52 protein-coding genes, 1 rRNA gene and 1 pseudogene (1 of these 54 cut by a window edge) are annotated in these 56524 nt (G+C 71.8%); 34 read left to right on the top strand and 20 right to left on the bottom strand.

What is annotated here, in order from left to right; translation table 11 throughout:
* A protein-coding gene (locus ACZ7CH_RS33380) for a GNAT family N-acetyltransferase (RefSeq protein ID WP_470375766.1) crosses the window boundary here: on the top strand, window positions 1-517 show its 3' portion. It extends 275 nt beyond the left edge of the window; 517 of the gene's 792 nt are visible here — the last part of the coding sequence; its start codon lies beyond the left edge, outside the window; the stop codon is at window positions 515-517.
* Between the two features lie 158 nt (window positions 518-675).
* Here ACZ7CH_RS33380 and ACZ7CH_RS33375 read toward each other — a convergent pair whose 3' ends face one another.
* The 6 genes from ACZ7CH_RS33375 to hrcA form a co-directional block, all read right to left on the bottom strand.
* Window positions 676-993 carry an HIT domain-containing protein gene (locus ACZ7CH_RS33375; RefSeq protein WP_458433869.1) on the bottom strand — a complete coding sequence of 106 codons (318 nt, stop codon included), beginning with the start codon at window positions 991-993 and terminating at the stop codon, window positions 676-678.
* A gap of 21 nt (window positions 994-1014) precedes the next feature.
* On the bottom strand, window positions 1015-1605 hold the full coding sequence (locus ACZ7CH_RS33370; RefSeq protein ID WP_360397161.1) for a TetR/AcrR family transcriptional regulator: 591 nt from the start codon (window positions 1603-1605) through the stop codon (window positions 1015-1017).
* A gap of 9 nt (window positions 1606-1614) precedes the next feature.
* A complete protein-coding gene (locus tag ACZ7CH_RS33365) occupies window positions 1615-2271 on the bottom strand; it encodes an alpha/beta hydrolase family protein (protein ID WP_470375765.1) in 657 nt (218 codons plus the stop codon).
* 509 nt (window positions 2272-2780) lie between these two features.
* Window positions 2781-3515: a 16S rRNA (uracil(1498)-N(3))-methyltransferase gene (locus tag ACZ7CH_RS33360; protein WP_470375764.1), complete on the bottom strand. Its 735-nt coding sequence runs from the start codon at window positions 3513-3515 to the stop codon at window positions 2781-2783.
* Window positions 3512-4663, bottom strand: a complete 1152-nt coding sequence (gene dnaJ / locus ACZ7CH_RS33355; protein ID WP_360397446.1) for a molecular chaperone DnaJ — start codon at window positions 4661-4663, stop codon at window positions 3512-3514. Before dnaJ ends, ACZ7CH_RS33360 begins: the two co-directional genes overlap by 4 nt.
* 41 nt (window positions 4664-4704) lie before the next feature.
* A complete protein-coding gene (gene hrcA / locus ACZ7CH_RS33350) occupies window positions 4705-5727 on the bottom strand; it encodes a heat-inducible transcriptional repressor HrcA (RefSeq protein ID WP_360397158.1) in 1023 nt (340 codons plus the stop codon).
* Between the two features lie 267 nt (window positions 5728-5994).
* Here hrcA and ACZ7CH_RS33345 point away from each other — a divergent pair, with 267 nt between their 5' ends.
* The 10 genes from ACZ7CH_RS33345 to ACZ7CH_RS33300 are packed head-to-tail and all read left to right on the top strand — an operon-like array spanning window position 5995 to window position 20172.
* On the top strand, window positions 5995-6624 hold the full coding sequence (locus tag ACZ7CH_RS33345; protein ID WP_458433873.1) for a transaldolase family protein: 630 nt from the start codon (window positions 5995-5997) through the stop codon (window positions 6622-6624).
* A gap of 3 nt (window positions 6625-6627) precedes the next feature.
* Window positions 6628-8838, top strand: coding sequence for an HAD-IA family hydrolase (locus ACZ7CH_RS33340; RefSeq protein ID WP_470375763.1), 2211 nt, complete (start codon window positions 6628-6630; stop codon window positions 8836-8838).
* Window positions 8838-12263, top strand: coding sequence for a DUF4915 domain-containing protein (locus ACZ7CH_RS33335; protein ID WP_470375762.1), 3426 nt, complete (start codon window positions 8838-8840; stop codon window positions 12261-12263). The genes ACZ7CH_RS33340 and ACZ7CH_RS33335 overlap by 1 nt, the downstream gene beginning before the upstream one ends.
* The gene (locus tag ACZ7CH_RS33330; protein ID WP_360397154.1) at window positions 12256-13665 is read left to right on the top strand and encodes a glycosyltransferase; all 1410 of its coding nucleotides are present in this window, start codon (window positions 12256-12258) and stop codon (window positions 13663-13665) included. Before ACZ7CH_RS33335 ends, ACZ7CH_RS33330 begins: the two co-directional genes overlap by 8 nt.
* Entirely contained in the window at window positions 13665-14639 is a 975-nt protein-coding gene (locus ACZ7CH_RS33325; RefSeq protein ID WP_470371882.1) for an aldo/keto reductase, read from the top strand. Before ACZ7CH_RS33330 ends, ACZ7CH_RS33325 begins: the two co-directional genes overlap by 1 nt.
* Window positions 14636-16204, top strand: coding sequence for an alpha-amylase family glycosyl hydrolase (locus tag ACZ7CH_RS33320; protein WP_470375761.1), 1569 nt, complete (start codon window positions 14636-14638; stop codon window positions 16202-16204). Before ACZ7CH_RS33325 ends, ACZ7CH_RS33320 begins: the two co-directional genes overlap by 4 nt.
* Window positions 16201-17454: an FAD-binding protein gene (locus tag ACZ7CH_RS33315; RefSeq protein ID WP_470371884.1), complete on the top strand. Its 1254-nt coding sequence runs from the start codon at window positions 16201-16203 to the stop codon at window positions 17452-17454. Before ACZ7CH_RS33320 ends, ACZ7CH_RS33315 begins: the two co-directional genes overlap by 4 nt.
* Window positions 17451-18020 carry an adenylyl-sulfate kinase gene (cysC, locus tag ACZ7CH_RS33310; protein WP_360397150.1) on the top strand — a complete coding sequence of 190 codons (570 nt, stop codon included), beginning with the start codon at window positions 17451-17453 and terminating at the stop codon, window positions 18018-18020. Before ACZ7CH_RS33315 ends, cysC begins: the two co-directional genes overlap by 4 nt.
* Window positions 18017-18943, top strand: a complete 927-nt coding sequence (cysD, locus tag ACZ7CH_RS33305) for a sulfate adenylyltransferase subunit CysD (RefSeq protein ID WP_360397149.1) — start codon at window positions 18017-18019, stop codon at window positions 18941-18943. The genes cysC and cysD (ACZ7CH_RS33305) overlap by 4 nt, the downstream gene beginning before the upstream one ends.
* Window positions 18943-20172, top strand: coding sequence for a sulfate adenylyltransferase subunit 1 (locus tag ACZ7CH_RS33300; protein ID WP_470375760.1), 1230 nt, complete (start codon window positions 18943-18945; stop codon window positions 20170-20172). Before cysD (ACZ7CH_RS33305) ends, ACZ7CH_RS33300 begins: the two co-directional genes overlap by 1 nt.
* Window positions 20173-20188: 16 nt before the next feature.
* Here ACZ7CH_RS33300 and ACZ7CH_RS33295 read toward each other — a convergent pair whose 3' ends face one another.
* Window positions 20189-23083: an AfsR/SARP family transcriptional regulator gene (locus ACZ7CH_RS33295; protein WP_470375759.1), complete on the bottom strand. Its 2895-nt coding sequence runs from the start codon at window positions 23081-23083 to the stop codon at window positions 20189-20191.
* Window positions 23084-23284: 201 nt separating this feature from the next.
* Between ACZ7CH_RS33295 and ACZ7CH_RS33290 the strand changes: the two are divergent.
* The 3 genes and pseudogenes from ACZ7CH_RS33290 to ACZ7CH_RS33280 form a co-directional block, all read left to right on the top strand.
* Window positions 23285-23473: pseudogene (locus ACZ7CH_RS33290) on the top strand (helix-turn-helix transcriptional regulator); the annotation flags it as partial.
* 45 nt (window positions 23474-23518) lie between these two features.
* The gene (locus ACZ7CH_RS33285) at window positions 23519-24556 is read left to right on the top strand and encodes a helix-turn-helix domain-containing protein (RefSeq protein ID WP_470375811.1); all 1038 of its coding nucleotides are present in this window, start codon (window positions 23519-23521) and stop codon (window positions 24554-24556) included.
* Window positions 24553-25845, top strand: a complete 1293-nt coding sequence (locus ACZ7CH_RS33280) for an FAD/NAD(P)-binding protein (RefSeq protein ID WP_470375758.1) — start codon at window positions 24553-24555, stop codon at window positions 25843-25845. Before ACZ7CH_RS33285 ends, ACZ7CH_RS33280 begins: the two co-directional genes overlap by 4 nt.
* On the opposite strand, the gene ACZ7CH_RS33275 is transcribed toward ACZ7CH_RS33280, so the two are convergent.
* The gene (locus ACZ7CH_RS33275) at window positions 25842-27020 is read right to left on the bottom strand and encodes an ROK family protein (RefSeq protein WP_470375757.1); all 1179 of its coding nucleotides are present in this window, start codon (window positions 27018-27020) and stop codon (window positions 25842-25844) included. The two genes, ACZ7CH_RS33280 and ACZ7CH_RS33275, sit on opposite strands and share 4 nt — an antisense overlap.
* Before the next feature lie 26 nt (window positions 27021-27046).
* On the opposite strand from ACZ7CH_RS33275, the gene ACZ7CH_RS33270 reads away from it, so the two are divergent.
* Both ACZ7CH_RS33270 and ACZ7CH_RS33265 read left to right on the top strand, forming a co-directional pair.
* Entirely contained in the window at window positions 27047-28216 is a 1170-nt protein-coding gene (locus ACZ7CH_RS33270) for an MFS transporter (RefSeq protein WP_360397143.1), read from the top strand.
* 16 nt (window positions 28217-28232) lie between these two features.
* A complete protein-coding gene (locus ACZ7CH_RS33265) occupies window positions 28233-28973 on the top strand; it encodes a 3'(2'),5'-bisphosphate nucleotidase CysQ (protein ID WP_360397142.1) in 741 nt (246 codons plus the stop codon).
* A gap of 22 nt (window positions 28974-28995) precedes the next feature.
* Here the strand turns inward: ACZ7CH_RS33265 and hemW are convergent, their stop codons facing one another.
* On the bottom strand, window positions 28996-30204 hold the full coding sequence (gene hemW, locus ACZ7CH_RS33260) for a radical SAM family heme chaperone HemW (protein WP_470371890.1): 1209 nt from the start codon (window positions 30202-30204) through the stop codon (window positions 28996-28998).
* 369 nt (window positions 30205-30573) lie between these two features.
* On the opposite strand from hemW, the gene ACZ7CH_RS33255 reads away from it, so the two are divergent.
* From ACZ7CH_RS33255 to ACZ7CH_RS33205, 11 genes are all read left to right on the top strand, one after another.
* Entirely contained in the window at window positions 30574-32253 is a 1680-nt protein-coding gene (locus tag ACZ7CH_RS33255) for a nitrite/sulfite reductase (RefSeq protein WP_360397140.1), read from the top strand.
* On the top strand, window positions 32250-32408 hold the full coding sequence (locus ACZ7CH_RS33250) for an Insertion element protein (RefSeq protein WP_360397139.1): 159 nt from the start codon (window positions 32250-32252) through the stop codon (window positions 32406-32408). Before ACZ7CH_RS33255 ends, ACZ7CH_RS33250 begins: the two co-directional genes overlap by 4 nt.
* On the top strand, window positions 32405-33100 hold the full coding sequence (locus ACZ7CH_RS33245; RefSeq protein ID WP_470375756.1) for a phosphoadenylyl-sulfate reductase: 696 nt from the start codon (window positions 32405-32407) through the stop codon (window positions 33098-33100). The genes ACZ7CH_RS33250 and ACZ7CH_RS33245 overlap by 4 nt, the downstream gene beginning before the upstream one ends.
* The gene (gene cysD / locus ACZ7CH_RS33240; RefSeq protein ID WP_458433886.1) at window positions 33097-33996 is read left to right on the top strand and encodes a sulfate adenylyltransferase subunit CysD; all 900 of its coding nucleotides are present in this window, start codon (window positions 33097-33099) and stop codon (window positions 33994-33996) included. Before ACZ7CH_RS33245 ends, cysD (ACZ7CH_RS33240) begins: the two co-directional genes overlap by 4 nt.
* Window positions 33997-35340, top strand: a complete 1344-nt coding sequence (locus tag ACZ7CH_RS33235; protein WP_458433887.1) for a sulfate adenylyltransferase subunit 1 — start codon at window positions 33997-33999, stop codon at window positions 35338-35340.
* Between the two features lie 53 nt (window positions 35341-35393).
* Window positions 35394-36404, top strand: coding sequence for an ABC transporter substrate-binding protein (locus ACZ7CH_RS33230; RefSeq protein ID WP_360397135.1), 1011 nt, complete (start codon window positions 35394-35396; stop codon window positions 36402-36404).
* 30 nt (window positions 36405-36434) lie between these two features.
* Window positions 36435-37211, top strand: coding sequence for an ABC transporter ATP-binding protein (locus ACZ7CH_RS33225; RefSeq protein WP_360397134.1), 777 nt, complete (start codon window positions 36435-36437; stop codon window positions 37209-37211).
* Entirely contained in the window at window positions 37195-38067 is an 873-nt protein-coding gene (locus ACZ7CH_RS33220; protein WP_360397133.1) for an ABC transporter permease, read from the top strand. The genes ACZ7CH_RS33225 and ACZ7CH_RS33220 overlap by 17 nt, the downstream gene beginning before the upstream one ends.
* Window positions 38064-38768 carry a sirohydrochlorin chelatase gene (locus ACZ7CH_RS33215; protein ID WP_360397132.1) on the top strand — a complete coding sequence of 235 codons (705 nt, stop codon included), beginning with the start codon at window positions 38064-38066 and terminating at the stop codon, window positions 38766-38768. Before ACZ7CH_RS33220 ends, ACZ7CH_RS33215 begins: the two co-directional genes overlap by 4 nt.
* A gap of 207 nt (window positions 38769-38975) precedes the next feature.
* Window positions 38976-39587: a cyclase gene (locus ACZ7CH_RS33210; protein WP_470371891.1), complete on the top strand. Its 612-nt coding sequence runs from the start codon at window positions 38976-38978 to the stop codon at window positions 39585-39587.
* Between the two features lie 182 nt (window positions 39588-39769).
* A complete protein-coding gene (locus ACZ7CH_RS33205) occupies window positions 39770-40546 on the top strand; it encodes an enoyl-CoA hydratase-related protein (protein ID WP_470375755.1) in 777 nt (258 codons plus the stop codon).
* A gap of 81 nt (window positions 40547-40627) precedes the next feature.
* Here ACZ7CH_RS33205 and ACZ7CH_RS33200 read toward each other — a convergent pair whose 3' ends face one another.
* Genes ACZ7CH_RS33200 through ACZ7CH_RS33190 form a run of 3 tightly spaced genes read right to left on the bottom strand, consistent with a single transcriptional unit; the run spans window position 40628 to window position 41570 of the window.
* A complete protein-coding gene (locus ACZ7CH_RS33200; protein WP_360397129.1) occupies window positions 40628-40891 on the bottom strand; it encodes a barstar family protein in 264 nt (87 codons plus the stop codon).
* Window positions 40888-41349: a guanyl-specific ribonuclease gene (locus ACZ7CH_RS33195; protein WP_360397128.1), complete on the bottom strand. Its 462-nt coding sequence runs from the start codon at window positions 41347-41349 to the stop codon at window positions 40888-40890. Before ACZ7CH_RS33195 ends, ACZ7CH_RS33200 begins: the two co-directional genes overlap by 4 nt.
* Window positions 41346-41570 carry a hypothetical protein gene (locus ACZ7CH_RS33190; protein ID WP_360397127.1) on the bottom strand — a complete coding sequence of 75 codons (225 nt, stop codon included), beginning with the start codon at window positions 41568-41570 and terminating at the stop codon, window positions 41346-41348. Before ACZ7CH_RS33190 ends, ACZ7CH_RS33195 begins: the two co-directional genes overlap by 4 nt.
* Before the next feature lie 70 nt (window positions 41571-41640).
* Between ACZ7CH_RS33190 and ACZ7CH_RS33185 the strand changes: the two genes are divergently transcribed.
* Both ACZ7CH_RS33185 and ACZ7CH_RS33180 read left to right on the top strand, forming a co-directional pair.
* Window positions 41641-42609 carry a zinc-binding dehydrogenase gene (locus ACZ7CH_RS33185; RefSeq protein WP_360397126.1) on the top strand — a complete coding sequence of 323 codons (969 nt, stop codon included), beginning with the start codon at window positions 41641-41643 and terminating at the stop codon, window positions 42607-42609.
* 109 nt (window positions 42610-42718) lie between these two features.
* Window positions 42719-44137 (top strand): amino acid permease, encoded by a 1419-nt coding sequence (locus tag ACZ7CH_RS33180; protein ID WP_360397125.1) that lies wholly within the window; start codon window positions 42719-42721, stop codon window positions 44135-44137.
* Here the strand turns inward: ACZ7CH_RS33180 and ACZ7CH_RS33175 are convergent.
* Both ACZ7CH_RS33175 and ACZ7CH_RS33170 read right to left on the bottom strand, forming a co-directional pair.
* Window positions 44112-45647, bottom strand: a complete 1536-nt coding sequence (locus ACZ7CH_RS33175) for a DUF885 domain-containing protein (RefSeq protein ID WP_470375754.1) — start codon at window positions 45645-45647, stop codon at window positions 44112-44114. The two genes, ACZ7CH_RS33180 and ACZ7CH_RS33175, sit on opposite strands and share 26 nt — an antisense overlap.
* A 109-nt stretch (window positions 45648-45756) precedes the next feature.
* The gene (locus ACZ7CH_RS33170) at window positions 45757-46803 is read right to left on the bottom strand and encodes an NAD(P)H-dependent flavin oxidoreductase (protein WP_470375753.1); all 1047 of its coding nucleotides are present in this window, start codon (window positions 46801-46803) and stop codon (window positions 45757-45759) included.
* Between the two features lie 113 nt (window positions 46804-46916).
* Between ACZ7CH_RS33170 and ACZ7CH_RS33165 the strand changes: the two genes are divergently transcribed.
* Window positions 46917-48020, top strand: a complete 1104-nt coding sequence (locus tag ACZ7CH_RS33165; protein ID WP_470375752.1) for an alkaline phosphatase family protein — start codon at window positions 46917-46919, stop codon at window positions 48018-48020.
* Between the two features lie 30 nt (window positions 48021-48050).
* On the opposite strand, the gene ACZ7CH_RS33160 is transcribed toward ACZ7CH_RS33165, so the two are convergent.
* On the bottom strand, window positions 48051-49526 hold the full coding sequence (locus ACZ7CH_RS33160) for a chitinase (protein WP_360397121.1): 1476 nt from the start codon (window positions 49524-49526) through the stop codon (window positions 48051-48053).
* A 98-nt stretch (window positions 49527-49624) separates the two neighbouring features.
* Between ACZ7CH_RS33160 and ACZ7CH_RS33155 the strand changes: the two genes are divergently transcribed.
* Together ACZ7CH_RS33155 and ACZ7CH_RS33150 are read left to right on the top strand one after the other, a co-directional pair.
* Window positions 49625-50056, top strand: a complete 432-nt coding sequence (locus tag ACZ7CH_RS33155; RefSeq protein ID WP_470371895.1) for an HD domain-containing protein — start codon at window positions 49625-49627, stop codon at window positions 50054-50056.
* 74 nt (window positions 50057-50130) lie between these two features.
* Window positions 50131-50355, top strand: coding sequence for a hypothetical protein (locus ACZ7CH_RS33150; protein WP_360397119.1), 225 nt, complete (start codon window positions 50131-50133; stop codon window positions 50353-50355).
* 55 nt (window positions 50356-50410) lie between these two features.
* On the opposite strand, the gene ACZ7CH_RS33145 is transcribed toward ACZ7CH_RS33150, so the two are convergent.
* The 3 genes from ACZ7CH_RS33145 to lepA all read right to left on the bottom strand — a co-directional run bounded on the left by ACZ7CH_RS33145 (window position 50411) and on the right by lepA (window position 53782).
* The gene (locus ACZ7CH_RS33145; protein ID WP_360397118.1) at window positions 50411-51022 is read right to left on the bottom strand and encodes a class I SAM-dependent methyltransferase; all 612 of its coding nucleotides are present in this window, start codon (window positions 51020-51022) and stop codon (window positions 50411-50413) included.
* Between the two features lie 67 nt (window positions 51023-51089).
* Window positions 51090-51914, bottom strand: coding sequence for a DUF72 domain-containing protein (locus tag ACZ7CH_RS33140; RefSeq protein WP_360397444.1), 825 nt, complete (start codon window positions 51912-51914; stop codon window positions 51090-51092).
* A 32-nt stretch (window positions 51915-51946) separates the two neighbouring features.
* Entirely contained in the window at window positions 51947-53782 is a 1836-nt protein-coding gene (gene lepA / locus ACZ7CH_RS33135; RefSeq protein WP_360397117.1) for a translation elongation factor 4, read from the bottom strand.
* An 89-nt stretch (window positions 53783-53871) separates the two neighbouring features.
* Between lepA and ACZ7CH_RS33130 the strand changes: the two genes are divergently transcribed.
* Complete coding sequence (locus ACZ7CH_RS33130) at window positions 53872-54294, top strand: type II toxin-antitoxin system PemK/MazF family toxin (RefSeq protein WP_470375751.1); 423 nt, start codon at window positions 53872-53874, stop codon at window positions 54292-54294.
* 48 nt (window positions 54295-54342) lie between these two features.
* On the opposite strand, the gene ACZ7CH_RS33125 is transcribed toward ACZ7CH_RS33130, so the two are convergent.
* Complete coding sequence (locus tag ACZ7CH_RS33125; RefSeq protein WP_360397115.1) at window positions 54343-55188, bottom strand: helix-turn-helix domain-containing protein; 846 nt, start codon at window positions 55186-55188, stop codon at window positions 54343-54345.
* Window positions 55189-55361: 173 nt separating this feature from the next.
* Here ACZ7CH_RS33125 and ACZ7CH_RS33120 point away from each other — a divergent pair, with 173 nt between their 5' ends.
* The gene (locus ACZ7CH_RS33120) at window positions 55362-56354 is read left to right on the top strand and encodes an ADP-ribosylglycohydrolase family protein (RefSeq protein WP_470375750.1); all 993 of its coding nucleotides are present in this window, start codon (window positions 55362-55364) and stop codon (window positions 56352-56354) included.
* Window positions 56355-56432: 78 nt separating this feature from the next.
* Here ACZ7CH_RS33120 and rrf read toward each other — a convergent pair.
* Window positions 56433-56524 (bottom strand): 5S ribosomal RNA (gene rrf / locus ACZ7CH_RS33115); the annotation flags it as partial.

Below are 56524 nucleotides of genomic sequence, written 5' to 3'. Positions count from 1 at the left end.
GTTGTTCGCGACGGCCATGGGTGAGCCGCTGTACGCGCGGCTCGGCTTTCACCCCGTCGGGGCAACGGTCGAGCTCCAGGGCGAGCTCACCGGTCCCGCGAGCGGGAGGACGCGGTCGGCGACGCCCGCAGACTTGCCCGTGCTCGCCGCGCTGGACGAGGAGGTGAGCGGGTTCACGCGGCCGTTGCTGTGGGAGCGGCTGCTCGACCCGGCGTCGCCGTACCGGGTGCTGATGTCGGCGGAGGGTGTCGTCGCGACGCGGCCGAACCCGGCCGGGGAGACCGTGGGGCCGCTGATCGCGCCGTCGGCTGAGGTCGCGTGCGCGATGCTCGTGGACGTGGCCGCCGGTGCGGGCCGGGTCCGCGTGGACACCGGTGACGCCGAGGTGGCGGCCTTCCTGCGGGGACGGGGGTTCGAGCAGGGTGGCGGCGGGTGCACGTTGATGGTGTGCGGTGCCGACGACGTGCCGGGTGACCGGTCGCGCTACTTCGCCCCCGCCTCGCACGCACTCGGGTGACGCGGGAACTCGACGGGAACCGCAGTACACGGGCGAGCTGACCACGCCGATATCCGATATATCGCGAGCTCGACGACCTCGGCACGAAGGTCGTCGAGCTCGAGCAAGCACACGGTCTGAGGTCGTGGGGCGAGGCCACCCGGGTGGAAGGCCCCTCGTCAGAGGCGTTTGCCGCCGAGCAGGTGCAGGTGGGCGTGGAAGACCTCCTGCCCGCCGTCGGTCCCGGTGTTGAACTGCAGCCGGTAGCCGCTCTCCGCGACGCCCTCGGCCTCGGCGACCTCCTTCGCGGCGGCGAAGAGGTCGCCGAGCTGGTCGCGGTCGAGTGCCACGGCGTGCGGGACGTGCTCGCGCGGGATCAGCAGCACGTGCACGGGTGCCTTGGGGTGGATGTCGCGGAACGCCAGCGTCGTCGCGGTCTCGTGCACGACGGTCGCCGGGATCTCGCCTTGGACGATGCTGCAGAACAAACAGGCCATGCGCTCACACGCTAGCGGGGTTCAGCGGAACAGGGCGGCCAGCTGGTCGTCGACCGCCTCGGTCATCTCCTCGGCGGTGAGCTCGTCGGGCCCGAGCTGGTGGTGGACGTTGAGCCCGTCGACCAGCGCGATGAACCTCCGGGCCGCCTTCAACGGCACCACGCCGGCGCGCAGCTCGCCTGCTTCCGCCGCGGCGGCGAACACGCGCGCGACCTCGTTGTACAGCTCGCGCGTGCCGTAGCGCTCCAGCTCGCGCAGCGACGGTTCCACCAGTGCGCGCGGCAGGAACGACAGCAGCACCGCCGCCTCGACCCGCCGGTCCTCGTCCAGCGCGAGCATCTCGTGGGCGATCGCCGCCACGCGCTCGCGGTTGCCGAGCGCGGGGTCGATCTGCTCGAACCGGGCGAGGAACCGCCGGTAGGCGAGTTCCATCGCGAAGCCCAGCAGCGAGTCCTGCGTCGGGAAGTAGTGGCGCAGCGACCCGCTGGACCACCCGGACTCGGCCGCTACGGCCCGCACGGAGGCGTGGTCGATCCCGTCGCGCCGCACGATGCGCCAGACGGCCTCGGCCAGCTCGCGGCGGCGTTCCTCGTGGTCGACAACCTTCGGCACCGGCCCTTTCTAGCAGCCGCGCGCCAGCCGGACGACCGCCTCCTCGCACCGCTGCCAGGACGTCGTGCCGGGGGTGATCACGTCCATGTGCCCGGCGCCCTCGACGACGACGAGCTCCGCCTGCGGCTCCACGGCGCAGAACCCGGTGCTCTGCTCCACGGGCACGTCCTCGTCGCGGTCGCCGTGCACGCACACCACCGGTTTGCCGATCGGCACCAGCGCGGCCGGTGACGCCTCGGCGAACTGCTCCTCGGTGCACAGCTCCAGCGCCCGTGCGGTGATGTGCCGGGTGAAGTCGAGGACCGCGGCTTGTGCGACCGCGCCGACGACCCGGTCGCTGTGCTTGGCGGCCCACACGGCGAGGTGTCCCCCGGCGCTGTGCCCCAATGTCACGACGGGCCCGATGTCGACGGCATCAATGGCGGCCAGCACGTCCTGTCCGGCTACCGGCCACCCACCGCCACCGCCGACGCGCCGATATTCGACGTTCCACACGGTGAATCCGCGTCGCACGAGCACATCGGCAAGTGGCCGCCCCAACTCGAGCCCGTACCGCTGATGCCAAAAACCACCGTGGATGACGACAACAGCACCCTCCGCAGTCCCTTCGGGAACACAAAGCTCACCGAACTGACTGGGATGGTCACCGTAAGCAATCCGCTGCACACACCCGAACTTACGCCAATCGCCAGGACGGTAAGGCCGCCGCCAGCGAAGAGGGAAACGAGCCGGAAAGGGCAGGTGGGAAGGCCCAAAAAGAGCAGGTGAGGGTGAGGAGGGACGGCAGAGGAGGGGCAGCAGATGAGGGCAGCAGGCACCTGGTCCGGGGGTCCGGGGGCGAAGCCGCCCGGCTGGGGTTTGGGGGCTCGGCCCCCAAAAAACACCCTTCTTTCGCCGAGCGGCGAAGGCGCGCAGCGCCGAGCGCGCGAGGCGGGAGAAATAAGGAGGCGCCCCGCGGTCCGAAGCCTGGGGGTCGCTTCGCCGCGAGGCGCCGACGCCGGACCGAGGGGGGAGGTGTCCGGCGAGTCTTTTGGGCAGAAGGGCCTAATCGTCTACTCCGTTTCCGGATAGACCAATCATCCCCTCTGCAGACAAGGGTAACCCCGAGGGCCTGGGATTCGCTACAACTCTCGTCAAGCCAATCCATCGGGTGTTCCTCTTCGGAGTGATCGGGGTCACCAGCGGGGGGTGAGCACCCCGATGGCACCAAGAGCAACGGCTGCGGCGGTAGATGCACGCAGAACGGTTGGGCCCAATCGGACCACTCGTGCACCCGAAGATCGCAACGCGTCGAGCTCGTCGGGGGTGATCCCGCCTTCGGGACCCACGACGAGCAGGACGTCCCCGGCGGTGGGCAGTGCGACGTCGGCGAGCCGGTCGGTGGCGCTCTCGTGCAACACGAGCGTCAGCGCCGAGGACGACACGCGCTGTGCCAGCTGCGCGGTGCTGACCGGTTCGTCGACGAACGGCACGCGGGCGCGGCGGGCCTGCTTGGCCGCTTCGCGGACCGTGGACCGCCAGCGGCCCAGTGCTTTGGCGCCGCGCGGGCCGTCCTCCCACTTGGCGACGCACCGGGCGGCGCGCCAGGGCAGCACGCCGTCGACGCCGGCCTCGGTGGCCAGTTCGACGGCGAGCTCGCCGCGGTCGCCCTTCACGAGCGCTTGGGCGAGGACGACGCGGGGGGCCGGTTCGGGTTCGGTCCAGCGTTCGACGACGCGCAGCGACAGGGCGTCCTTGTCCAGGACCGCCACGACGACGCAGCGGACCTGGGTGCCGGAGCCGTCGGACAGCACGAGCTCCTCGTCGGCGCGCAGCCGTTTGACCGTCGCCGCGTGCCGGCCCTCGGGGCCGTCCAGCACGAACGACTCACCCGAGGGCAGCGCGGGGACGAGGAAGACCGGCAGGGTCACCGGTTGCCGCGGGAGGAGCGCAGGCGGGAGAACAGACCGCCGCCGCCCTTGCCGTTGTGCGACAGGGACGGTTCGCTCTCGCCGCGCAGCTCGGCCAGTTCGCGCAGCAGCGTGGACTGGGCCGCGTCGAGCTTGGTCGGCACGACCACGTCGAGGTGCACGTGCAGGTCGCCGCGGCCGTCGACGCGGCCGGTGGAGCGCAGCTTCGGCATGCCGCGGCCGGTGAGCACCAGCTGCGTGTTGGGCTGCGTGCCGGGGTCGATCTGCAGCTCCTCCTCGCCGTCGAGCGTCTTCAGCGGCAGCGTGGCGCCGAGCGCGGCGGTCGTCATCGGGATCTGCACGACGCAGTGCAGGTCGGCGCCGTCGCGTTCGAAGATCTCGTGCGGGTGCTCCTCGACCTCGACGTACAGGTCGCCCGCGGGGCCACCGCCGGGGCCGACCTCGCCCTGGCCCGCCAGGCGCACGCGCATACCCTCGGCGACACCCGCGGGGATGTTGACCGAGATGGTGCGGCGCGAGCGGGTGCGGCCGTCGCCGGCGCACTGCTGGCACGGGTCGGGGATGACCTCACCGTAGCCGCGGCAGACCGGGCACGGGCGGGACGTGACGACCTGGCCGAGGAACGAGCGCTGCACGGACTGGACCTCGCCGCGGCCGTTGCAGGTGTCGCAGCGGATCGGCTTGGAGTCGCCGGCGGTGCCGGCGCCGTGGCAGCGGTCGCAGAGGATCGCGGTGTCGACGGTCAGCTCGCGGCTGGCGCCGGAGGCGCACTCCTCCAGCGTCATGTCGAGGCGGATCAGCGCGTCCGAGCCCGGCTGCACGCGGCTGCGCGGACCGCGGCCACCACCACCGCCGCCCGAGGCGCCGAAGAACGCGTCCATGATGTCGCCGAGGCCGAAGCCCGCGAACGGGTCACCGCCGCCGCGTCCGCCACCGGAGTCGAGCGGGTCGCCGCCGAGGTCGACGACGCGGCGCTTCTCGGGGTTCGACAACACCTCGTAGGCGGCCGTCACCTCCTTGAAGCGGGCCTCCTCGTTGGGATTGACGTCCGGGTGCAGCTGCCTTGCGAGCTTGCGGTAGGCGCGCTTGATCTCATCCTGTGTCGCGTTCTGCGCCACACCGAGGATGCCGTAGTAATCCCTGGCCACCTTGTTCGCTTTCGTGTTCATCTTTCAGCACAAGTCCTGGTTCAACGACCGGTCAGGATCTCACCGACGTAGTTGGCGACCGCGCGGACGGCCGCCATGGTTCCCGGGTAGTCCATGCGCGTCGGTCCCACGACGCCCAAGCCGCCCAGCGGGTTGTCGCGGCTGCCGTACCCGATGGACACCACTGAGGTGCTGCGCATCTCGGCGGCCTCGTTCTCCTCCCCGATGTACACCATGACACGGCCGGGGTCGCGCGAGGCGGCCAGGAGCTTCAGCACCACGACCTGCTCCTCCAGCGCCTCCAGCACCTGGCGCAACGAGCCGGGGAAGTCCGCGACGTTGCGGGTGAGGTTCGCGGTGCCGCCGAGCACGAGCCGTTCCTCCGGGTGCTCGACGAGCGTCTCGATCAGCACCGTCGCGAGGCGCAGCATCGGGTCGCGCAGGTCCTGGCGGATCTCGTCGGGCAGCTCGGCGACCTTGGCGCTCGCGTCGGACAGCTTCTTGCCCGCCATCGCCTGGTTCAGCGACGCGCGCAGGTCGGCCACGTCCTGTTCGGAGACGACGTCGCCCAGCTCGACGATCCGCTGGTCGACGCGGCCGGTGTCGGTGATCAGCACCAGCATGAGCCGCGCCGGTGTGATGGGCAGCACCTCCAGGTGCCGCACGGCCGCACGCGACAGGGTCGGCACCTGGATCACCGCGACCTGCCTGGTCAGCTGGGCGAGCAACCGCACGCTGCGGCGCATCACGTCGTCGAGGTCGAGCGCCCCGTCGAGGAAGCTGCGGATGGCCCGCCGCTCGGCCTGCGAGAGCGGCTTGATCTCGCTCAGCCGGTCGACGAAGAGGCGGTAGCCCTTGTCCGTCGGCACGCGGCCCGCGCTGGTGTGCGGCTGGGCGATCAGGCCCTCGTCCTCCAGCGCGGCCATGTCGTTGCGCACGGTCGCGCTCGACACACCCAGGTTGTGCCGCTCGACCAGGGCCTTCGACCCGACGGGCTCCTGGTTGGACACGTAGTCGGCGACGATGGCGCGCAGCACCTCGAACCGACGCTCATCGGAGTTCACCGCTGTTCACCTCCCGTGTCCCACTGCTCCCGAGTTTACCCAGCCGGTTTCCTGCGGGGTGCCACGTCCGTGAAGCTGCTGTGACCGGGCTCAACCAGGCCTCAGGCCGGCTCGGGCGCCGATATCCAATGTATTGGACATCGGGTCGAAGTAGGACGGCAGCGGGAGCGGCAGTTGGGCGGCAGGTCCGCCGTGAACCGCCGGAGAGGGGCCTGCCCGTTCGTAGCTTCGAAGTCACCTGCCGACGACACGGGGGCTTCGATCCACATGACTGTCCTGCTGGACTCCGCTGATCTGAACGACGTGTCCGCCGCGGCAGCGCTCGGCTTCGTCACCGGCGTCACGACGAACCCGACGCTGCTGCGCCAGGTCACCTCCGACCCGCTCACGCACGCGGCCGAGCTGCTGGCCGCGACCGACTTCCCCGAGGTGTACTACCAGCCGACGGGCGCGCACGGCGACCTTCTCGACGAGGCGCTGCAGGCGTGGAAGCTCGCACCGGAGCGCATCGTGCTCAAGGTGCCGGCGACCCCCGGCGGTGCCGTCCTCGCCCAGCGGCTCGTGCGCGAGGGCGTGCCGGTCTCGCTGACCGCGGCCCAGTCGCCCAACGCCATGATCATCGCCGAGGCGATCGGCGCGGCGAGCGTGATCCCCTACGTCGACCGCGCGTGGCGCGACCCGCGCATCGGCAACGACCTCGTCCGCCAGCTCGCCGCCCTGCGGCGCGGGAGCACCCGCATCGTCGCGGCATCGGTGAAGAACGCCGGGCAGTTCACCCAGGCGTTCGCCGACGGCGCGGACGCGGTCACCGCGCCGCTGGGCGTGCTCACCCAGGTCCTCGCCCACCCCGCCGCGCTGGAGGCCGAGCAGGCCTTCGCCGGCGAGTACGGGGGCTGAGCCGTGTTCGAGGCGGTGCTCTTCGACATGGACGGGGTGCTGGTCGACACCGAGGCGTCGGTCGCCGACTTCTGGCAGGACCTGGCGCGCTCGCACGGGTTCTCGATCAGCGCGGCGGACCTGGACCGGCACGTGTACGGGCGCAGCGCGCTGCACACGTTGCGCGAGCTCTTCCCGATGATCCCGGCGGAGCGCCACCCCGAGGTCTACGAGCTGATGCGGGTCAACAACGAGACCCTGCACTACTCCACGATCCCCGGTGTCCTGCCGCTGCTCGGGTCGCTGCGCGCGACCAGGACGCCGGTCGCGCTGGTCACCGGTGCCGAGCCGTACAAGGCGGCGGCGGTGCTGAGGCAGCTCGGGCTGGAGTTCGACGTCACGGTCACCTCCGCCGACGTGGAGCACGGCAAGCCGGACCCGGCCTGCTACGCGCTCGCCGCGCACCGGCTCGGCGTGCCGGTCGAGCGGTGCGTCGTGTTCGAGGACGCCGACAGCGGCATCACCTCGGCGGTCGCCGCGGGCGCCACGTGCGTCGCGCTGGCACCGCCGCACCGCGAGGCCGCCGTGTGCGCGGCCGGTGCCGCCGCGGTGGTGCGCGACTTCCGGGAGGTCTCGTTCGGCGGTGGTGCCCTGCGCACGCCGGAGCGCGAGCTGCCGTTCGTGCCGGCCGACCTGTTCACGGAGCCGCGGGACCGCTGGGACGCCGCCGTCGCGGACGCGCTCGTCGGGCCGGACGAGGTGGTCTACCGCTCGCACCTGGTCGGCGCCGACCCGGCGCTCACCAGGGAGGGCGGCGGCAACTTCTCGGTCAAGGGCGTCACGCCCGACCAGTTCGGCGAGCCCACCGCGGTGCTGTGGATGAGCTCGTGGGGCTGCGACGGCGCGGTGACCACGCACGAGGACTTCCCGGTGCTGCGGCTGGACGACCTGCTGCCGGTGCTCGACGGCGGTCCGATGGACGAGCGCGAGATGGTCGACCACCTGGTCGCGAGCGGGCTGCGGCCCGGCCAGAAGCGGCCCGGCATCGAGACGCTCACGCACGCGTTCATCCCGGCCGAGCACGTCGACCACTGCCACCCGGACGCGGTCATCGCGCTCACGTCGTTCCCGGACGGCCGCAAGTACGCCGAGGAGGAGTTCGGTGAGGAGGCCATCTGGTTCGACTACCGGCAGTTCGACGTGGACGTGGCCCGCGAGCTGGGCCGCAAGATCCGGTCGAGCCCGCGGGCGCGGTTCGTCCTGCTCGCCAACCACGGCATCTTCACCTGGGCCGGCACGAGCGAGCAGTGCTACCGCAACTCGCTGGAGGCCGTCGCCCGGTCCACCGCCGCGCTGCGCCGCGCGATCAGCCGGCCGGCCGACCTCGGCGGCCAGGTCGTGCCGCGCCACGAGCACCCCGAGGACGTGCTCGTCGAGGTGCTTCCCGTGCTGCGCAAGGCGTTGGGCGGCGAGATCCTGCACGTGGACCGCAGCGAGCAGGCGGTCGCGTTCGCCTCGTCGGCCCGCGGGCCCGAGCTGAGCCAGGTGGGTCCCGGCTGCCCCGACCACGTGGTCACCGCCGGCCACCGGCCGCTCGTGCCGGCACCCGGTGAGTCCATCGAGGACGGCATCAAACGCCACCAGGAGTGGTACAACGCGGCCTTCGAGCGGTACATCTCCTTCCCCACCACCAAACGCACCGACGCACCGCACGTCGTCGTGCTGCCCGGCATCGGTGTCGTCTGCTCCGGCCCGGACGCGGCGAAGGCACGGCTGTGCGCCGACCACTTCGGACAGACGATGACCGTCATCCGCGCCGCCGACGCGGCCGGTGGCTACGTCACGCTCACCGAGGAGCAGAGCACCGCCGACGAGTACTGGCCGCTGATCCGGATGAAACCGCAGCTGGTCCCCCGCGACGGGCGGCTGGCCGGTCAGGTCGTGCTCGTCACGGGTCTGCCGGACGACGTCGCGATCGGCGTCGCGGAACGGCTCACCGCCTCCGCCGCGCACGTGGCGGTCGCGGGCCGCGACCACGACCGCATCGCCGCGGCCGTCGAGGAGATCCAGAAGCACCAGGGCGAACGCCGCGCGGTCGCGCTGCCGGGCACCGACCCCGAGCGCGAGGCAGTGCTGGCCTACGGCGGCTTCGACGTCGTCGTCGACACCGGGGACGACCCGGAGGCGATCGCCGACACCGTTCTTTCCACCACGCGAGACAGGCAGGAGTCCTGATGAGTCTCACGACCGACAGGAAGAGCACCGCGGAGCTGATCGGGCTCGACGGGCTGTTGCCCGACGGGCACCGGCTGCTGGCGTCCTGCTTCGACGCGCACCACACGATCGGCGGTGGCCTGTTCGCGATCGGCGAGGCCGTGGAGGAGATCGACCGGATCTCCAGCTCGGGCCTGTGCGCCGGCGAGGGCCTGCTGTACCGCTGCCTGTGGAGCGCCGACGGGAGCCCCGCCGAGCTCGTGGTCTACGACGAGACGGGGGTGCGCCGCTACCACCGGCTCGACAACGTCTCCACGCCGCACGACATCCTCGTCGTCGACGGCAACGTGCTGGTCGCCGCGACCATGCAGAACGAGGTGCAGTGCGTCGGCCCCGACGGTGAGGTGGCGTGGCGCTGGCAGGCCCCCGGCGAGGCGGACAGCTGGCACCTCAACAGCCTCGCCCGCTACGGCGACCGCACCGTCGTGTGCGGGTTCGGCGAGTTCCTGCGCCGCCGCGGCTGGGACGAGAACGGCAAGCCCGCGAGCGGCCGCGTGGTCGACCTGGAGACCGGCGAACCGGTCCTGGAGGGGCTGAAGGCACCGCACAACCCGTACTACGCCGACGGCACGTGGCTGGTCTGCGACTCCGCGACCGGTGACCTGGTCGAGATCGACGACACCGACCGCACCCAGCAGCGCAGGCTCGCCCTGCCCGGCTGGCCGCGCGGCCTGGTCGCCGCGGGCCACCACCTGTTCGTCGGCCTGAGCCCGCACCGGCACGCCGCGACCTCGGTCGAGACGGCGGCGGTCGCGGTGGTCGACCGGGCGAACTGGTCGGTCCTCGGCGTGGTGAACCTGCCCGCCCGCGAGGTCTACGCGCTGGCGCTCGCACCGGCCGCGCTCGTCGAGGGCGCGCGGCAGGGCTTCGGCGCCAACCAGACCCGCGTGCACGAGCAGGGCCAGTGGCAGATGTTCGACCGGCTCGGCGTGCGGCCCCGGCGGCTGTGGGCGGTCGGCGACCCGCTGGCCGAGGACGAGTGCCACGCCTCGATCACGCTGGACGGCCCGGTCGTCGACGACGCGGAGGCGGGTGGCCTGCTGACGCTGGACTGCCTGGTGCGCAACACCGGCGCGGGCGTGCTGACGCCGGCACCGCCGTTCCCGGTGCGCGTGGTGCACCGCTGGACCGCCGCCGACGGCAGCGAGGTGCCCACCCAGCCGATCCGGTCGGCGCTCCCCCAGTCGCTGCCGCCGGAGGCCGTCACCCGCGTGCCCGTCCGCACCCGCGTGCCGGACCTGCCGGGGCTCTACAAACTGCACGTCACGCTCGCCCAGGACAACGGCGTCCCGTTCGACCAGCTCGACCAGGACAGCGCGCTGGTGCTCGACGTCAGCGTCGTCTCCGGTCACCCCGACTACGAGGCGCTGAGCGGGTTCGGCCTGTACCCCAACGAGGTCCGCACCGCCTGCAACTCCGGCGGCACGGTGTCCGACGTCGTGCGGACGCTGCTGAGCCGCCCGACCGGCACGTACAACGGCCTCACCCTCGGCCTGGTCCAGGAGCACGGCACCGACGCGTTCGTCGAGGCCGTCGCCGCCGTGCTGCGCGGGTCCGCGTCCGCCATCGAGCACATGGTGCTGGCGGCGATCCCGGACTACGACGACGTCAAGCTCACCGGCGCCGAGGCCGTCGCGCTCGCGTTGCACCGCTGCGGCACCAGGGTCGCGTTCGCCTACGCCGGCACGTCCGAGCTGGCGCTGTGCGACGCGCTGGCGCGGGTCGGGCTGCTCGTCAACGGCCGCGGCGACCGCGAGTCGCTGTTCCAGGCCGGTGGCGCGAGCCGGCTGCAGGCGGGCACCGGTGCGGCGGTCCTGCACGGCGCGCGTGGCCTCACCAACGCGCTGGGTGCGCTGGCGGACCTGCGCCGCAACGAGATGGGCACGCTGGCCGTGGTCGGCATGCCGTCGACCGGGTCGCAGCCGTTCCTGCCGCCGCACGGCGAACCGGACCTGATCGCGGCCTCCGGGGACTTCGCCAAGTCGTGGTTCGAGCTCGGTGCCGTGCCGAAGGACGACCCGCGCGGCTACGTCGAGGAGTTCGGCACGAAGCTGTTGCAGGCCATCGACGACGTCCGCCAGGCCCCGCACGGGCCGGTGCTGTTCGCGCTGCCGCAGGACGTGGCCGAGGCGGAGTGGCTGCCGCTGACGGCGCTGCCGCTCATCCCGGTCGCCGAGCAGCCCGCGTTCGACGAGGGCGCGCTGAACCGGGCGGCCGAGCTGCTCGCGGTCGCCCGCAGGCCCGCGGTGCTGGTCGACGACTACGCGCTGACCCACCGGGGCGTGCAGGCCGTGCTGGCCGCGTTCTGCGCCCGCACCGGAGCACCGGTGCTGCAGGTGAAGTACCGCCGCGGCCCGATGCTGTTCGAACGGCTGCACACCGCGGACGTGCCGGAGTTCATCGGCTGGTACGACCCGAAGTCGCCGATGCACCGCGCGGTGCTCGACACGACCGACCTGCTGATCACGCTGGAGGACCGCAACATGTACCCGCGGGTGGTCGGCCCGCTGCCGGACTGCCCGAAGATCGCGGTGAACACGAAGCCCGCGGCCGTGGAGAAGAACGGCTACCTCGAAGCCGGTGACGTGCTGGTGGCCGGTGACGTCGTGGCCGCGCTGCGCGAGCTGACCGACGAGGCACCCGACCTCGACGGCAGCTGGTACACCGGGCTCTCCGACGAGCCCGCTCCCGCGGGGGAGACGCCGCCGGCGGAGGCCGCCGTGATCCGCACCGGGGTGGCACGGGCGATCGGCGCTGCCGCTGCGCGGTCGCGGCGCCGGGCCGTGCTGGTCGACGACAGCCAGATGTTCGGCGGCATGCTCGCCGAGGACTACGACCAGTTCCCGCACGGGCTGCGGGTGTTCGGCGGGCACGGCGGGTTCGTCGGCTGCGGCATCACGATCGCGACCGGCCTCGCGCTGGGCGAGCCGGCGGCGAAGGTGTTCTGCACCCTGGGCGACCAGGGCTTCACGAACTCGGTGCAGGGCCTCGCGGCCGCCGTGCAGGAGTCCGCGCCGGTCACGTTCATCGTGTGCAACAACGGTGGCGCGGTGTCGTTGCGCAAGCAGTCGCGGCCGTCGGGCTGGCTCGACGCGGGCCACGGCCAGTACCTCGACAACGCCGCGGGCATGCGGTACGTCGACATCGCCGAGGCGTGGGGCGTGCGCAGCTGGCGGGTGGACCTGGGCGAGTGGCTCGACCGCGACCGCAGCGCCACCCGGCTGGAGACGTTCGCGCAGGCGTTGCAGGTGGCCGCCGAGGAGACAGGGCCGACGCTGATCGAGCTGGTCCTGCCCTCCGACCCGGAGTTCTGGTCCGGCGTGTGGATCACCGAGGGCTTCGAGCAGCAGAAGAAGGCCGCACCCGAGGAGGTGGCCCGTGCATGAGGTCGCGATAGGAGCCGCACCGCTGACCCCGTACCGGGAGGTGTTCGGCGACGAACGGATGGAAGCGCTGCGGGACACCGCGGAGGAGGCGTCGAGGGCGCTGCACGGCCGGACCGTGTGGAACGTCAACTCGACGGCCGCGGGCGGCGGCGTGGCCGAGCTGCTGCACGCGCTGATGCCGCTGGCCCGCGCACTCGGGATCGACACGCGCTGGCTGGTCATCGACGGTGACGCCGAGTTCTTCGCCATCGCGAAGCGGTTGTGCACCAGGCTGTACGGCGCGCCCGGCGACTCCGAGCCGCTGGGACCGGAGCAGCTGCAGCACTACCGCGCGACGACCGAGCGGGAAGGCGGCGCGCTCGCGGCCCGGATCCGGCCGGGCGACCTGGTGGTCGTGCACGAGGCGCAGCCGGCCGGTCTGGTCGACGTCGCCCGCAGGCTCGGTGCGACGGCGGTGTGGCGCAGGCACATCGGCACGGACGAACCGAACGAGCACACCGAGGAGGGCTGGGCGTTCCTGCGCAGGTTCGTGGAGAACGCCGACGCCACGGTGTTCCTCACCCGGAACGCCTGCCCGGACTGGGCGCCGCGGCCGCACATCATCCCGCCGTCGATCGACCCGTGCGCCCCCAAGAACCTGGAGCTCACGGACGAGCAAACGCTTGCGATCCTGCGGCGCACCGAGATCGTCGCGGGCACCGCGGACCCGGTGACCATCCGTCCGCCCGTGGGCGAGCAGGTCACCGTGCGGCACAAGGCGACCATCGTCCGCGAGGTCGCGCCAACGGCCGACGTGCCGATGGTGGTGCAGGTGTCGCGGTGGGACGAGCTGAAGGACATGGCCGGGGTGCTGCGGGCGTTCCTCGACGCCGATGTCGAGAACTCCTGCCTCACGCTGGCGGGCGCGGACGTCGTCGGTGTCGCCGACGACCCGGACGCCCACCGGTTCTGGGACGAGTGCGTGGAGCAGTGGAAGGCCCTGCCGGTCGAGCACCGCCGGCGCGTCCAGCTGCTCTGCCTGCCGATGACCGACCTGCGGGAGAACGCGCTGGTGGTCAACGCGTTGCAGCGGCACGCGACCGCGGTGGTGCAGAAGAGCATCGCCGAGGGCTTCGGCCTCACCGCGACCGAGGCGATGTGGAAGGGCAAGCCGCTGGTCGCGAGCGCGGTCGGCGGGCTGCGCGAGCAGATCGTGCACGGCGAGTCCGGCCTGCTCGTCGACGACCCGCACGACCTGGCCACGACGGCGGCGCTGATCCGGCGGCTGCTCACCGACCCGGTGCTGGCGCGCCGGCTCGGTGAGGGCGCCCGGCGGCGGGTGAGCGAGTGCTACCTGCCCGACCGGCACCTGACCGACTGGGCCGGGCTCATCAGGTCCGCCGTGACCGTGGAGGTGGTGTGATGCGCGCGCTCGGAGCGAACGGGCCGGTCGTGTCCGACCTCGGCCTCGGCTGCATGGGCATGTCGCAGTTCTACGACACCTGGGACGACACCGAGTCGCTGCGCACGTTGCTGGAGGCGCTCGACCTCGGCGTCACGTTCCTGGACACCGCGGACATGTACGGCCCGTACACCAACGAGGAGCTGGTCGGCCGGGCGGTGCGCGGCCGCCGCGACGACGTCGTCATCGCGACCAAGTTCGGCAACCTCAAGAACGGCGCGGGCGACAACGTCGGCGTGAACGGCCACCCGGAGTACGTGCGCACCTCCTGCGAGGGGTCGTTGCGGCGCCTCGGGGTCGACCACATCGACCTCTACTACCAGCACCGCATCGACAAGGGCGTCCCGCTGGAGGACACCTGGGGTGCCATGGCGGAGCTGGTGCGGGAGGGCAAGGTCCGGCACCTGGGCATCTGCGAGGCAGCGCCGGCGACGGTCCGGCGGGTGCACGCCGTGCACCCGGTGACCGCGGTGCAGACCGAGTACTCGCTCGTGAGCCGCGACCCCGAGGCCGAGCTGTTCGGCGTGCTGCGGGAGCTGGGCATCGGGTTCGTCGCCTACTCGCCGCTGGGACGGGGCATGCTCACCGGCCGGTTCAGCCGGTTCGAGGACCTGCGGCCGGACGACTTCCGCCGGCAGCTCCCCCGGTTCCAGCCGGAGAACCTGGCGCACAACAACGAGGTCGTCGCGCGGGTCGCCGAGCTGGCCTGGGCCAAGGGCGTCTCGGTCGCGCAGCTCGCGATCGCGTGGGTGCTGCGCCAGGGCGTCGTCCCCATCCCCGGCACGAAGAACTCCGTGCGGCTCAAGGAGAACACCGGCGCGCTCGACGTGGAGCTGTCGGCGGACGAGCTGGCCCTGCTCGACGAGGTCGCACCGCCCGGTGCCGTGCGGGGTGACCGGTACTTCGCGGCAGGCATGACGAAGGTGGACATATGAGCGGCCAGTGGTGGCGCGACGCCGTCCTCTACCAGATCTACCCGCGCAGCTTCGCCGACTCGAACGGTGACGGCATCGGCGACCTGCCCGGCATCACCGCCCGGCTGGACCACGTGGCGCGGCTCGGTGCCGACGCGATCTGGCTCTCGCCGTTCTACCCGTCACCGCAGGCCGACTTCGGCTACGACATCAGCGACTACGAGTCGGTCGACCCCGTCTACGGGACGCTGGACGACTTCGACGCGATGGTGGCGGCGGCGCACGAGCGCGGCATCCGGGTCGTCGTCGACATCGTCATGAACCACACGTCCGACCGGCACCCGTGGTTCCTGGAGTCGCGGTCGGACCGCACGAACCCCCGGCGGGACTGGTACATCTGGGCCGACCCCGCACCGGACGGCGGCCCGCCGAACAACTGGCTCAGCGCGTTCGAGCGCTGCGGCACGGCGTGGCGGCTCGACGAGCCGACCGGGCAGTACTACCTGCACAGCTTCACGCCCGGCCAGCCCGACCTGAACTGGCGCAACCCGGACGTGCACGCGGCGATCCGCAAGGTGTGGCAGTTCTGGCTCGACCGCGGGGTGGACGGGTTCCGCATCGACGTCGCGCACCGGCTGATGAAGGACCCGCAGCTGCGCGACAACCCGCCGGAGGTCGCCCACGCGCGCCGGCACTTCACGCACCCCTCGGTGCGGCAACGCAACCTCGACCTGCCCGAGGTGCACGACGTGCTGCGCGACATGCGGGTCGTGCTCGACGGGTACGGCGACCGGTTCGCGCTGGGCGAGGTGCCGATCAGCGACGACGCCCGGCTCGCCACCTACTTCGGCGGCGACGGGATGCAGACGGCGTTCCACATCGCGTTCTGGGAGCAGCCGTGGGACGCCAGGGCGTTCCGCGCGTGCGTCGACGGGCTGATCGCCCACACCCGGACCGACGCGGTGCCCACCTACGCGTTGTCCACCCACGACATCTCGCGGACCGTGAGCCGGTACGGGGCCGAGCACGCCCCGGTCGCCGCGATGATGATGCTGACCCTGCGCGGTGTCGCCTGCGTCTACTACGGCGAGGAGATCGGCATGGCCGACGCCCCGCCCGCCCTGGAGCAGGACGTGGACGGGCGCGACGGGCAGCGCACGCCGATGCAGTGGGACGCCACCGGCGGGTTCACCACCGGTACGCCGTGGCTGCCGCTGGCCGCCGACCAGCACGTGGTCAACGTCGAGGCACAGGAGGACGACCCCGGGTCGCTGCTCAACCTGTACCGGCGGCTGATCGCCTACCGGCGCGGCAGCGAGGACCTGCTGCGCGGCGGCTACGTGTCGCTGGACAGCCCGGCGGACGTGTTCGCCTACCGGCGGGGCGACCTGCTGGTGGCGTTGAACTTCGCCGGCCACCCGGTGGCGTTCGACGTGCCCGGTGCCGCCGCCGGGCGGGTCGAGCTGTCCACCCGGACCGACCGCGAGGGCGTCGTCACGCTGCGACCGCTGGAGCTGAGCGACCACGAGGGCGTCGTGCTGAAGCTCACCGCGGGCGACCCGGCAGACGCGGAGGCGGGGCCGTGACCAGCAACTGGGCCGGTAATGTCCACTACACCGCGACCGAGTTCGTGCGGCCGGCCACCGTCGAGCAGGTGCGCAAGACCGTCGCGCACGCCGGGCGCGTGCGGGCGCTGGGCACCCGCCACTCGTTCAACGACCTGGCCGACTGCCCCGGTGTGCTGGTGTCGGTGGCCGACCTGCCGCCCGTCGTCGACGTCGACGCCACCCGTGCCACGGCGCGGGTGGCGGCCGGGCTGAGCTACGCCGAGCTGGCACCTCGGCTGGACGCGGCGGGCTTCGCGTTGCCGGCGATGGCGTCGTTGCCGCACATCAGCGTCGGCGGGGCGGTCGCGACGGCCACGCACGGCTCGGGCGTGCGCAACCAGGTGCTGTCCGCGGCGGTCCGCGAGCTCGAGCTGGTGACCGCCGACGGCGACGTCGTCGGCATCGGCCGCGACGACCCCGACTTCGCCGGCGTCGTCGTCGGGCTGGGGTCGCTGGGCGTGGTCACGCACCTGACGCTGGACCTCGTGCCGACCTACCAGGTGCGGCAACGCGTGTACGAGGGCCTGCCGCTGGAGGTGCTCGACGACCACTTCGCCGAGCTCATGTCGTGCGCGTACAGCGTGTGCCTGTTCACCGACTGGCGAGAACCGGTGCTCACGCAGGTGTGGGTGCAGGAACGCGTGGACGAGCCGGCGACGCTGCCGTCGTGGTTCACCGCCGTGCCCGCCGACGGGCCGCGGCACCCGGTCGACGGCGTGGACCCGGTCAGCTGCACCACCCAGGGCGGCGTGCCGGGGCCGTGGTTCGAACGGCTGCCGCACTTCCGCTCCGACCAGCCGCCGAGCAGCTCCGGTGACGAGCTGCAGTCCGAGTACATGATCCCGGCGACCGACGCCGTCGCCGCCCTGCGCGCGCTCGGCGAGGTGCGCGAGCGGATCCGGCCGGCGCTGCAGATCTGCGAGGTCCGCACGGCGGCGCGCGACGACTTCTGGCTGAGCACCTGCTACGGCCGCGAGACGGTGAGCATCCACTTCACGTGGACCTCCGACATGTCGGTCGTGCTGCCGGTCGTGGAGCTCGTGGAACGGCAGCTCGCGCCGTTCTCGCCACGGCCGCACTGGGCGAAGACGTCCGTGGCGACCGCCGAGTACGAGCGCATGCCGGACTTCCGGGCCTTGCTGCACCGCTACGACCCGGCCGGGAAGTTCACCAACGCCTTCACGGACCGCCACTTCACCGGTCCCGACACCTCCGGGAGGAACAGGTGACGCACGTTGCCGGCTACACGTCGCCGCTCGCCGTCAACGGCGGCGGCACCGTCTGGTTCACCGGCCTGCCCAGCGCGGGCAAGAGCACACTCAGCAGGGCGGTGGCCGACCGGTTGCCGACCGGCCGGGTCGAGCTGCTCGACGGGGACGAGGTGCGGCAGACGCTGTCCGCGGGCCTCGGCTTCTCCCGCGCCGACCGCGAGGCCAACATCGACCGCATCGGGTTCGTCGCGGACCTGCTGGCGCGCAACGGCGTGCTCGTGTTCGCCGCGGTGATCTCCCCGTTCCGCGCGGCCCGCGACCAGGTCCGCAGGCGCCATCAGGCGAGCGGCACGCCGTTCGTCGAGGTGCACGTCGCGACGCCCGTGGAGGAGTGCTCCGAACGGGACGTGAAGGGCCTGTACGCCCAGCAGCGCGCCGGCGCGATCCGCGGCCTGACCGGGGTCGACGACGTCTACGAGCCACCGCCCGCACCGGAGCTGCGGCTGGACACCCGCGGCAACACCGTGGACGACAGCGCCGACGCGGTGGTGGCCCTGCTGTGCGAGAAGGGAATGCTGCGATGACGCTGACCGCGGTGGACCACCGGCTGGGCGACCGGGAGGCCGCGCTCGCCGACCTGGAGGACGAGTCGATCCACATCCTGCGGGAGGTGGTGGCGACGTTCGACCGGCCGGTGCTGCTGTTCAGCGGCGGCAAGGACTCCATCGTCATGCTCCGGCTGGCCGAGAAGGCCTGCTGGCCGGGGAAGATCCCGTTCCCCGTCATGCACGTCGACACCGGCCACAACTTCCCCGAGGTGGTCGAGTTCCGCGACCGCAGGGTGGCCGAGCTCGGCGTCGAGCTGGTCGTGGCCTCCGTGCAGGACTCGATCGACCGCGGCCGGGTCACCGAGCAGCCCGGTCAGCTGCGCAACCCGCTGCAGACCGTGACGCTGCTCGACGCCATCGCCGGGCACCGGTTCACCGCGGTGCTCGGCGGGGCGCGGCGCGACGAGGAGAAGGCCCGCGCGAAGGAACGGGTGTTCTCGGTGCGCGACGAGTTCGGCCGGTGGGACCCGCGCAACCAGCGGCCCGAGCTGTGGGACCTCTACAACGGCCGGCACCGCGCCGGTGAGCACGTCCGGGTGTTCCCGCTGTCGAACTGGACCGAGCTCGACGTGTGGGGCTACATCCGCCGCGAGGGCATCGAGGTGCCGTCCATCTACTACGCGCACCGGCGGGAGGTCGTGCGGCGCGACGGCATGCTCATCGCCGTCACCCCGTTCACACCTCCCTTCGAGAACGAGGAGGTGTGCGTCGAGACCGTGCGCTACCGGACCGTCGGCGACACCACGTGCACCGGCGCCGTGCGCTCCGACGCGTCCACTGTGGACGAGGTGGTCGACGAGGTCGCGGCGAGCACGCTGACCGAACGCGGCGCCACCCGCGCGGACGACCGCGCCTCCGAGGCCGCCATGGAAGACCGCAAACGGGAGGGGTACTTCTGATGCCGGGACTGCTGCGGGTAGCGACGGCGGGCAGCGTCGACGACGGCAAGAGCACGCTGATCGGCCGGCTGCTGCACGACTCCAAGGCCGTGCTCGCCGACCAGCTCCAGGCCGTGACGTCGGCGAGCCGGCGCCGCGGGTACGCGGAGACCGACCTCGCGCTGCTGGTGGACGGCCTGCGCGCGGAACGGGAACAGGGCATCACGATCGACGTGGCGTACCGGTACTTCGCGACGCCGAAGCGGTCGTTCGTCCTCGCCGACACACCGGGGCACGTCCAGTACACCCGCAACATGGTGACCGGGGCGTCGACCGCCGACGTCGCCGTCGTGCTGGTGGACGCGCGGACCGGCCTGACCGAGCAGTCCCGGCGGCACACCGCCATCGCGGGCCTGCTCGGCATCCGGCACGTGGTGCTGGCGGTGAACAAGATGGACCTGGCCGGCTACCGCGAGGACGTGTTCGACGAGGTGGTCGCCGAGTTCGCGCGGGTCTGCGACAGCTCGTGGACCGCGATCCCGATCTCGGCGCTGCGCGGCGACAACGTGGTGACCCCGTCGGACGAGACCCCCTGGTACGGCGGCGTTCCGCTGCTCGCGCACCTGGAGGACCTGGTGCTGCCGCCGGCGCCCTCACCCGGTGGCCGGTTCGCGGTGCAGCTGGTGATCCGGCCGCGCACGCCGGAGCACCGCGACTTCCGCGGCTACGGCGGGCGGGTCGCCTCCGGCACGCTGCACGTCGGCGACCCGGTGGTGGTGCAGCCCGGCGGCTGGCAGACCACGATCACCGCGATCGACACCTACGACGGGCCGCTGTCCTGCGCCACGACCGGCCAGTCCGTCGTGGTCAGCATCGCCGACGACCTCGACGCCGGCCGCGGCGCGATGATCAGCACCGGTACGCCCGGCACCGTCACCTCCGCGGTGGCGGCGACCGTGTGCTGGATGACCGGCACCCCGTTGGAACCGGGCGCGCGGTACGTCGTGCGGCACACCACCAGCGAGTCGCGGGCCGTCGTCGAGGCGGTGGAGAGCCGGCTGAACGTGAGCACGTTCGGCTCCGAGCCCGCGGAGTCGCTGGCGCTCAACGACATCGGCGCGATCCGGCTGCGGTTCGCCGACCCGCTGGTGGCGGACCGGTACCGCGACAGCCGTGCCACCGGCGGGTTCGTGCTGGTCGAGGAGGGCAGCGGCGGCACGGCGGCGGTCGGGCTGATCGAGGCGGTGTGACCTGCGGCGGGGCCGGTCAGCTGACGGCGGCCAGCCCCTGCCGCACCACCGCCGCCTCCGGCACGCCCATCTCCTCGAAGTGCCGCAACGCGATCCGCCAGCGCTCCGCCGCACCACCGGTGTCGGACCGGTCGGCCAGCACCCGCGCGGCACCGTCGAGGGCACGGGCGATCTCCACCCGGAACCCGGTGTCCTCGGCGAGCCTGCGGGCCCGGTCGTGCCGTTCCAGCGCCACGTCCAGCTCGCCGCGGTCGTAGTGCACGCGCCCGAGCAGGTTCGCCGCCCACGCCGCCTGGGCCTGGTTCCCCTGGGACCGCAACAACGCCGAGGCGTACGACCCGAGCTCCCCCGCCTCGTCGAGGCTGCCCTCGCGCCGGCACACGTCGGCGTAGCGGGCGAGCACGATGCCCTCGTCGCCGGGCGAGGCGCTGTCCTTCGCCAGGCGCAGCGCGGAGTCCAGGGTGAGCCGGGCGGCGGTGAAGTCGTGCACGGCGGCCTGCGCGGAGGCGTAGTCCACCAGCACGGCCACCTCGCAGGACACGTCGAGCCGGTGCCCGTCCTCCGCGGCGGCCCGGTGGTAGGGCAACGCCTCGGTGAAGCGGCCGAACTCGTTGAGCAGCTTGCCGATCGCGGCCTCTGCTGCCCGGCGCAGCACCACGTCGCCGTCCTCCACGGCGATGGCGAGCGCCTGGTCCGCGCACTCGTGGGCCTGACCGAGCCGGCCGAAGTGCCAGTGCGGGGTGGCGAGCCGGTGCAGGACCCGTCCCTCCAGCGTCCGGTCACCGGTGGCGCGGGCGGACTCCAGCGCCTGTTCGTGCACCCACAGCATGTCCGTCATGCGCCCGCGCAGCCGCAGGTACGGGTGCAGCGCCTCGGAAAGGTGGCACACGTGCTCGTGCAGCTCGTCGGCCGCGGCACCGCGCACGGCGGCCAGCAGCCCGCCGCACTCGGCGTCGAACCACGTCACCGCGTCGTTCCTGGTGCGCAACCGGGGCAGCTGCGCGGGCGGGTACAGGTAGCGCGGCCGGGGGCGGGCCCGGCGGTGCACCAGCAGGTCGGCCGCGGCGCCGGCGGCGCAGAGCTGGTAGTCGAGCAGCCGGTGCACCGCCATCGTGCGCAGCCCCGGCGGTTCCACCCGGCCCACCAGCGAGCGGGCCAGGCTGTGCACCAGGTCGTGCAGGCCGTACCGGCCCTGCGCGAGCTGCACGACCAGCCGCACGTCCAGCAGGTCCTCCAGGACGCTCTCGGCCCTGCCCAGCGCCATGTCGGCGAGCGCCGCGACAGCGTGGACGTCGACCTCGGTCGCGGGCACCAGGCCGAGCAGCCGGAACACCCGCTGGTGGCCGGGTTCGAGCGCGTCGTAGGACAGGCCGATCGCGGCCGCGACGCTGCGGTCGCCGACCGCGAGCTCGCTCATCTTGCGCTCCTCGTCCCGCAGCCGGTCGACGAGGTAGCGGATCGTCCAGCGCTCCCGGTTGTGCAGCCGGGTGCAGGCGATCCGGATCGCGAGCGGCAGCCGGTCGCAGGCGGTGACGAGGTCGCGGGCCGCCTCGGGTTCGCGGGCGACCCGGTCGTCGCCGAGGATGCCGAGGACCAGCTCCAGCCCCTCCTCCTCGGGTGGCGGTGCGAGCGACAACGACAGCGTGCCGTCGAGACCGGTGAGCCGGGACCGGCTGGTGATCATCACGAGACCGTCGGACGACCCCGGCAGCAACGCCCTGACCTGCGCGCTGTCCACGACGTTGTCCAGCAGCACCATGATCCGCCGGCCCGCCGTGCGCATCCGCCACAGCACGGCTCGCGCGGACAGGTCGTCGGGCAGCTGGTCGCGCGGCACACCGGCCTGCCGCAGCACCGTCCCGAGCGCCTCGACCGGGTCCATGGGCTTGCGGTCGACGGCGTACCCGAGCAGGTCGACGTAGAACTGCCCGTCCGGGAAGCCGTCCGCGAGCCGGTGCGCCATGTGCACGAGCAGCGAGGTCTTGCCGACACCGGCCATCCCGTCGACCGCGACGATCATCAGCCCCCGGCCGGCCCTGCCGCCGACGAACTCGCTGATCCGCCGCTGTTCGTCCACCCGGCCCACGAAGTCGGTCATGTCGTACGGCAACGCCTGCGGCACCGCCGTCTCCTGCGGCGCGTGCACGGCGGTGTCGAGCTCCGGCTCGTTGCGCAGGATGCGTTCGTGCAGCTGCATCAGCTCCGGACCGGGGTCGATGCCCAGCTCGTCCGCGAGCAGCCGGCGCCCCTGCTCGTAGACCCGCAGGGCGTCCGCCTGCCGGCCCGACCGGTACAGCGCGAGCATCAGCTGGCCGCGGGTGGTCTCGCGCAGCGGGTGCTCGTCCAGCAGCGCGCGCAGGTCGGCGACGAGCTCCCGTGCCGCGCCCAGCTCCAGCCTGGTCTCCATCAGCTGGTCGGCGGCGGCGATCCGGCGTTCGTCGAGCACCGCCACGGCCGCGCGGACGACCGGGCTGTCGATGCCCGCGAGCGCAGGGCCGCGCCACAGCGACAGCGCGGCGGTCAGGTGCTCGATCACCCCGGCGGCGTCCTCTGCCTCGCGGGCCTGCCGCACCCGCAGGTCGAACAGCCCGAGATCGGTCTGGGTGTCCTGCACCACCGCCCGGTAGCCGGCGCCGTCGGTGACGATCAGCCCCGCACCGCCCGGCAGCCGCCTGCGCAGGTCCGCGACGATCTTGCGGACCTGGGTCGCCGCGGTCATCGGCGGCTGCTCACCCCAGGCGGCCTCGACGAGCCGCTCGACCATGACCGCACGGTTGCGCTCCAGCAGCAACACCGCGAGAACGCATTCGGCACGTGCACCGCCCAACGGGATCCTCGACCCGCCCGACCACGCCTCGAAGGCGCCGAGCACACGAAATTCCACACCCGCCCCCATGTCAGCGGTGATCATTCCACTTCACCCAGAATGCCGACCCAGCGCACCGCCTGTGCTGGATTCAGCTTCATTAGTTCCTTTTAAACACGGAAGTGGAATATTCACCCGTACATACCAGCCACGAGTTGCACAGCGTGAGGGGAGCCAAAACGGAATCGATGCGGTACACCGGACCGGCATTCTGTCGACAACCGACGACTCGGGGGTCTGGTCTGCATGGATTCCTTAACGCAACGGCAACTCGGCTTGCTGTTCCGGAAATACCGAACAGATAGGCGCCTCACGCAACGCCAATTGGCGAAACTGTCGGGCGTCAGCGTGCGCACGATTAGGGACATCGAGCTCGGCAGCTCCCAGCAACCCCGCAGGGAGACCGTGCGGCTCATGGCCAATGCGCTGGGACTGACCAGTCGGGAACACACGGAAATCGAGGAGGCCTCGGGTCGGCGCGTGACCACGGAGGACCTGCGCTTCGTGTTCGCGACGAGCGAGATGCCCCCTCCCTCGCCCATCGACGCGCTCGTCGGACGGCGCGCGGAACTGGCCGCGCTGGCCGGTTCGCTGCGCTCGGGCGGCGACCGGCTCGTCACGATCACCGGCCTCGGCGGCGTGGGCAAGACCCGCCTCGCGCTGGAGGTGGCGGTGGCGCTGCACGACATGGACGGACTGGCGGTGCTGTGGTCCTCGCCCGACCCGCTGCACCCGACGTCGGTGCGCGCCCCCGCGCAGCTCGGCGCGGTGCTGCGGTCCGGTCTCGACGCCCTGCGCGGGCACGGTGCCGGTGAGCTGGCCGAGATCATCGCCGACCAACCGGCGCTGGTCGTGCTGGACTCCTGGACCGCGCACCGGCCGGAGCTGGCGCTGGCACTGCTGCAGGACTGCCCGCGGGTGCGCGTCCTGATCACCGCGGCGGACCCGCTGCGCCTGCCCGGCGAACGCGTGGTCCCGCTGGGTCCGCTGGCGGTCCCGCACCGCCACACCGGCCCGGCCGAGGTCGCGCGGGTGCCGTCGGTCGAGCTGCTCATCCGGTACGCGCGCCAGTCCCGTCCCGGTTTCCGGCTCACCGACGCCAACCTGCACGCGGTGGCCGGGCTCGCCCGCGGCACCGACGGCATCCCCGCGGTGCTGGCCTCGGTCGCGCAGTGGCTCGCGGTCTACGAGCCGGACGCCCTGTGCGACCAGGTGAACGACGACCCGTTCGGCTTCTTCGACGGCCTGCGCGACCGCATCACGGCACGCCTGGACGCGCTGGACGGCGCCGAACGCGTGCTGCTCGAACGCCTGTCGCTGCTCGACAGCGCCTGGTCGGTCACCGACGCCGTGACCGCCACCGGCCTGCCGCCGAGCACCTGCGCGCGGCTCGTGCGCGGCCTGCTCGTCAGCGGCGTGGTGCGGCCCGCCTCCGCGCAGGGGCGCTCCCGGTTCGGGGTGCTCAGCCTGGTGCGCTCGCTGTCGTGCGCCCAGCCCGCCGGGGTGGGCGCGGCGTGATCGCGGTGATCGGGGCGGGCGCGGCCGGGGTGACGACAGCGGCCCGGCTGCTGGAGCGCGGTGCCGCCGTGTGCCTGGTCGACCCGGCCGAGGAACGCGGGCGCGGGGTCGCCTACCGCACCGACGACCCCCGGCACCTGCTCAACGTCCCCGCGGGGAAGATGAGCGCGCGGGAGGACGACCCCGGTGACTTCGCGCGGTGGGCCGGGGTGGCGGCGGCGGACTTCGTGCCGCGCCGGGTGTTCGGTGCCTACCTCGCCGCTCACCTGGACGGCGTGTCGGCCCGCCACCCCGGCCGGCTGCGGGTGGTGCGCGACCGCGCGACGAGGATCGGCCACGACGCCGGTGCCGTGCGGATCTCGTTGGCAGCGGGCGACTTCCTCCTCGCCGACGCCGCCGTTCTCGCGCTGGGCGCGGTCGGCACCCGCGACGACTGGGTGCCCACCGACACCCCGGACTCGGCCGCGTTCGTGCCGGACCCCTGGGCCCCCGGCGCGCTGGAGCGCATCCGCGACGACCGCGACGTCGTGCTGGTCGGCACCGGCCTGACCGCCGTCGACCTCGCGATGACGCTCGGCCGGCCCGGTCGCGTGGTGCACGCCGTGTCGCGCACCGGCCTGCTGCCGCGCCGCCACCGCCCGGCACAACCGATGCGGCCACCGGAGCTCGCCGGCTGCACCGGTCTCGACGACGTCCGCCGGGTGGTGTCGGCGCACGTGCGGGAGTCGTTGCGGCGCCACGGCGACTGGCGGCCCGCGCTGGACAGCCTCCGCCCGGTCACCGCGCGGCTGTGGGACCTGCTGCCGTTGCCGGACCGCTCCCGGTTCCTCGCGGAGGACCTGCGGTCGTGGGAGGTCCACCGGCACCGCATGCCCGGCACGACCGCGCGGACGCTGGTCCGCCTGCGCCGCGCGGGAGAGCTGCGCACCCACCGCACCGGGGTCACCGGTGTGCGGATGGTCCCCGGCGGGGTGGTCCTGCGGCTGGGCGACGGGACCGAGCTCGCCGCGGGCACCGCCGTCAACTGCACCGGCGTGCGCCACGACGTGCGGCGCTGCCCCGACCCGCTCGTCGCCGGCCTGCTCGCCGACGGCCACGCGACCCCCGGACCGCTCGGGCTCGGCTTCGACACGCTGCCGGACGGCCGGGTGCGCGGTGGCGCTCCACTGTGGACGCTCGGTGCGCTGCGGCGCGGGAACCTCTGGGAGACGACGGCGTTCCCGGAGATCCGCGCGCAGGCTGCGGCGGTGGCCCGGTCCGTGACGAGCGCGCTGGGGGTGCCGTGCTAACCCAGGACCCCCAGCGGGTCGTCGAGCACCGGCTGCCACGCCAGCTCCGCGGCCCCGACCAGGCTGTTGTGCGCCAGCTCCGCCGGCACGAGCGGCACGCTGCGCTCCCACAGCCCGCGGTCGGCGACCAGCGCGGCCAGCCGCCGCGGATCGCGTTCGAGCAGGGCCGCGTGCAGCCCGCCGAGCACGATCCGGTCCGGGTTCAGCACGTTCACCAGCCCGGCGAGGCCGACCGCGAGCCGTTCGACCACGCCCCGCACCGCGGGATGCCCGTCCCGCACCAGCTCCTCGGCCTGGACGAGGGGCGCGACGTCCGGTCGCACCTCGCGCCCGGCCGCCTCCAGCAGCCCGATCGGGTCGGTCTCCACGTCGAGACAGCCCCGGTTGCCGCAGTGGCACCACCGACCAGAGGGGTTGACCGTGACATGACCGACCTCCATCGACAGCCCGGAACTGCCCGTGTAGAGCTGTCCGCCGACCACGAACGCGCCACCGACACCGCGGTGCCCGGTGGCGGTCATCAGCAGGTGCGTGGCACCCCGGCCGGCGCCGTGCCGGTGCTCGGCCAGCGCGGCGAGGTTGACGTCGTTCGCGACGAACGCCGGCACCGCGAGCCCTGCCCGGTGCACCTGCTCGGTGAAGACGGCCAGCACCGGCGCGCCGACCGGCCACGCCAGGTGCAGCGGGTTCAACGCCGTCCCGCCGGGGCGGCTCACCGCGGACGGCACGGCCAGACCGGCGCCCACGCACCGCCGGCCGGTCTCCCCGACCAGCTCGGCACCCGCGCCCACCACGGCGGACAGCACGTCCGCGGGATCGGCGCCGACCGGCGAGCGCTCGGCCGCGGTCGCCACGACCACCCCGCCGAGGCCCACGACGGCCACCCGGAACCCGTCCACGTGCACCTGCGCCGCCAGCACGACCGGGCCGTCCGGGTCGAGCACGATCCGGTGCGACGGCCGGCCACGCGACGTAGCGGGTGCCCCCGGACGGGTGTCGTTGTGGATCAGTCCCAGCGCCTCCAGCTCGGCGGTCACCGCACCCGTCGTCGCGCGGGAAACGCCCAGCTCAGCGGTCAGGTCAGCGCGTGTCGCGACCTGCCCGAGGTGCACCAGCGAGAGCACCCGCCCCAGGACGGCGTGCCCCCGCTTCAGCCTTGGCCTCGTCTCCGTCATGCCCCTACACTCATTTTGTGCCACCGATGAACAAATTATCCACGACCACGAACCCGGCACCGGCTGCACTCGTGCAGCTGCGCATCGCGGTGACCATGTTCTTCGCGCTCGGCGGCTTCCTCTTCGCCGGCTGGGCGGTGCGCATCCCCGCGATCAAGGACCAGACAGCGGCCACACCCGGTGCCCTCGGCCTCGCGCTCTTCGCGATGACCGGCTCGGCGGTCGCCACCATGAGCGTGGCGGGCAGCCTCTGCCAGCGCTTCGGCAGCAGGCAGGTCACCATCGCCACGGCCGCGCTGCTGTCGGTCAGCGTCGTGCTGCCGACGTTCACGCACTCGGCGCTGACGCTCGGCCTGTCGCTGCTGCTGTTCGGCGTCGCGTACGGCGGCATCGACGTGGCGGTCAACAGCGTCGCCATCGACCTCGTCGAGGCGGTGCAGCGCCCGGTCATGCCCAGCCTGCACGCGGCGAACAGCCTCGGCAGCCTCGCCGGCGCGGGACTCGGCGGCCTGCTGGCCTCGCACCTGACACCCACCGCACACATGCTGCTCCTCGCCCCAGTCGGCCTGCTGATCACGGCGTGGTTCGGCCGGGTCCTGCTGGCGCACCCGCTGCCCAGCTCGCACGCCGACGACGGCGCCACCGGCCTGCGGCTGCCGAAGTTCACCTCCGGCGTGCTGCTGTTCGGCCTCATCGGCCTGTGCGCGGCCTACAGCCAGGGTGCGCTCGACAGCTGGGTCCCGCTGCACCTGAGCGACGACCTCGGCGCGAGCCAGGGCCTGGCCGCCGCGGGCTACGCCGTCGTCCAGGGCACCATGACCGTCGGCCGCCTGTCCGGTGTCCGCCTGCTGGAACGCCTGGGGCAGACCAGGGTCGTCGTCATCGGCGGTGCGCTCGCGTGCGCCGGGACACTGGTCGCCGCGCTGTCCCCCGGCCTGCCGCTGGCGTTCGCCGGCCTGGCCGCGACCGGCCTCGGTCTCGCGAACATCTTCCCGGTGGCGATGGCCCGCGCCGGTCAGCTCGGTGGGCCGAACGGGGTGGCTGTCGCTTCGACGCTCGGCTACGGGGGCATCCTGCTCGCGCCGCCCACGATCGGGTTCCTGGCCGGCGAGGTCGGCCTGCCGATCGCGCTGAGCCTGATCGCGTTCATGGTGGCGGCCGCGGCGACGATCGGGTTCGTCGTGCGCAACCGCTGACCGAGGAGGAGGTGCCATGACTTCGGACGTCGAGCTCGCCGCCGAGCTGGCCGAGAGATCCGGGCAACTGCTGCAGGAGCTGCGCCGGGGACCGTTGCGCGGCAAGGAGCTCGGCAAGGCCGGTGACGAGCAGTCGCACGAGCTGCTCGTCAAGGCCCTCGCCGAGGCCCGTCCGGCCGACGCCGTGCTCTCCGAGGAGGGCGACGACGACACCGCCCGCCTGTCCGCCGACCGCGTGTGGATCGTCGACCCGCTCGACGGCACCCGCGAGTACGGGCAGGCCGACCACGCCGACTGGGCCGTGCACGTGGCGCTGTGGCAGCGCGGCCGCGGCATCACCGACGCCGCCGTCGCCCAACCCGCGCTGGACGCCGTCTACACGACCGGCGGCACCACGGCCGCCCAGACCAGCGGCCCGCTGCGGATCGTGGTGAGCGCCAGCAGACCCCCCGAGTTCGCGGCCCCCGTCGCCGACACCCTCGGCGCCGAGCTCGTGCCGATGGGGTCGGCGGGCGCGAAGGCGATGGCGGTGGTCCGCGGCGAGGCCGACGTCTACCTGCACGCCGGTGGTCAGTGGGAGTGGGACTCCGCCGCACCCGTCGGCGTCGCGCTCGCGGCTGGCCTGCACGCCTCCCGCATCGACGGCTCACCGCTGGAGTACAACCGGCCCAAGCCCTACCTGCCGGACCTGCTCATCTGCACACCCCGGCACGCCTCTGCCGTCCTGTCAGCGGTACAGGCGGCGATCGGCGGCTGATCCCCCGCCAGTGGCCCGCGAGCTACGGGAGCAGCCTGCGGACGACGGCGTCGGCGAGCAGCCGCCCGCGGTCGGTGAGCACGCAGCGGTCGTCGAACGGCTCCAGCAAGCCGTCGGCGACCGCCTGCTCCGCCTCCTCGCGACCGGCCGCGTCCAGCACGTCGACCGGCAGGCCCTCGGCGAGCCGCAGCTCCAGCAGCACGCGTTCGACGCGGCGGTCCTCGGCGGTGAGCAGCTCCCGGCCCGCCGCCGGGGACTTCCCCTCGGCCAGCAACGACGAGTACCGCGCCGGGTGCTTCACGTTCCAGAAGCGGACGCCGCCGACGTGGCTGTGCGCGCCGGGCCCGAAGCCCCACCAGTCGGCGCCCTTCCAGTACAGGACGTTGTGCCGGCACCGCGCCTCCACCGAGGTGGCCCAGTTCGACACCTCGTACCAGGAGAACCCGGCGCCACTCAGCTTCGCGTCGACCAGCTCGTAGGACGAGGCGAGCACGTCGTCGTCCGGCATCGGCAGGTCGCCGCGGCGGATGCGGCGCGCGAGGCCGGTGCCGTCCTCGACGATCAGCGCGTAGGCGGAGACGTGGTCGACGCCGGCGTCGAGCACGGCGTCCAGCGACGCCGCCAGGTCCGCCGGCTGCTCACCCGGTGTGCCGTAGATCAGGTCGAGGTTGACGTGGTCGAAGCCCGCGGCGCGCGCTTCCCGTGCGGCGTCGACCGGACGGCCGGGGGTGTGCTTGCGGTCGAGCACCCGCAACACGTGGCGGGCGGCGGACTGCATGCCCAGCGACACCCGCGTGTAGCCGGCGGCGCGGATGCCCTCGAAGAACGACGGCGACGTCGACTCCGGGTTCGACTCGGTCGTGACCTCGGCACCGGGAGCCAGGCCGAACGACCGGCGCACCGCGTCCAGCACGTCGGCCAGGCCGGAGGCACCGAGCAACGACGGCGTGCCACCGCCGACGAACACGGTCTCGGCGGGCACTGGCGTCCCCAGCACGGAGGCCGCCAGGTCGAGCTCGCGGCGCAGGCCCTCCAGCCACGACTGGGGCGAGGCGGACGTGCCGAGCTCGCCGGGGGTGTAGGTGTTGAAGTCGCAGTAGCCGCAGCGGGTCGCGCAGAACGGCACGTGCACGTAGACCCCGAACGGGCGGGAGCCGACACCGGCGAGGGCGGAGGGCGGGAGCGAACCGTCGGCGGGCACGGGCTCGCCTTCGGGCAAAGCGGAGGGCATGACCCCCAGTGTCCCCTACGCGGCCCGAATGGCGGTGTTCGACCAGGGGAAGTATCTGTCGGTGACAGAAGTATTACGGAGTGAAACCAGCCTAGGATGTCAACCTCCGCTCGTCAATCCCAGCATCCGGTTGGCGGTGGACCACGCTCTGGGCGGCATGCACACTGAGGTCATGCATTCGACTGGAGTCCGCCTCGTGGCCCGCCGCCACGTCGACTTCCGTCGTGTCTCCAGCGCGATGTGCCGTCGTTCGGCCTGACCGCGCGCTGATTTGTTCCCGTCGGCGCCCGGCGCGCTGACGACGCCCCCACCACAAGCACCTCCGGGCTCGCACGCGCACCGAGCGCCTCGAAACCCCGGAGGATGGCGATGGTCTCGCCGCAGACGTCACCGCGCGCCAAGCAGCGTCGCGGCGAGGGGCAGTGGGCACTCGGCTACCGAGAGCCGCTGAACCCCAACGAGCGGAGCAAGAAGGACGACAACCCGCTCAACGTCCGCGCCCGCATCGAGAACATCTACGCCCACGGCGGTTTCGACTCGATCGACCCGGCCGACCTGCGTGGCCGGTTCCGCTGGTACGGCCTCTACACCCAGCGCAAGCCCGGCATCGACGGCGGCCGCACGGCCACCCTCGAACCGGAGGAGCTGGACGACGAGTTCTTCATGATGCGCGTGCGCAGCGACGGTGGCGCGCTCACCACGCAGCAGCTCAGGGTGCTGGGTGAGATCTCGCAGACCTACGCCCGCGACACCGCGGACATCACCGACCGGCAGAACATCCAGTACCACTGGATCCGGATCGAGGACGTCCCCACGATCTGGCAGCAGCTCGAAGCCGTCGGCCTCACCACGGTGGAGGCGTGCGGCGACAGCCCGCGCGTCATCCTCGGGTCGCCGGTCGCGGGCATCTCGCAGGACGAGGTGGTCAACGGCCAGCCGGCGATCGACACGATCCTCGAGCGCTACATCGGCGACCCGCGCTTCTCGAACCTGCCGCGCAAGTTCAAGACCGCCATCTCCGGGCTGCAGGACGTCGCGCACGAGATCCACGACGTCGCGTTCGTCGGCGTGCACCACCCCGAGCACGGGCCCGGCTTCGACCTCTGGGTCGGCGGCGGCCTGTCCACGAACCCCATGCTGGGCAAGCGGCTCGGCGCCTGGGTGCCGCTCGACGAGGTCCCGGACGTCTGGGAGGCGGTCATCTCCGTCTTCCGCGACTACGGCTACCGCCGCCTGCGGCACCGCGCGCGGATCAAGTTCCTCGTCGCCGACTGGGGTCCGGAGAAGTTCCGCCAGGTCGTGGAGGACGAGTACCTCAAGCGCAAGATGATCGACGGCCCCGCGCCGGAGGTCCTCGACCAGCAGCTCGACCACATCGGCGTGCACAAGCAGAAGGACGGCCTGTTCTTCGTCGGCGCCGCACCGGTCGCGGGCCGCGTCTCCGGCTCGGTCCTGGTCGAGGTCGCGAAGATCGCGGAACGGGCGGGCTCCGGCCGCGTCCGGTTCACGCCGCAGCAGAAGATCATCGTGCTGGACGTGGCCGAGACCGCGGTGCCGGCGCTCAAGAGCGACCTCGCGAAGCTCGGCCTGCAGGTCGACCCGTCGCCGTGGCGGCGGGGGATCATGGCCTGCACCGGCATCGAGTTCTGCAAGCTCGCGATCGTCGAGACCAAGGCCCGTGCGCTCGACCTCGTCACGCAGCTCGAAGCGAACCTCAAGGACATCGTCGACGGCGTCACCGCGCCGATCACCGTGCACATCAACGGCTGCCCCAACTCGTGCGCCCGCATCCAGACCGCGGACATCGGGCTCAAGGGCCAGATCGTCACCGACGACGAGGGCAACCAGGTCGAGGGCTTCCAGGTGCACTTGGGCGGCGGCCTCGGCCTCGACGCAGGGTTCGGCCGCAAGCTGCGCGGCCACAAGGTCACCGCGGCCGAGCTGCCCGAGTACGTCGAGCGCGTGGTGCGGAACTTCGTTGCGCAGCGGGAGACCGACGAGCGGTTCGCCCAGTGGGTCGCCCGCGCCGAGGAGGGGTCGCTGCGATGAGCGAGCGCGCGACGCCGTTCTACTGCCCCTACTGCGGCGATGAGGACCTCCGCCCGCAGGAGGAACCCGCCTACGCCTGGCTGTGCACCGGGTGCCGCCGTGTCTTCAAGGTCAGTTTCGTCGGGCTCAACCTGCCGCAGGAGGTGAAGAAGTGAGCGATCTGAAGGAGGACCTCAAGATCGTCGCCGAGGCCGCGCAGGAGGAGCTGGCCAACGCCACCGCGATCGAGGCGCTGGAGTGGACCGCGCGGACGTTCGGCGACAGCTACGTCGTCGCCTCCAACATGCAGGACGCCGTGCTGATCGACCTCGCCGCGCAGGTGAAGCCGAACTTCGACGTGCTGTTCCTGGAGACCGGCTACCACTTCCCGGAGACGATCGGCGTGCGCGACGCCGTCGGTGTCGTCTACCCGGAGGTGCGGATCGTGAACGCCGCCGCCGAGCAGTCGGTGGAGGACCAGGAACGCGAGTTCGGCCTGCTGCACCGGACCGACCCGGCCCGGTGCTGCCACCTGCGCAAGGTCGTGCCGCTGCGGCGGGAGCTCGCGAAGTACGACGCCTGGGTGACCGGGGTGCGCCGGGTGGACGCACCGACGCGGGCCGGCACGCCGATCGTGCAGTGGGACGAGCGCAACGGCCTGGTCAAGGTCAACCCGATCGCGCCGTGGTCGGACGACGAGTTCAACGCCTACCTCCACGAGAAGGGTGTTCTGGAGAACCTGTTGGTGCAGGAGGGGTACCCCTCCATCGGGTGCCTGCCGTGCACGTCGAAGCCGCTGCCGGGCCAGGACGCCCGCAGCGGCCGGTGGGCCGGTCAGTCGAAGACGGAATGCGGGTTGCACGGATGACACTGGCTCTGGACACGTTGGGACGCCTCGAGTCCGAGGCGATCCACATCTTCCGCGAGGTCGCAGGCGAGTTCGACCGGCCGGTGATCCTCTTCTCCGGCGGCAAGGACTCGACACTGCTGCTGCACCTCGCGATCAAGGCGTTCTACCCGGCACCGGTGCCGTTCCCGCTGCTGCACGTCGACACCGGGCACAACTTCGACGAGGTCATCGAGTTCCGCGACCGCGTCGTCGCACGGCACGGGCTGCGCCTGGAGGTCGCGAAGGTCCAGGACTGGATCGACGACGGCCGCCTGGAGGAGCGCCCGGACGGCACGCGCAACCCGTTGCAGACCGTGCCGCTGCTGGACTCCATCACGCAGCACAGGTTCGACGCGGTCTTCGGCGGCGGCCGCCGGGACGAGGAACGCGCCCGCGCCAAGGAGCGGATCTTCAGCCTGCGCACGGCGTTCGGCCAGTGGGACCCGAAGCGCCAGCGCCCGGAGCTGTGGAACCTCTACAACGGCCGGCACCGCGCCGGTGAGCACGTCCGCGTGTTCCCGCTGTCCAACTGGACCGAGCTCGACGTGTGGAACTACATCGAGCGCGAGGGCATCGAGCTGCCGGACATCTACTACTCGCACGAACGCGAGGTGTTCCTGCGCGACGGCATGTGGCTCGCCGAGGGCCCGTGGGGCACCGCGCGCGAGGGTGAGACGTTGCAGCGCAAGGTGGTCCGCTACCGCACGGTCGGCGACGGCTCCTGCACCGGTGCCGTCGAGTCCGACGCCGCCGACATCCACGCGGTGATCGCCGAGGTCGCCGCGTCCCGGCTGACCGAGCGCGGCGCGACCCGTGCCGACGACCGGCTGTCCGAGGCCGCCATGGAAGACCGCAAGCGGGAGGGGTACTTCTAGATGAGCGACCTGTTGAGGCTGGCCACCGCGGGCAGCGTGGACGACGGCAAGTCCACGCTCGTGGGCAGGCTGCTCTACGACACCAAGTCCGTGCTCGCGGACACGCTCGACGCCGTGCACCGCGCGAGCGCCGACCGCGGTCTCGCGACGCCGGACCTGTCGTTGCTGGTCGACGGCCTGCGGTCGGAGCGCGAGCAGGGCATCACGATCGACGTGGCGTACCGGTACTTCGCGACGCCGAAGCGGTCGTTCGTCCTCGCGGACACCCCCGGTCACGTGCAGTACACCCGCAACACCGTCACCGGCGCGTCCACCGCACAGCTCGCGGTGCTGCTGGTCGACGCGCGCAAGGGCGTCATCGAGCAGACCCGGCGCCACGCGGCGGTTCTCGCGCTGCTGGGCGTGCCGCGGCTCGTGCTGGCGGTCAACAAGATCGACCTCGTGGGCTACGACGAGGTGACGTTCGCGCGCATCGCCAAGGAGTTCACCGCGCACGCCACGGCCCTGGGTTACACCGAGGACTCGGTCGTCGAGATCCCGGTGTCGGCGCTGGCCGGGGACAACGTCGTGGAGAAGTCCGCGAACACGCCCTGGTACTCCGGCCCGACCCTGCTGGAGCACCTGGAGACCGTTCCGGTCGAGCCCGACCCGCACGACGCCCCGTTCCGGTTCCCGGTGCAGTACGTGATCCGCCCGCGCACGGCCGAGCACCTCGACTACCGCGGGTACGCGGGCCTGGTCGCGGCGGGCACGGTCACGCCGGGCGACGAGGTCGTCGTGCTGCCCTCCGGCAGGCGCTCGACCGTCACGAAGATCGACACGGCAGATGGCGAACTGGCCGAAGCGGCGGCCGGCCAGTCCGTCACGCTGCTGCTGGCCGACGACATCGACATCTCCCGCGGCGACCTGATCTCGGTGGCGGGCAACGAGCCCACGGTCACCGACGAGCTGGACGCCACCCTCTGCTGGCTCGCGGAGAAGCCCCTGCGACCCGGCGCCCGAGTCCTCGTCAAGCACGGAACGCGCACCGTGCAGGCGATGGTCACCGACCTGCGCGACCGCTTCGACGAGCAGACGCTGTCCAGTGTGGACCGCCCTGCCGCGTTGGAGCTCAACGAGATCGGCCGAGTGGCTCTGCGCCTGGCAGAGCCCGTTCCACTGGACGACTACAGCTTCAGCCGGCGCACCGGGTCCTTCCTGGTGATCGACGCGAGTGACGGTTCCACTCTCGCCGCCGGACTGGTCGGGGCTCCGCTGCCGCTGCTCGAGAACGGCGTGGAGAGCTGTACCGGGGGTAGCACCGCTACCCCCGACAACCACGCCCTCGTCTCCCCCGGTCCCTGAAAGGCCACACCGCCGTGAACCTCAAGTCCGCCCTTGCCGTCGCTCTGATCTCCTTGACCGCCATCTCCGGGTGCAGCCGCGCCGGGACGAGTGACACCCCCGCCGCCGAGTCCAAGGGCGCCGCCGCCGAGGTCCGCCTCGGGTACTTCCCGAACATCACCCACGCCGCCGCGCTGATCGGCGTCGAAAAGGGCCTGTACGCCAAGGAGCTGGGCGGCACGAAGCTGACGACGCAGACGTTCAACGCGGGCCCCGACGAGGTCAACGCCCTGCTCGGCGAGTCGCTCGACATCGCCTACATCGGCTCCGGTCCGGCGATCAACGCCTACTCGAAGTCGAAGGGCGAGGCCGTTCGCCTGATCGCCGGCGCGACGTCCGGTGGCGCGCAGCTCGTCGTGAAGCCCGAGGTCAACTCGATCGAGGACCTCAAGGGCAAGGTCGTCGCCACGCCGCAGCTCGCGAACACCCAGGACGTGTCGCTGAAGAAGTACCTGGCGGAGAAGAACCTCACCGGCCAGGTCACCGTGCAGAACGTGGAGAACGCGGCCTCGCTCGACCTGTTCAAGAAGGGCGACATCCAGGCCGCGTGGGCGCCGCAGCCGTGGTCGGCGCGCATCGTCGCCGAGGGCGGCGGCAAGGTGCTGCTGGACGAGAAGACCCTGTGGGAGGGCGGGGCGTTCCCGACCACCGTGGTCATCGTGCGGACGAAGTTCCTGCAGGAGCACCCGGAGACGGTCGAGGCCGTGCTGAAGGGCCACGTCGCCGCGATCGACTGGGCGAAGGCGAACAGGGACGAGGCCAAGAAGACCGCCAACGCGGCCCTGGAGAAGCTCACGTCCAAGAAGCTCGGCGACAAGATCCTCGACGCCGCGTGGGACAACATCGAGCTCACCACCGACGCGCAGGCCAAGCACTTCCCGCAGCTCGCGAAGGACGCCGTGACCGCGGGCGTGGCCAAGGAGGCCGCGAACGTCGCCGGGTACGCCGACTTCACGCTGCTGAACAAGGTGCTCCAGGCGCAGGGCAAGCCGCAGGTGCAAGCAGCCGGACTGGACCAGAAGTAGTCTTCGAAGCCGAGGGGAAGGCACCCGAACATGACCGCCACGCTCGAGACCACTTTCCAGTCCACCGTGGACACCGCCGTCGAACTGGCCGGGGTCCGCAAGGTTTTCGGCCACGGCAGCTCGGCCGTGGTAGCGCTCGACGGGGTGGACCTCAAGGTCAAGCCCGGTGAGTTCGTGTGCCTCCTCGGCGCGTCGGGCTGCGGCAAGAGCACGCTGCTGAACATCGTGGCCGGCCTCGACGGCGCGACGGCGGGGGAGCTGCGGCTCAACACGTCGCGCCCGGCCGTGATGTTCCAGGAGCCCGCGCTCATGCCGTGGCTCACCGCCGCCCGCAACGTCGAGCTGGCGTTGCGGTTCGCCGGTGTCGGCCGCCTGGCGCGCAAGCGGCGGGCGCTGGAGCTGCTGGAGCTGGTGCGGCTGGGCGACGTCGCGGACAAGCGCCCGCACGAGCTGTCCGGCGGCATGCGGCAGCGCGTGGCGCTGGCCCGCGCGCTGGCGTCCACCACCGTGGCCGCAGACGGTTCCCCGGCCCTGCTGCTGATGGACGAGCCGTTCGCCGCGCTCGACGCGATCACCCGCGACGTGCTGCAGGCCGAGCTGATCCGGGTGTGGGAGACCACGAACACCGCGATCATCTTCGTCACGCACGACGTGCGCGAGGCGGTCCGGCTGGGCCAGCGGGTCGTGCTGCTGTCCTCCCGTCCCGGTCGCGTGGTGCGCGAGTGGGACGTGGCGGACTCGCGCGACGAGCTGCTCGACGAGATCAACACCCACCTGCGAGAGGTCATCAGTGGCCACGCCTCCTGACACGCTCGACAAGGTCGGCGCCGGCCTCGACGCACTCGACGTCCCCGTCGAGACGCAGAAACCGCCGGTGTGGCGCCGCTTCCTGAAGACCGGCGTGCCGCCGATCATCGCCTTCGCCCTGCTCATCGGCGTGTGGCAGGCGCTGTGGGCGTCGGCGGTCCTGCCGGAGTTCCAGCTGCCGGCCCCGGTCAACGTGTGGAACGAGCTGGTGCGCTCGATCGGCTCCGGCGAGGCCTTCGGCATCCTGTGGACCTCGTTGCACCGCGCGGTGTTCGGGTTCATCGCGGCGGTGCTGATCGCGACCCCGCTGGGTCTGCTGGTGGCCAAGGTCAAGGTGGTGCGCGCGGCGATCGGGTCGTTGCTGACCGGCCTGCAGTCGCTGCCGTCGGTGGCCTGGGTGCCGGCCGCGATCCTGTGGTTCGGCGTGACGCCGTCGACGATCTACTTCGTCGTGCTGATGGGTTCGGTGCCGTCGATCGCGAACGGCCTGGTGGCGGGCATCGACCAGATCCCGCCGCTGCTGCCGCGGGTCGGCCGCGCGCTGGGAGCGGGCAGGCTGGCCTCGGCCCGGCACATCCTGCTGCCCGCCGCTCTGCCCGGTTACCTGGCGGGTCTGAAGCAGGGCTGGGCGTTCTCGTGGCGCTCGCTGATGGCCGCGGAGATCATCGCCACCTCGCCGCAGCTGGGCACCGGCCTCGGCCAGTACCTGCACAACGGGTCGTCGCTGAACGACATCAACATGGTGATCGCGGCGATCTTCCTGATCCTGCTGGTGGGCATCGGCATCGAGCTGCTGCTGTTCCGCCCGATGGAACGCGCGGTGCTGCGCGCCCGCGGCCTGACGGGGGCGCTGTGACCCCGCTGATCGCCGTGGCGCACGGCAGCCGCGACCCGCGTTCGGCAGCGTCGATCCACGCGCTGCTGGACGTGGTGCGCTCGCTGCGCCCGGAGCTCGACGTGCGCGGGGCGTTCCTGGACCTGTGCGCACCACGGCTGCACGACGTGCTGCGCGAGCCCTCCGTCGTCGTCCCCCTGTTGCTGGGCAAGGCGTTCCACGCACGGGTGGACGTGCCGGCCGCGGTGGCCGAGTCGCGCGTGCCCGCCGAGGTGGCGGACGTGCTCGGACCGGACCCGCGGCTGGAGTCGGCGGCACTGCGGCGGTTGTCGGAGGCCGGCGTGTCGTTCGGCGACCGGTCCCTGGGCGTGGTCGTGGCCGGCGCCGGCTCCTCGCACGCACCGGCCAACGAGGCCGTGGCACGGGTCGCCCGGCGGTGGGCGCGGGAGTCGGGCTGGGCCGGCGTGGAGGCGGCGTTCGCGTCGATCGCCACGCCGACCGTGCCCGAGGCCGTGGAACGGCTGAAGGCCCGCGGCGCCCGCCGCATCGCCGTCGCGTCGTGGTTCCTGGCACCGGGCCTGCTGCCGGACAAGGTGGCGGCGCTGGCCGGACCCGACGTGCTGGTGGCGCGGCCGTTGGGGGACGACGTCGAGGTGGCGCAGCTGGTGCTGGACCGGTACGACGAGGCCCTGGCCCGTCAGCCGGTGGCCCGCTCGGCCTAGTTCGAAGACGAACCGGAGGGCGGTCTGCTGCGGCAGACCGCCCTTCGCCGTTCCGGGTGACACTTCCGGACGCCGCCGCGAGATCGGGTCCGCAGCGCCGTTCGGGCGATGTGCGGCGCGAGGTGTTGACGTGAAACTTACTCATGAGTAGGCAGAGAACCACGTCGCGTGCTGGGAGTGCCCCTCGTCCACTCACGGGGAGAGACCATGAGGCTGGCCGGAGTCGCTTCACTGCTACTGGTACCGATGCTGGTGTTCACCGCGAACGCGTCAGCAGCTCCGCAGACCATCACCTTCAAGCTCAGGGCGACCGCCGTCGGGCAGACGTCGGACTTCACGCTCGACCAGGGCGTGAGCGCGTCCGCACCGGCCACCGTCGCACCGAACGGGGTCGTCAAGGTCACCGTCGACCCGGCGCCCAACCAGGTGCCGTCCGAGGCGGCCGGGCGGCAGGTGCGGGAGATCAAGGGGCTCGCGCTGCGGCTGCCGGTGCCGGCCGGCTCGAAGTTCCGGTCCGCGTCGCTGTCCGGCGGGTCCGGGCTGGGCGGCACGCCGGCGATCGCCCTGTCCGGCAACGACGTCGTGCTCTCCGTGCCCGGTCCGCTCAAGGGCGGTGCCGCGTTCGAGCTGCCGGTGGTCACGATCACCCTGCAGGCCGGCGCCTCCGGCACGATCACCACGAAGCTCGGTGGCAGCAGCTACGACGCCCCCGGCCTCACCTTCACCGCCGTCGTGTCGGTGCTCGGGTTCCCGGTCAACGCCGCCGCGAAGGGCTACCCGGACCCCAGCCCCGTCCTGACGACCACGACGATCGGCTGACCGCCCCGGTGCCCCACCCCCTGCCGGGCATCAGGACGTAGCAGCGACCAGCTCGGTCATCGTGTCGAGCGTCAGTGCGCAGGTCCTCCACGGAGACCTGCGCACTGACGCGGTTCGCCACTCGTACTGGGCCGCGCGCAGCCGTTCCACCGCGGCGAAACTCGGCAGCTAAGGTCAGCGCCATGGCAGACGAGCTGGTCCACTACGAGGTGCGGCGTGGCATCGCGACGATCACGCTGGACTCCCCCCACAACCGCAACGCCCTGTCCGCGCAGCTGCGCCGGGAGCTCCGCGAGCACCTGACCGCGACCGCCGCCGACGACGGGGTGCGCGTGGTCGTGCTGACCCACACGGGCCCGGTGTTCTGCTCGGGCATGGACCTCAAGGAGGCCGCCGGTGCGAGTGCCGGCGACCAGGGCGTCAACGAGTTCCCCGCGATCCTCGAACAGCTCTGGACCAGCCCCAAGCCGGTCGTCGCCGCGCTGAACGGCCCTGCTCGCGCGGGTGGTGTCGGCATCGTCGCTGCCTGCGACATCGCGGTCGCGGCGCGCGAGGCGACGTTCGCGTTCAGCGAGGTCCGCATCGGCGTGGTGCCGGCGGTCATCTCGGTGACGGTGCTGCCGCGCCTGCTCCCCCGCGCCGCGCACGAGCTGTTCCTCACCGGCGAGACCTTCGACGCCGCCCGCGCGGTCGAGATCGGCCTGCTCAACTCCGCGGTGCCGCTCGACGGCGTCGACGCCGAGGTCCGCCGCTACACCGACATGCTCGCGCTGGGCGCACCGAACGCGCTCGCCGCGACCAAGCGGATGCTCCAGCAGGAACGGTCCACGAACCTCGGCGAGGTGTTCGCGGACATGCTCGCGCTGTCGGCGCAGCACTTCGGCGGTCCCGAGGGCCAGGAGGGCATCACGGCGTTCCGCGAGAAGCGCAAGCCGTCCTGGGTGCCGGCCGAAGACTGACACGTCGGACATCAGAACCAGGCGGCGCACTCGACGACGCCCTGCGCGAAAGCGGTCCCGGCGGCTTTCGCGCAGGCCGGGTCACCGTTCCGTGCGAACCACCCGCAGCGTCCGGTCGCCTGATCCGGCGGTCTGCCTCGCCGCGTCGCGCAGCACCTCGGACACGGACGCGTCCAGGTCTGCGGGCACGACCAGCACGTACTCCCCCGCGGGCAGCCACGACAGGTCGGTCAGGCTGTCGTACAACGCGTCCAGGTTCTGGCCGAACCAGGAGGGGAACGACAACGCCTCGGCAATGGCGCCGATGGCGGCCTTCTTCTCCGAAACGAGGATGTGCCGCTTCACTTCTTCACGTCCACGACGACGAACGACGCGTAGTGGTCGCCGGTGTAGTAGACCTCGCGCTTGTCCCCGGTCACGAGCCGGCGCGCGCCGCGGTCGGGACTGCCCGGCGTCGGCACCGTGTACTCCTTGTAGTACCCGGACTTGTGCTGCGGCAGCCGCTTCTCGCGGTTCTCGAACGTCACGCCGTCGTTCTTCGGGTACGGCATGGGGCTCTCGCCCCCGATCAGCTTGTACGTCTTCGCGGCCTCGGGCGGCAGCGACGACAGCGGCTTCACCTCAAGGCCGGACTCCTGCGCGCCGGGCACCGCGGGTGCCGTGCCGGGCGCACTGCTCGCGCTGCTGGTGGGCGCGCTCGACCGGGGTTCGGGCTCGGATGCGCCGTCGCGCACGAACCAGCCGACCAGGACCAGCAGGACCAGGCCGACGAGTGCGACGGTGAGGCGACGACCGGGACTCATACGGCGACCTTCTCGGACTCGGGATCGGAGGCCCCGTCCTCCGGCTCGGGTGCGAGGGAGGCCGGGTTCTTGGCACCCCAGTCGGCCACCCGGTCGACGAGCCGCGCCACGCCCAGGCACAGCGGCAGCACCACGACCATCACGAGGGGGAACTGCACGGCGACTGGCAGTTGCACGAGCCACAGCTCGACCCCGTCCCACCACTGCCAAAGCCCGTCCACCCGCACGAGCCTAGCCTGGTGAGCCGGGTCACGGCGGTCGGCGGGGACGCCGCTGGGTATGTTGCGAACCATGTTCGCCGTTTACGCAGCAGAACCCAGTCCCGAGAACCCGCTGGCCTCGCTCCGCGTCGGCGAGCGCCCCGACCCCGAGGTGCCCGCCGGGTGGGTGCGGGTCGCGGTCAAGGCGGCCAGCCTCAACATGCACGACCTGTGGACGCTGCGCGGGGTCGGCATCAAGCCCGAGCAGTTCCCGATGGTCCTGGGCTGCGACGGCGCGGGCGTCCTCGACGACGGCACCGAGGTGGTGCTGCACTCCGTCATCGGCGACCCCGGCTGGGACGGCGACGAGACCCTCGACCCGAAGCGCACGCTGCTCACCGAGAAGCACCAGGGCACGTTCGCCGACTACGTCGTGGTCCCCGCCCGCAACGCACTGCCCAAGCCGGCGGACCTCACGTTCGCCGAGGCCGCGTGCATGGGCACGGCGTGGCTGACCGCGTACCGGATGCTGTTCGTGAAGTCGGGCCTGCGCCCCGGTCAGACGATGCTCGTGCAGGGCGCGTCCGGCGGTGTCTCGACCGCGCTCATCCAGCTCGGCCGCGCGGCCGGGTTCCGCGTCTGGGTCACCGGCCGCACCGAGGAGAAGCGCGCTCTGGCGCAGACCCTCGGCGCCCATGACACCTTCGAGTCCGGTGCCCGCCTGCCGGAACGGGTCGACGCGGTGTTCGAGACCGTCGGCAAGGCCACCTGGTCGCACTCGATGAAGGCGCTCAAGCCCGGCGGCATCGTCGTCATCTCCGGCGCGACGTCCGGTGACGCGTCGGCGGCCGAGCTGCAGCGGCTGTTCTTCCTGCAGCTGCGCGTGGTCGGCTCGACCATGGGCACCCGCGAGGAGCTGGGCGACCTGATCCGGTTCTGCGCGCTCAACGACCTCAGGCCGCAGATCGGCGCCGAGCTGCGGTTCGAGGACGCCGAGCAGGGCCTCAGGGCGATGCTGGACGGCGAGACCGCCGGAAAGATCGTGTTCAGCAGGCCGTAAACAGCACCGGAAGCCAAAAATCGGTTCCCTGATTGGTGGGTTCGGACAAACCGCGTGACAGTGGTCCCGAATAGGTTCGCCCGGACCCACTCTTCAAGGGAGCTAGGCAATGACCACACAGGGCGTCTTCCGGCGCAAGCCCATCGACCGGATCGCCGAGGACAGGGGCGACGGGCTCACCAGAACGCTGGGCCTGTGGCAGCTCACCGCGATCGGCATCGGCGGCATCATCGGCGCGGGCATCTTCTCGCTCGCCGGTGCCGTCGCGAACAAGACAGCCGGTCCCGCGGTGCTGGTGTCGTTCCTGATCGCCGGTATCGCGAGCGCGGCGGCGGCGTTCTCGTACGCGGAGTTCGCGGGCCTGATCCCCAAGGCCGGCAGCGCCTACACCTACGGCTACGCGGTGCTCGGCGAGATCGTCGGCTGGTTCATCGGCTGGGACCTGCTGCTGGAGTACACCGCGATCGTGGCAGTGGTCGCGATCGGCATCTCCGGCTACTTCACCGAGCTGCTGTCGCTGCTGAACGTCCACCTGCCGCAGTGGATGCTGGGCGCACCGGGCACCGAGGCCGACGGCGTCGCCGCGGGCACGTACAAGGTGAACCTGTTCGCCGTGCTGCTGTGCCTGCTGATCGCGTTCGTGCTGAACCAGGGCATGAAGAACGCCGCGCGCTTCGAGACCACGCTGGTGTACCTCAAGATCGCCGTGGTGGCGCTGGTCGTCGTCGTCGGCGCGTTCCACATCAACACCGACAACTACAACCCGTTCTTCCCGTTCGGCATCTCGGGTGCGCTCACGGGTGCGGCGACGGTGTTCTTCGCGGTGTTCGGCTACGACGCGATGTCCACGGCCGCCGAGGAGTCGAAGGACTCCCAGAAGCACATGCCGAAGGCGATCATCTACTCGCTCGCCGTGTCGATGGTGCTGTACGTGCTGGCCTGCCTCGTGCTCACCGGCATGGTCAACTACAAGGACGTCGACGCGGAGTCCGCGTTCGCCACGGCCTTCGCCGACATCGGCCTGCCCGCCCTGGGCATCATCATCTCCGTCGGCGCGATCCTGGGCATCACGACGGTGCTCTTCACGTTCCTGCTGGGCGCCGCCCGCGTCGGCTACTCGATGAGCCGCGACGGCCTGCTGCCGCAGTGGTTCGCGAAGACGCACCCGGTGAAGCACGTGCCGACGCGCATCACCTGGGTGCTGGGCATCGCCTCCGCGGTCATCGCGGGCTTCCTGCCGATCGCGGAGGCCGCCGAGCTCACCAACATCGGCATCCTGCTGGCGTTCGTCGTCGTCTGCGTCGCCGTGGTCGTGCTGCGCTACAAGCAGCCCGACCTGCCGCGCACGTTCAAGACGCCGGGCATGCCGGTCGTGCCGATCATCGGTGTCGTCTTCTCGATCTGGCTGATCACGTTCCTCACGCCGGAGACCTGGCTGCGGTTCGCGGTCTGGTTCGTGATCGGCCTGGTCGTCTACTTCACCTACTCGAAGCGCAACTCCGTCATGGAGAAGGAGTCCAAGCGGTAACCAGGGAGTCGAGCGTGGCGAGCGGCACCGGGCCGTTCGCCAGCACGAGGTCGTGGAACGCGCGCACGTCGAAGCGGTCGCCCAGCCGGGTGGCCGCTTCCTCGCGCAACCGGAGGATCTCCAGCCGCCCCACCATGTACGCGAGCGCCTGCCCCGGCGTCTCGATGTACCGGTCGACCTCGGACTCGATCTCCGGCGCGGTCATCACGGTGTTCTCGCGCAGGTAGTCCACGGCCTGCCGGCGCGACCACCCGAGGGCGTGCAGGCCGGTGTCGACGACGAGCCGCCCTGCGCGCATCGCGTCGAGCGACAGCATGCCCAGCCGCTGCTCGTCGGACGAGTACAGCCCCATCTCCTCGGCCAGGCGCTCGGTGTAAAGGCCCCAGCCTTCGAGGTAGGCGTCGATGAACGCGAACTTGCGCACGTTGTGCAGGTCGGTCTCGGCGGCGATCGTGATCTGGAAGTGGTGGCCGGGGATGGCCTCGTGGAACGCCGTCACCTCCGAGAGCGTGCGGCTGCGTTCGGTGGCGCCCAACGGGTTCAGGAAGTAGACGCCGGGACGGGAGCCGTCCAGCGCGGCGTCCATGTAGTACGCGAGCGGCGCGACCTCGCGGTCCACCTCGGGGACGAGCCGCACCTCGCAGGGCGCCTTGGGCAGCCGGCCGAACCACCGCGGCGCGACGGCCTCGGCCCGCGCGACGGCCTCGACCGCGCTGGTGACCATGTCGCCCTCGTTGTCCCACAGCAGCTCCGTGCGCAGCCGCGTGAAGATCTCGGTGACGTCCGAGGTGCCCCACACCCGTGCGCCGATCTCCACGTACTCCTCGCGCAGCCGGGCGATCAGGTCGAGCCCGAGCCGGTGCAGCTCGGCCGGCGTGTAGGCCGTGGTCGTGTAGTCGCGGACCAGCCGGGCGTAGTTCTGCTCGCCCTCCGGCAGCCAGCACAGGCCGGCCTGCGCGTCCTCGCGGCCGTCGAGCGACAGCAGCACCTCGCGGAACCGGGCGAACGCCGGCCGCAGGTCCGCGTCCCCCTCCCACGGCTGCCGCGGCGAGGCGAGGAACCGCTCCAGGTGCGCCGCGCCGTTCACGACGTGCCGCCGCAACGGCCTGCGGTCGGTGTCGAGCAGCCGGGTGGCCGCCTGGTCGAGGAACCGCGGGATCTGGTCCAGCCGCTTCGAGAAGTCGACCTGGGAGGCCAGCCCGAGCAGACCGCCGACCGGCGCGCTCAGTCCCGCGGCCACGGTGTGCTCGACCAGCCGGGCGTCGATCTTCGTGATGATCGACTCGGCCTGGTGCCTGATCACGGACCTGGTGACCGGGTCCTCGTCGCTGGTGTCGACGCGGCTCACGATGTCCGCGAGGCGGGCGCGCAGGGCCTGATGGCCCTCGACGCTGAGGTCGTCGAGCCGGTCGTCCCAGCCGGGCAGGCCGACCATGGTCGCGAACGCGGGCGTCCAGTCCATCATCGCCTGGAACGTCTCATCGGAGAGCGAGGTCACACCGTCCTTCATAGCCGCGCTCACCCCGCTTCGCCAACGAATTGACCGACGAGCTCGCCGAGCGTCGGCAGCGGAACCGGTCCAGTGCCGGCCGTCCGCGGGTGAGGTCACCGGACCGTTCCTAGCCGCGCGCGAACCTCTGCGCCAGCGCGTCGACCGCTTCCCGCAGCTCCGCGTCGAGCCTGCGCACGACCTCGGCGGCCGGTGCGGTCGGCGCGAGCGGGTAGGTGGTGCCCGCCCACAGCGACATGGCCTCCAGCTCACCGGTGGCGCGCACCGGTTTCGTAAGGTGGTGCACGTTCGGGTACGCGGCGGGCGCGTGCGGGGTGTTCTCGACCAGGAACCGGTTGACCAGCCCGCGCGCCGGCCGGCCGCTGAACGCACGGGTCAGCGCCGTCCTGCGGCCGCCCGCGCGCAACGCCTCCCGTTGCGGTGCGGCGGTTCCCGCCTCCGGGCAGCTGAGGAACGCGGTGCCCAGCTGGGCCGCGACCGCACCGGCCGCGAGCACCGCCGCGACGTCGGCGCCGTGCACCAGCCCGCCGGTCGCGATCACCGGCAGGTCGACGGTGCCCCTGACCAGCCGGAGCGCGGCGAGCGTCCCGTACAGCTCGCCACCTCCGGGCGAGACGCCGTCGTCGGTGAACGTGCCGCGGTGCCCGCCCGCGTCCGATCCCTGCACGCACAGCACGTCCGCGCCGATCTGCCGGGCCTGCCGCGCCTCGGCAGGGGTGGTCACCGTGACCACGACGGTCGCCCCCGCCGCCTTCAGCCGCTGCACGTCGTCGACGTCGGGCAGCCCGAACGTGAACGACACCACCGGCACCCGCAGCGCCAGCACCAGTTCGAGCTTCGCCGCGTAGTTGTCGTCGTCCCAGCGCGGCTCGCCCGGCACCGCGCCGAGCTTCCCCGCGAACGCGGTCACCCGGTCCACGTAGGACGAGATGTCGGCGGTCGGCCGGGTGCCCGGCACGAACAGGTTGACCCCGAACGGCGCCCCGGTCAGCTCCCGGGTGCGCGTGACCTTCTCGGCGAGCTGCTCGACGGAGACGTACCCGGCCGCCAGGAACCCGAGCCCGCCGGCGTCGTTCACCGCGGCGACCAGCTCGGGTGTGGAGGCGCCGCCCGCCATGGGTGCGGCGATCACGGGCACGGCCAGCGTCTGGAACATGAGCCCAACCTAGTTGGGCGGGCCCGTGAACGCCCGGCGAAGTGGCTGTGTTCACGGTGGCGCAAGGAAACGCCGTTCACCTCCCGGTCATGCCGGTGGGTGAGACTCGGTCCGTGAAACGCCGCACCCTGCTCAGGGCCGCCGCAGGCTCGGTCGTCCTCTCCGCCGCGCCCGGTGCCGCGTTCGGCGCGACCGGCCGGGGCCGGCGGGTGTACGTGGTCGTGCTCGCCGGTCTGCGGGCGGACGAGGTGGGGACCGCGCTGACGCCGAACCTCGTCGCGCTGCGGGCGGACGGCACGTACTTCCCGCGGGCTCGTTCGCTGCCGGCCGCCGGGAGCACAGCGCACCACGTCATGATGCTGACCGGGGTGCGGCCCGACCGCGGCGGCGTGCCCGCCGCCGTCGTGTTCGACCGGGCGCGCGGTGTGCGGCGGCTGAGCGAGCCGAGGTTCCCGACGGTGCTGGAACGCTTGCCGGAGCTGGGTTTCCGCACGGGCGCGGTGCTGCCGGAGGAGGACCTGCGCCGGGTGGTCGGCACGCGGGCGACGTACGGGTGGGAGCCCCGGCCGCCGGTCACGGGGACCGCGCCGGACGCGTTCACCTCGCACGCCCTGCACGCCGTGGTCGACGAGGCAGACCCGGACCTGGTGGTCGTGCAGTTCGGCACCGGAGCCCCGGCCGCTGCCGCGGGGCGGTCGCTGGCCGCGCGCACGGCGGACGAGCAGCTCGGCAAGCTGGTGCGGCACCTCAGGGCGACCGGGCGGTGGGAGCGGTCCGTCCTCCTCGTCACCGCGACTCCCGCCGCGGACCGGTCCCCGGTGTCGCCGGAGGAGCACATCCAGACAGATCCGTTGCTGCGCAACAGGGTTGTGGTCGTGCAGAACGACGGCGCCGACCTGCTGTACTGGACCGGCCCCGCCTCGGACCGCGCCCTGGCCGTGCGGCACCTGGAGTCGGTGGTCTCGCGGGTGCCCGGTGTGCGGTCGGCGCACCGCCCGGCCCAGCTGCGCCTCGGACCGGAGGCCGGCGACCTGGTGGTGCACCGGGGACGTGCCGCGGCCGAGCCGGTACCGCTGCTCGTCGCCGGTGGCGATCCCGTGGTGGGGCGTGGGGTCTCGATGACATCCGCGTCCACTGTGGATGTCGCACCGACGGTGGGGAGGCTGTTCGGCCTCCCCGAACCGTCGGGCGGGGGTGACGGTCAGTCCGTCATCTGAGGCAGTCCGTCAGCCGGACCGCGCCATCATCTAGGGCAGGGAGTCCAGATGAGGGGCGACCGTGTTGGCGAACTGCCAGTTGTTCGAGGCGTCCCAGTTGATCGACCACGTCATGGCGCCGCGGATCGACGGCCAGGTCGTGCTCGGCTTGAACGTCCCGCAGTTCGTGCCACGCGCGAGGCAGCTGAGGGCGTTGTTGACGTTGGCGGGCGACTGGTACCCGCCACCGGCACCCGACGGCGACGCGGGCAGGCCGAGGCCCACCTGGTCGGCGCGCAGGCCGCTCTGCAGCTGGATGCACGCGAGCGCGGTCAGGAAGTTGACCGTGCCCTGGCTGTGGACCTGCTGGTCGCAGCCGAGCATCGAACCGGAGTTGTAGTACTGCATGTTGACGATGGTCAGGATGTCCTTCGTGGCCAGCGCCAGCTTGAAGTACTCGGCGTTGACGTTCTGCATGTCGATCGTCTGCGGCGCCATGGTGATGACCTTGCCGCCACCTGCATAGATGCTGCGCAGCGCCTGGCCCATGTACTGGGCGTTGACGCCGTTCTCCAGGTCGATGTCGACGCCGTCGAAGCCGTAGGTGGAGATCAGGCCCTTGACGCTGTTGGCGAAGTTGGTCGCGGCGGTGGAGTTGGCGACGCTGATCGTGCCCTTCTCACCACCGACGGAGATGATCACCTTCTGGCCGCGGGCCTGCACGGTCTTCACGTCGGCGCGGAACTGCGCGTCGGTGTAGCCGCCGAGCTGGCTGCTCAGACCGGGGTCGAGGTTGAACGCGACCTGCCCCTGCACCGCCGTGGCATCGGCGAACGAGACCGCGATGATGTCGTAGGTGGTGGGGACGTCGGACAGCCGCAGAGCGCGCGCACCGTTGTAGAAGTTCTGCCAGTAGCCCGTCAGCACGTGCTTGGGCAGACCGGTGATCGGCGGGTTGCTCGTCGTCGTCGTGGTGGTCGTCGTGGTCGTCGTAGTAGTGGTGGTGGTCGACGTCGTCGTGCTCGTGGACGTCGGCGGAGTGCCGGGGCCGTCGAGGTTGACGTCGTCGGCGTAGTAGGCGGGCTGGCCGTACCAGCCGTGCAGGTAGATCGTCACGCTGGTGGCGCTGCCGGACGTGAAGTCGAGGGTCAGCTGGGAGAAGCCGCTGGAACCGGGCGTCCAGGTGCTCTTCTCCACGCCGCCGGTGACGCCGAGGTAGACGTAGCTGCCCTGCACCCAGGCCGACAGCTTGTACGCCGTGTTCGGTTGCACCGAAACGGTCTGCTGGCACCGCGCGGTGCTCTGGCCGACGGGTGTGCCCTGCAACGCGTACTGGCCGGTGCGCTTGGTGCCGGACGTGGCGCTGGTGCCCTCGGTGCAGGTCCAGCCGCTCAGGTTGCCCGCCTCGAACCCGTTGTTGGCCGCGAGGTTGGCGGCGGCGGCGTTGCCGTTGATCACCAACACCAGACCGGCACACGCGATGAACGCCGACAGCAGCGCGATCGCCGCTCGTCTGGTTTTGGACATGGTCCACCTCCACACACTCATGCGGCGACCATGTTGTGAGTGGACTAAAAATGGACTAGACCACTGCGGTTGGTCAAGCCCTGGTTTAGCTTGAGGGCGTGTTCACCCTCGAAAACGCGATCGCGATCGCCACCGAGGCCCACGAGGGCCAGGTCGACAAGTCGGGCCTGCCCTACATCGGGCACCCGTTGCGGGTCATGGCCGCCGTGAGCGGCGAGCACGAGCAGATGGCCGCCGTGCTGCACGACGTCGTCGAGGACACCCCGGTGACCGCGGCCGACCTGCTCGCCCGCGGCTGCCCGCCCGAGGTGGTCGACGCGGTCGTGGCGCTGTCGCACCTGCCGGACGAGCCGCAGGAGGACTACCTGCGCCGCGTCGCCGCCAACCCGCTGGCCGTCACGGTGAAGCGCGCGGACATCGGCGACAACCTCTCGCCGGCCCGCGTCGCCCGCCTCGACGCGGCCACGCAGGAGCGGTTGAAGGCCAAGTACGCGCGCGCCCTGGGGTTGCTCGACGAGTACGTGAGCTAGCCGACCTTCTTCATCGGTACAGGTGTCGTGAACTGGGTGTATTATCGAATCGTAACCAAGATTGGAAGGACACGATGACCCGCCACGACCTGTCCGTGAAGTCCCTGCGCTCGAACCTGGCCGTCCGCCGTGACGCCCGGCTGAAGCGCCGGAGCCTGGAGCGGCAGTTGGCCAGCTACACCACCGAGAGCGACCGCCTCGAACTGGACGCCATCCTCTCCCGCCACAGCGCCGAGGAGACGGGCGAGCTCCGTTCGATCATCAACCGCCAGGCGATGGACCGCTTGATCCGCGCCTGACCGGTACCTGTGTGGGCCACCCCCGGCAACGCCGCCGCGGGTGGCCTTTGCGTTTTCAGTACAGGCGCTTCACCGTCAGCACGTTGTCCTTGCGCGACTCCTGCTGACCATCCGGCCCGACGAGCGGCCGTTCGACCACGTCGTCGGTGATGATGATCCAGTTGTCGCCGAGCCGGAGGTGGTCGAGCACGTCCTTGGTCGTCGGGAAGTAGTAGTCGCGGTGCTCGGACCACGACGGCGCCCCGGCGTGCCCGCCGACGACCAGCCGCCCACCGGGCGCGACCGCCTCCGCGGCCCGCTTGAGGATGCTGTTGCGCTCCCCGTCCTCCTCGACCGGCGAGTGCAGGAACTGGGCGCTGACCAGGTCGTACCGGCCCTCGGGGAACGTCTCCTTGAGGTCGTGCCGCTCCACGGAGATCTCGACGCCGGCGTCCTGCGCGTGCCGGAGCGCCCGGTCCAGCGCCACCTGCGACACGTCGACCCCGAGCACCCGCCACCCCCGTTGCGCGAGCCAGACGGCGTCACCGCCCTCAGCGCACCCGAGGTCGAGCGCACTGCCCGGCGTGAGGTCCGCGGTCTCGCGCACCAGCAACGGGTTCGGGTTGCCGGACCACACCTGGTCCCGCTCCGAGTAGAAGGCTTCCCAGAACTCCTGCGCAGTCGTCATGCCGTCCACGATGCCCACCGTTGTGCCGGAGCGGCAAACTCCGTTGCCGATCCGGCAACAAACGCGGTCAGAACAGTGTGGCGGGCTCGACCGGTTCGGGTTCGGGCAGCGCGTCGAGCTCGGGCACGAGCGTGCGGACGTCGTCGTGGAACCGGCGGGCGAGCGCGGGCGCGTCGTCGTTGTCGGGGGTGTGCAGGAACACCGTCGGCGACCGGCCCTCCCGCAGCCAGCCGGCGACCACCTCGGCCCACGGCCGCCACCCCTCGACCGTCTCCTCGACCGAGTCGCGGCCCAGGTAGCGGACGATCGGCTGGTCGGTCAGCGCCCGCGTCCGCCGGGGCAACCGCGGTTTGCGGTCCCAGGCCTCGCGCTCGGCGTCGCTGGTCGGCGGGCTCTGGAAGAAGACCTCGGTGTCGAACGGCACCCACTCGGCGTCCACGTCGTCGAGGGCCCCCTCCAGCAGCGACGTCGCACCGGCGTCGGTGAAGAACACGGGGTGGCGCACCTCCACGGCACGCCGCAGGCCGACGGGCAGCCTGCGCAGGAAGCGGCTCAGTGCCTCGACGTCCGCCGGGCCGAACGAGCCGGGCAGCTGGGTCCACAGGACCGCGCGCTCGCCCAGGGGCTCGATGGCGTCGAGGAACGCCCGCATCGGCACCTCGACACCGGCGAGCCGGCGCTCGTGCGTGACGACCTTGGGCAGCTTGACCACGAACCGGAAGTCCGGGTCCGTCTGCCGCGCCCAGGTCTCGACGGTCTTGCGGGCGGGCGTCGCGTAGAACGTGGTGTTGCCCTCGACGGCGTTGCACCAGCCGGCGTAGGCCCGCAGCCGCTCCCCCGCGGGAAGCGACTGCGGCAGGAACCGCCCTGGCCACGCCTTGTGGTTCCACATGGCGCAGCCGACGTGAAGGCGTGCCACGGCCCCTACTTCTTGCCCTTCGGCTCCTCGGTCGACAGCGCGGCGACGAAGGCCTCCTGCGGCACCTCCACGCGCCCCACCATCTTCATGCGCTTCTTGCCTTCCTTCTGCTTCTCCAGCAGCTTGCGCTTGCGGGTGATGTCACCGCCGTAGCACTTGGCCAGGACGTCCTTGCGGATCGCGCGGATCGTTTCGCGGGCGATCACACGGGACCCGATGGCCGCCTGGATCGGCACCTCGAACTGCTGCCGCGGGATGAGCTCGCGCAGCTTCGTGGCCATGCGCGTGCCGTAGCCGTAGGCGTGGTCCTTGTGCACGATCGCGGAGAACGCGTCGACGGCCTCGCCCTGCAGCAGGATGTCGACCTTGACCAGCTCCGACTCGGCCTCGCCCGACTCCTCGTAGTCCAGCGAGGCGTAGCCGCGGGTGCGGGACTTCAGCGAGTCGAAGAAGTCGAAGATGATCTCGCCGAGCGGCATGGTGTAGCGCAGCTCGACGCGGTCCTCCGACAGGTAGTCCATGCCGCCGAGCTGGCCGCGCTTGGCCTGGCACAGCTCCATGATCGCGCCGATGTAGTCCGACGGGGCGATGATCGTGCACTTGGTGACGGGCTCGTACACCTCGGCGCGCTTGCCCTCCGGCCAGTCGGACGGGTTCGTCACGACGTGCTCGGCGCCGTCTTCCATGATCACGCGGTAGACGACGTTCGGTGCCGTGGAGATCAGGTCGAGGCCGTACTCGCGTTCGAGGCGGTCGCGGGTGATCTCCAGGTGCAGCAGGCCGAGGAAGCCGCAGCGGAAGCCGAAGCCCAGTGCCGCGGAGGTCTCCGGTTCGAACGTCAGCGCGGCGTCGTTGAGCTGGAGCTTCTCCAGCGCCTCGCGCAGCTCCGGGTAGTCGGAACCGTCGACCGGGTACAGGCCCGAGTAGACCATCGGGCGAGGCTCGCGGTAGCCGGCCAGCGGCTCGGTGGCGCCCTTGCGCTCGGAGGTGACGGTGTCGCCGACCTTCGACTGGCGCACGTCCTTCACGCCGGTGATCAGGTAGCCGACCTCGCCGACGCCCAGGCCGCGGGACGGCTTCGGCTCCGGCGAGACGATGCCGACCTCGAGGATCTCGTGGGTGGCACCGGTCGACATCATCTTGATGCGCTCGCGCGGCGTGATCTTGCCGTCGACGACGCGGATGTAGGTGACGACGCCGCGGTAGGTGTCGTAGACCGAGTCGAAGATCATCGCGCGGGCCGGTGCGTCCGCCTCGCCCACGGGCGGCGGGACCAGCTTCACGACCTCGTCGAGCAGCGCCTCGACGCCGAGACCGGTCTTCGCGGAGACCCGCAGCACCTCGTCGGGCTCGCAGCCGACGATGTGCGCGATCTCCTTCGCGTACTTGTCCGGGTCCGCGGCGGGCAGGTCGATCTTGTTGAGCACCGGGATGATGGTGAGGTCCTTCTCCATCGCCAGGTACAGGTTCGCGAGCGTCTGCGCCTCGATGCCCTGCGCGGCGTCGACCAGCAGGATCGCGCCCTCGCAGGCCTCCAGCGCACGGGAGACCTCGTAGGTGAAGTCGACGTGGCCCGGCGTGTCGATCATGTGCAGGACGTGGTCCTGCCCGTTGACCTGCCAGGGCAGGCGCACGTTCTGCGCCTTGATGGTGATGCCGCGCTCCCGCTCGATGTCCATGCGGTCGAGGTACTGAGCGCGCATCGCCCGCGCTTCGACCACGCCGGTGAGCTGCAGCATGCGGTCGGCCAGCGTGGACTTGCCGTGGTCGATGTGCGCGATGATGCAGAAGTTCCGGATGAGTTCCGGCGGCGTGAACGTCGTGTCGGCGAACGTGGTCAAGGCGGTCCTCAGCAGGAAATCGGACGGGTGTCCCCTTATGGTCCCATAGAGGCCCACGTGCTCTGCACCACTAGGGTGCGTTCGTGCTGATGAACGGTGAAGACCCCCGCCCGGCCAAGGGCGCGGTCCGCGAGATCTTCGACGCGGCGGAGGCCGCCAAGCTCGAGTACGAGCCCTCGGTGGACGGTGACGCGGACCCCGGCGAGGTTGTCTGGGCGTGGGTGCCCTACGAGGAGGACGCGAACCGCGGCAAGGACCGCCCGCTGCTGGTCGTGGGCCGCGCGAAGGGCGAGCTGATCGCGTTGATGCTCTCCTCGAAGGAGCCGCGCGACGACTACCTGGAGCTGGGCTCCGGTGCCTGGGACCGCGACGGCCGCCCGTCCTACCTGCGACTGGACCGGGTGTTCGCCCTCGACTCCGACGACGACATCCGCCGCGAGGGCGCCGTGCTCGGCCCGGTCGCCTTCGGCCAGGTCGTGGACACCCTGCGCGCACGCCACGGCTGGCGCTGACCCCTGCGGGTGCGGGGGCGCCTGACCACGCGCCCCCGCACCCGCCCGTCACGCCGCGTGCGGCCCCTGGTCGTCGCGCGCGGCCCGCCGGCGCCCCGCGTACTCCCCGAGCTTGCCCAGCGACTGCTCCTCGTCCAGCGCGACCTCGGCCAGCCGGTCGAACACCAGCCTGATCCGCGCGATCGCACCGGGGTCCTGCACGAACACCTGCGCGAGCTCGGTCTCGCTGAACACGACCGGCATCGCCTTCTCGTACTCCCAGAGCACGCAGCCGCTGGACGGCACCACGGCCCGCATCGGCACGACCCGGACGCTGTGCTCCTCGGACAGCAGCCGCGCGCACTGGTCCTCCATCACCCGCCGGCCGCCGACCCGTTGCTGCAACGCGAACTCGTGGATGTAGAACAAGCATTTCGGCGGGTTGTTCCGGCGCAGGACTACTTGCCGGTCCATGCGGTGCTGCACGGCCGCCGCAATTCGGTCGCCGGTCGTGAAACCACCGAGCCGGTGCAGCGCGTCGGCGTATTCGTGGGTCTGCACCAGACTGGGCAGCTTGGTCACCGAATAGCTCGTGATCGACGTCGCCGCGGACTCCCCGATCCTCGCCGTGCGCACGTCCTCCGGCGCGTGCACGACGTACTCGTCGAAGGCGTACCGGTACCGGCGCCGGAAGTCGTCGATGTACTGGATGTCCTTGCCGCACATGGTGAACAGCTGCACGAGGTCGATGTCGGTGGCCCGCACCTTGCCGTGCTCCAGGTTGGACACCTTGCTCGGGTCCCACCCCAGTCGCACGGCCAGCGCCGCCCCGCTCATGCCGGTGCCGGCCTCCCGGACGCGGCGCAGCTCGTCGCCCAGGTCCCTGCTGTACGCGGTAGATGTGAATACAGTCACGCCAAAACGCTATGGCTTGTATTTATTCCATGGTACGGGCCCTTTCGGGTGAAAAGAGCGCCTGGACGACTCCGGTGATGTCGACGGAGTCCATTGCCGTTGCCGCGCCACCGGAACAAATGCACTTCAAGGGTTCCACACCGTTGAACCGCTCGCGCAAGTAGGGTCGGACCGTGGACCGAGTCGCGGGATCGTTGTACGGGTTGGCTTTCGGGGACGCGCTCGGCAAGCCGACGGAGTTCCTGTCCGTTGCGGAGATCGACCGGCGGTTCGGTCCTCACGGACCGGACGACCTGGTTGGCGACCCCGCCCTGGTCACCGACGACACGCAGATGGCACTCGCCGTCGCGTGGGCGCTGCACGGCGTCGACCGGTACACCGCCGACGTGCTCGAACCGCGGCTGCGCGAGCGGTTCGTGTCCTGGGCGCACAGCCCGGAGAACAACCGCGCACCCGGGATGACGTGTCTGCGCGCGTGCGGCGGCCTGGCGGAGGGCCTGCCGTGGGTGGAGGCGACCATCGCGGGGTCCAAGGGCTGCGGTGCGAACATGCGGGTCACGCCGGTGGGACTGGTGCCCGACCTCGACCTCGACGTCCTCGCCGGGGTGTCGCAGCTGCAGGCCGCCATGACGCACGGTCATCCCACGGCGCTGGCCGCGTCCGAGCTCACCGCGTACGCGACCCGGCTGCTGGTCGACGGACGCGACCTGGCCGAGGTGCCCGCCGCGTTGCTGGACCGCTGCCGCGAACGGCGCTCGGTCTACCTGGAGCAGTGGCTGGGTCCCCTGTGGCGGACGCCGGGTGCGACGACGTCGGCCGACTTCATCGCGCGCGGCTGGGACGAGTGCGCCGAGGTGCTCGAACGGCTGGTGGCCGCCCTCGCCGAACCCGATGACGGGCAGGACGCGAGCCTGGCCACCGGCGAGGGCTGGATCGCGGAGGAGGCGCTGGCGACCGGACTGTACTGCGCGATCCGGCACGCCGACGACCCGGTGCGGTGCCTGGTGCGGGGCGCGAGGACCAGTGGTGACTCGGACTCGATCGCGGCGTTGGCCGGGGCGTTCGCCGGCGCCGCGCACGGACTCGCCGCGTGGCCGCAGGAGTGGGTCGAGCGCATCGAGTATGCGGATCAGTTGGCAGCGCTCAGCTCCGGCACGGCCAGCTGACCTCGCTCGACGGTCGTGGAACACGAAAAAAAGCCCTGCGGGGAGCGCTTGTGGCGCTCAACCCGCAGGGCAAATTAAGTTCGGCGGCGACCTACTCTCCCACACCGTAACCAGTGCAGTACCATCGGCGCAGAAGGGCTTAACTACCGGGTTCGGAATGGGACCGGGTG

The sequence above is a fragment of the Lentzea sp. NPDC037011 genome (genome assembly GCF_055607425.1).
This window is presented reverse-complemented; position numbering and strand designations above follow the sequence as displayed.

Coding starts and splice junctions, on each gene's coding strand:
- ACZ7CH_RS33375 (WP_458433869.1), bottom strand. CDS start 993: ATGGCCTGTTTGTTCTGCAGCATCGTCCAAGGCGAGATCCCGGCGACC.
- ACZ7CH_RS33345 (WP_458433873.1), top strand. CDS start 5,995: ATGACTGTCCTGCTGGACTCCGCTGATCTGAACGACGTGTCCGCCGCG.
- ACZ7CH_RS33335 (WP_470375762.1), top strand. CDS start 8,838: ATGAGTCTCACGACCGACAGGAAGAGCACCGCGGAGCTGATCGGGCTC.
- ACZ7CH_RS33325 (WP_470371882.1), top strand. CDS start 13,665: ATGCGCGCGCTCGGAGCGAACGGGCCGGTCGTGTCCGACCTCGGCCTC.
- ACZ7CH_RS33320 (WP_470375761.1), top strand. CDS start 14,636: ATGAGCGGCCAGTGGTGGCGCGACGCCGTCCTCTACCAGATCTACCCG.
- cysD (WP_360397149.1), top strand. CDS start 18,017: ATGACGCTGACCGCGGTGGACCACCGGCTGGGCGACCGGGAGGCCGCG.
- ACZ7CH_RS33300 (WP_470375760.1), top strand. CDS start 18,943: ATGCCGGGACTGCTGCGGGTAGCGACGGCGGGCAGCGTCGACGACGGC.
- ACZ7CH_RS33295 (WP_470375759.1), bottom strand. CDS start 23,083: ATGATCACCGCTGACATGGGGGCGGGTGTGGAATTTCGTGTGCTCGGC.
- ACZ7CH_RS33275 (WP_470375757.1), bottom strand. CDS start 27,020: ATGACGGAGACGAGGCCAAGGCTGAAGCGGGGGCACGCCGTCCTGGGG.
- ACZ7CH_RS33270 (WP_360397143.1), top strand. CDS start 27,047: ATGAACAAATTATCCACGACCACGAACCCGGCACCGGCTGCACTCGTG.
- ACZ7CH_RS33265 (WP_360397142.1), top strand. CDS start 28,233: ATGACTTCGGACGTCGAGCTCGCCGCCGAGCTGGCCGAGAGATCCGGG.
- hemW (WP_470371890.1), bottom strand. CDS start 30,204: ATGCCCTCCGCTTTGCCCGAAGGCGAGCCCGTGCCCGCCGACGGTTCG.
- ACZ7CH_RS33255 (WP_360397140.1), top strand. CDS start 30,574: ATGGTCTCGCCGCAGACGTCACCGCGCGCCAAGCAGCGTCGCGGCGAG.
- ACZ7CH_RS33250 (WP_360397139.1), top strand. CDS start 32,250: ATGAGCGAGCGCGCGACGCCGTTCTACTGCCCCTACTGCGGCGATGAG.
- cysD (WP_458433886.1), top strand. CDS start 33,097: ATGACACTGGCTCTGGACACGTTGGGACGCCTCGAGTCCGAGGCGATC.
- ACZ7CH_RS33235 (WP_458433887.1), top strand. CDS start 33,997: ATGAGCGACCTGTTGAGGCTGGCCACCGCGGGCAGCGTGGACGACGGC.
- ACZ7CH_RS33225 (WP_360397134.1), top strand. CDS start 36,435: ATGACCGCCACGCTCGAGACCACTTTCCAGTCCACCGTGGACACCGCC.
- ACZ7CH_RS33210 (WP_470371891.1), top strand. CDS start 38,976: ATGAGGCTGGCCGGAGTCGCTTCACTGCTACTGGTACCGATGCTGGTG.
- ACZ7CH_RS33205 (WP_470375755.1), top strand. CDS start 39,770: ATGGCAGACGAGCTGGTCCACTACGAGGTGCGGCGTGGCATCGCGACG.
- ACZ7CH_RS33195 (WP_360397128.1), bottom strand. CDS start 41,349: ATGAGTCCCGGTCGTCGCCTCACCGTCGCACTCGTCGGCCTGGTCCTG.
- ACZ7CH_RS33185 (WP_360397126.1), top strand. CDS start 41,641: ATGTTCGCCGTTTACGCAGCAGAACCCAGTCCCGAGAACCCGCTGGCC.
- ACZ7CH_RS33180 (WP_360397125.1), top strand. CDS start 42,719: ATGACCACACAGGGCGTCTTCCGGCGCAAGCCCATCGACCGGATCGCC.
- ACZ7CH_RS33175 (WP_470375754.1), bottom strand. CDS start 45,647: ATGAAGGACGGTGTGACCTCGCTCTCCGATGAGACGTTCCAGGCGATG.
- ACZ7CH_RS33170 (WP_470375753.1), bottom strand. CDS start 46,803: ATGTTCCAGACGCTGGCCGTGCCCGTGATCGCCGCACCCATGGCGGGC.
- ACZ7CH_RS33160 (WP_360397121.1), bottom strand. CDS start 49,526: ATGTCCAAAACCAGACGAGCGGCGATCGCGCTGCTGTCGGCGTTCATC.
- ACZ7CH_RS33150 (WP_360397119.1), top strand. CDS start 50,131: ATGACCCGCCACGACCTGTCCGTGAAGTCCCTGCGCTCGAACCTGGCC.
- ACZ7CH_RS33145 (WP_360397118.1), bottom strand. CDS start 51,022: ATGACGACTGCGCAGGAGTTCTGGGAAGCCTTCTACTCGGAGCGGGAC.
- ACZ7CH_RS33140 (WP_360397444.1), bottom strand. CDS start 51,914: ATGTGGAACCACAAGGCGTGGCCAGGGCGGTTCCTGCCGCAGTCGCTT.
- ACZ7CH_RS33130 (WP_470375751.1), top strand. CDS start 53,872: ATGAACGGTGAAGACCCCCGCCCGGCCAAGGGCGCGGTCCGCGAGATC.